45 protein-coding genes and 8 pseudogenes (1 of these 53 running past the window's edge) are annotated in these 57,671 nt (G+C 70.4%); 36 read left to right on the top strand and 17 right to left on the bottom strand.

Annotation, left to right across the window (positions count from 1 at the left end):
• Window positions 1–486, bottom strand: the 5' portion of a protein-coding gene (locus ABVB68_RS30645) for a hypothetical protein (protein ID WP_353604432.1). The gene continues 66 nt to the left of window position 1, outside the view; only the first 486 of its 552 coding nucleotides appear in the window; the start codon lies at window positions 484–486; the stop codon falls past the left edge of the window.
• 127 nt (window positions 487–613) lie between these two features.
• Between ABVB68_RS30645 and ABVB68_RS30640 the strand changes: the two genes are divergently transcribed.
• Complete coding sequence (locus ABVB68_RS30640; protein WP_353604446.1) at window positions 614–1,102, top strand: DUF4118 domain-containing protein; 489 nt, start codon at window positions 614–616, stop codon at window positions 1,100–1,102.
• Between the two features lie 173 nt (window positions 1,103–1,275).
• On the opposite strand, the gene ABVB68_RS30635 is transcribed toward ABVB68_RS30640, so the two are convergent.
• Both ABVB68_RS30635 and ABVB68_RS30630 read right to left on the bottom strand, forming a co-directional pair.
• Window positions 1,276–1,506 (bottom strand): SpoIIE family protein phosphatase, encoded by a 231-nt coding sequence (locus ABVB68_RS30635; RefSeq protein ID WP_503006376.1) that lies wholly within the window; start codon window positions 1,504–1,506, stop codon window positions 1,276–1,278.
• A gap of 148 nt (window positions 1,507–1,654) precedes the next feature.
• A complete protein-coding gene (locus ABVB68_RS30630; protein ID WP_353604431.1) occupies window positions 1,655–2,758 on the bottom strand; it encodes an AI-2E family transporter in 1,104 nt (367 codons plus the stop codon).
• A gap of 927 nt (window positions 2,759–3,685) precedes the next feature.
• Between ABVB68_RS30630 and ABVB68_RS30625 the strand changes: the two genes are divergently transcribed.
• The 3 genes from ABVB68_RS30625 to ABVB68_RS30615 all read left to right on the top strand — a co-directional run bounded on the left by ABVB68_RS30625 (window position 3,686) and on the right by ABVB68_RS30615 (window position 5,810).
• The gene (locus ABVB68_RS30625) at window positions 3,686–4,183 is read left to right on the top strand and encodes a hypothetical protein (RefSeq protein WP_353604430.1); all 498 of its coding nucleotides are present in this window, start codon (window positions 3,686–3,688) and stop codon (window positions 4,181–4,183) included.
• 104 nt (window positions 4,184–4,287) lie between these two features.
• Window positions 4,288–5,091: a hypothetical protein gene (locus tag ABVB68_RS30620; protein WP_353604429.1), complete on the top strand. Its 804-nt coding sequence runs from the start codon at window positions 4,288–4,290 to the stop codon at window positions 5,089–5,091.
• A complete protein-coding gene (locus ABVB68_RS30615) occupies window positions 5,085–5,810 on the top strand; it encodes an ATP-binding protein (RefSeq protein WP_353604428.1) in 726 nt (241 codons plus the stop codon). Before ABVB68_RS30620 ends, ABVB68_RS30615 begins: the two co-directional genes overlap by 7 nt.
• Before the next feature lie 320 nt (window positions 5,811–6,130).
• Here the strand turns inward: ABVB68_RS30615 and ABVB68_RS30610 are convergent, their stop codons facing one another.
• Window positions 6,131–6,841, bottom strand: a complete 711-nt coding sequence (locus tag ABVB68_RS30610; protein WP_353604427.1) for a response regulator transcription factor — start codon at window positions 6,839–6,841, stop codon at window positions 6,131–6,133.
• Complete coding sequence (locus ABVB68_RS30605; RefSeq protein ID WP_503006374.1) at window positions 6,838–8,067, bottom strand: sensor histidine kinase; 1,230 nt, start codon at window positions 8,065–8,067, stop codon at window positions 6,838–6,840. Before ABVB68_RS30605 ends, ABVB68_RS30610 begins: the two co-directional genes overlap by 4 nt.
• Window positions 8,068–8,205: 138 nt before the next feature.
• On the opposite strand from ABVB68_RS30605, the gene ABVB68_RS30600 reads away from it, so the two are divergent.
• From ABVB68_RS30600 to ABVB68_RS30585, 4 genes and pseudogenes are all read left to right on the top strand, one after another.
• On the top strand, window positions 8,206–9,708 hold the full coding sequence (locus ABVB68_RS30600) for a nitrilase-related carbon-nitrogen hydrolase (protein WP_353604425.1): 1,503 nt from the start codon (window positions 8,206–8,208) through the stop codon (window positions 9,706–9,708).
• Window positions 9,709–9,865: 157 nt separating this feature from the next.
• A pseudogene (locus tag ABVB68_RS30595) lies at window positions 9,866–10,252 on the top strand (hypothetical protein); the annotation flags it as partial.
• Between the two features lie 380 nt (window positions 10,253–10,632).
• Complete coding sequence (locus ABVB68_RS30590; protein ID WP_353604424.1) at window positions 10,633–11,055, top strand: hypothetical protein; 423 nt, start codon at window positions 10,633–10,635, stop codon at window positions 11,053–11,055.
• A gap of 86 nt (window positions 11,056–11,141) precedes the next feature.
• Window positions 11,142–11,780: a hypothetical protein gene (locus ABVB68_RS30585; protein ID WP_353604423.1), complete on the top strand. Its 639-nt coding sequence runs from the start codon at window positions 11,142–11,144 to the stop codon at window positions 11,778–11,780.
• Here ABVB68_RS30585 and ABVB68_RS30580 read toward each other — a convergent pair.
• Together ABVB68_RS30580 and ABVB68_RS30575 are read right to left on the bottom strand one after the other, a co-directional pair.
• Window positions 11,743–13,662 carry a hypothetical protein gene (locus ABVB68_RS30580; RefSeq protein WP_353604422.1) on the bottom strand — a complete coding sequence of 640 codons (1,920 nt, stop codon included), beginning with the start codon at window positions 13,660–13,662 and terminating at the stop codon, window positions 11,743–11,745. The two genes, ABVB68_RS30585 and ABVB68_RS30580, sit on opposite strands and share 38 nt — an antisense overlap.
• A 677-nt stretch (window positions 13,663–14,339) precedes the next feature.
• Window positions 14,340–16,382, bottom strand: coding sequence for a hypothetical protein (locus ABVB68_RS30575; RefSeq protein ID WP_353604421.1), 2,043 nt, complete (start codon window positions 16,380–16,382; stop codon window positions 14,340–14,342).
• 94 nt (window positions 16,383–16,476) lie between these two features.
• On the opposite strand from ABVB68_RS30575, the gene ABVB68_RS30570 reads away from it, so the two are divergent.
• The 10 genes and pseudogenes from ABVB68_RS30570 to ABVB68_RS30520 all read left to right on the top strand — a co-directional run bounded on the left by ABVB68_RS30570 (window position 16,477) and on the right by ABVB68_RS30520 (window position 28,827).
• Window positions 16,477–17,133: a replication-relaxation family protein gene (locus tag ABVB68_RS30570; protein WP_353604420.1), complete on the top strand. Its 657-nt coding sequence runs from the start codon at window positions 16,477–16,479 to the stop codon at window positions 17,131–17,133.
• Window positions 17,134–18,103: 970 nt separating this feature from the next.
• Window positions 18,104–18,640 (top strand): GNAT family N-acetyltransferase, encoded by a 537-nt coding sequence (locus ABVB68_RS30560; RefSeq protein WP_353604419.1) that lies wholly within the window; start codon window positions 18,104–18,106, stop codon window positions 18,638–18,640.
• A gap of 291 nt (window positions 18,641–18,931) precedes the next feature.
• The gene (locus ABVB68_RS30555; protein WP_353604418.1) at window positions 18,932–19,390 is read left to right on the top strand and encodes a hypothetical protein; all 459 of its coding nucleotides are present in this window, start codon (window positions 18,932–18,934) and stop codon (window positions 19,388–19,390) included.
• Window positions 19,356–20,621: pseudogene (locus tag ABVB68_RS30550) on the top strand (DEAD/DEAH box helicase family protein); the annotation flags it as partial. The gene ABVB68_RS30555 and the pseudogene ABVB68_RS30550, both read left to right, overlap by 35 nt.
• 213 nt (window positions 20,622–20,834) lie before the next feature.
• Window positions 20,835–21,320 (top strand): GNAT family N-acetyltransferase, encoded by a 486-nt coding sequence (locus ABVB68_RS30545; protein WP_353604445.1) that lies wholly within the window; start codon window positions 20,835–20,837, stop codon window positions 21,318–21,320.
• Window positions 21,321–21,853: 533 nt separating this feature from the next.
• On the top strand, window positions 21,854–22,333 hold the full coding sequence (locus tag ABVB68_RS30540) for a hypothetical protein (protein ID WP_353604417.1): 480 nt from the start codon (window positions 21,854–21,856) through the stop codon (window positions 22,331–22,333).
• Window positions 22,333–23,010 carry a hypothetical protein gene (locus ABVB68_RS30535; protein ID WP_353604416.1) on the top strand — a complete coding sequence of 226 codons (678 nt, stop codon included), beginning with the start codon at window positions 22,333–22,335 and terminating at the stop codon, window positions 23,008–23,010. The genes ABVB68_RS30540 and ABVB68_RS30535 overlap by 1 nt, the downstream gene beginning before the upstream one ends.
• Complete coding sequence (locus ABVB68_RS30530) at window positions 23,010–27,716, top strand: putative T7SS-secreted protein (protein ID WP_353604415.1); 4,707 nt, start codon at window positions 23,010–23,012, stop codon at window positions 27,714–27,716. Before ABVB68_RS30535 ends, ABVB68_RS30530 begins: the two co-directional genes overlap by 1 nt.
• Window positions 27,716–28,003, top strand: a complete 288-nt coding sequence (locus ABVB68_RS30525; protein ID WP_353604414.1) for a hypothetical protein — start codon at window positions 27,716–27,718, stop codon at window positions 28,001–28,003. The genes ABVB68_RS30530 and ABVB68_RS30525 overlap by 1 nt, the downstream gene beginning before the upstream one ends.
• A 482-nt stretch (window positions 28,004–28,485) precedes the next feature.
• Window positions 28,486–28,827 (top strand): CU044_2847 family protein, encoded by a 342-nt coding sequence (locus tag ABVB68_RS30520; protein ID WP_353604413.1) that lies wholly within the window; start codon window positions 28,486–28,488, stop codon window positions 28,825–28,827.
• On the opposite strand, the gene ABVB68_RS30515 is transcribed toward ABVB68_RS30520, so the two are convergent.
• On the bottom strand, window positions 28,775–28,966 hold the full coding sequence (locus tag ABVB68_RS30515) for an IPT/TIG domain-containing protein (protein WP_353604412.1): 192 nt from the start codon (window positions 28,964–28,966) through the stop codon (window positions 28,775–28,777). The two genes, ABVB68_RS30520 and ABVB68_RS30515, sit on opposite strands and share 53 nt — an antisense overlap.
• Before the next feature lie 729 nt (window positions 28,967–29,695).
• Between ABVB68_RS30515 and ABVB68_RS30510 the strand changes: the two genes are divergently transcribed.
• From ABVB68_RS30510 to ABVB68_RS30500, 3 genes are all read left to right on the top strand, one after another.
• Window positions 29,696–35,278, top strand: coding sequence for an Ig-like domain repeat protein (locus ABVB68_RS30510; protein ID WP_353604411.1), 5,583 nt, complete (start codon window positions 29,696–29,698; stop codon window positions 35,276–35,278).
• A 748-nt stretch (window positions 35,279–36,026) separates the two neighbouring features.
• A complete protein-coding gene (locus ABVB68_RS30505; RefSeq protein WP_353604410.1) occupies window positions 36,027–36,272 on the top strand; it encodes an IPT/TIG domain-containing protein in 246 nt (81 codons plus the stop codon).
• Between the two features lie 294 nt (window positions 36,273–36,566).
• A complete protein-coding gene (locus ABVB68_RS30500) occupies window positions 36,567–37,457 on the top strand; it encodes a glycoside hydrolase family 19 protein (protein ID WP_353604409.1) in 891 nt (296 codons plus the stop codon).
• A 164-nt stretch (window positions 37,458–37,621) separates the two neighbouring features.
• Here the strand turns inward: ABVB68_RS30500 and ABVB68_RS30495 are convergent, their stop codons facing one another.
• Entirely contained in the window at window positions 37,622–38,167 is a 546-nt protein-coding gene (locus ABVB68_RS30495; protein WP_353604408.1) for a DUF5959 family protein, read from the bottom strand.
• A gap of 27 nt (window positions 38,168–38,194) precedes the next feature.
• Between ABVB68_RS30495 and ABVB68_RS30490 the strand changes: the two genes are divergently transcribed.
• Complete coding sequence (locus tag ABVB68_RS30490; RefSeq protein WP_353604407.1) at window positions 38,195–38,440, top strand: hypothetical protein; 246 nt, start codon at window positions 38,195–38,197, stop codon at window positions 38,438–38,440.
• A 230-nt stretch (window positions 38,441–38,670) separates the two neighbouring features.
• Here the strand turns inward: ABVB68_RS30490 and ABVB68_RS30485 are convergent, their stop codons facing one another.
• Both ABVB68_RS30485 and ABVB68_RS30480 read right to left on the bottom strand, forming a co-directional pair.
• Window positions 38,671–39,246 (bottom strand): hypothetical protein, encoded by a 576-nt coding sequence (locus tag ABVB68_RS30485; protein WP_353604406.1) that lies wholly within the window; start codon window positions 39,244–39,246, stop codon window positions 38,671–38,673.
• A gap of 574 nt (window positions 39,247–39,820) precedes the next feature.
• On the bottom strand, window positions 39,821–40,129 hold the full coding sequence (locus tag ABVB68_RS30480; RefSeq protein WP_353604405.1) for a DUF7677 family protein: 309 nt from the start codon (window positions 40,127–40,129) through the stop codon (window positions 39,821–39,823).
• 136 nt (window positions 40,130–40,265) lie between these two features.
• On the opposite strand from ABVB68_RS30480, the pseudogene ABVB68_RS30475 reads away from it, so the two are divergent.
• A pseudogene (locus tag ABVB68_RS30475) lies at window positions 40,266–40,655 on the top strand (LuxR C-terminal-related transcriptional regulator); the annotation flags it as partial.
• A gap of 21 nt (window positions 40,656–40,676) precedes the next feature.
• Here ABVB68_RS30475 and ABVB68_RS30470 read toward each other — a convergent pair.
• On the bottom strand, window positions 40,677–41,504 hold the full coding sequence (locus ABVB68_RS30470; RefSeq protein WP_353604404.1) for a hypothetical protein: 828 nt from the start codon (window positions 41,502–41,504) through the stop codon (window positions 40,677–40,679).
• Window positions 41,504–42,043 (bottom strand): SigE family RNA polymerase sigma factor, encoded by a 540-nt coding sequence (locus ABVB68_RS30465; RefSeq protein ID WP_353604403.1) that lies wholly within the window; start codon window positions 42,041–42,043, stop codon window positions 41,504–41,506. The genes ABVB68_RS30470 and ABVB68_RS30465 overlap by 1 nt, the downstream gene beginning before the upstream one ends.
• 364 nt (window positions 42,044–42,407) lie before the next feature.
• On the opposite strand from ABVB68_RS30465, the pseudogene ABVB68_RS30460 reads away from it, so the two are divergent.
• Together ABVB68_RS30460 and ABVB68_RS30455 are read left to right on the top strand one after the other, a co-directional pair.
• A pseudogene (locus ABVB68_RS30460) lies at window positions 42,408–42,714 on the top strand (IS256 family transposase); the annotation flags it as partial.
• Entirely contained in the window at window positions 42,711–42,956 is a 246-nt protein-coding gene (locus ABVB68_RS30455; RefSeq protein ID WP_503006369.1) for an HAD domain-containing protein, read from the top strand. The pseudogene ABVB68_RS30460 and the gene ABVB68_RS30455, both read left to right, overlap by 4 nt.
• A gap of 269 nt (window positions 42,957–43,225) precedes the next feature.
• On the opposite strand, the gene ABVB68_RS30450 is transcribed toward ABVB68_RS30455, so the two are convergent.
• Entirely contained in the window at window positions 43,226–44,056 is an 831-nt protein-coding gene (locus ABVB68_RS30450) for a hypothetical protein (RefSeq protein WP_353604401.1), read from the bottom strand.
• A 1,111-nt stretch (window positions 44,057–45,167) separates the two neighbouring features.
• Here ABVB68_RS30450 and ABVB68_RS30445 point away from each other — a divergent pair.
• The 3 genes and pseudogenes from ABVB68_RS30445 to ABVB68_RS37030 all read left to right on the top strand — a co-directional run.
• Window positions 45,168–45,941: a hypothetical protein gene (locus ABVB68_RS30445; protein WP_353604399.1), complete on the top strand. Its 774-nt coding sequence runs from the start codon at window positions 45,168–45,170 to the stop codon at window positions 45,939–45,941.
• Between the two features lie 105 nt (window positions 45,942–46,046).
• Window positions 46,047–46,421 (top strand): annotated as a pseudogene (locus tag ABVB68_RS37035) (transposase); the annotation flags it as partial.
• A gap of 66 nt (window positions 46,422–46,487) precedes the next feature.
• A pseudogene (locus ABVB68_RS37030) lies at window positions 46,488–46,646 on the top strand (helix-turn-helix domain-containing protein); the annotation flags it as partial.
• Here the strand turns inward: ABVB68_RS37030 and ABVB68_RS30435 are convergent.
• A pseudogene (locus tag ABVB68_RS30435) lies at window positions 46,629–47,186 on the bottom strand (class I SAM-dependent methyltransferase). The pseudogenes ABVB68_RS37030 and ABVB68_RS30435 sit on opposite strands and share 18 nt — an antisense overlap.
• A gap of 1,330 nt (window positions 47,187–48,516) precedes the next feature.
• Window positions 48,517–49,059 carry a hypothetical protein gene (locus ABVB68_RS30430; RefSeq protein WP_353604398.1) on the bottom strand — a complete coding sequence of 181 codons (543 nt, stop codon included), beginning with the start codon at window positions 49,057–49,059 and terminating at the stop codon, window positions 48,517–48,519.
• Between the two features lie 841 nt (window positions 49,060–49,900).
• Between ABVB68_RS30430 and ABVB68_RS30425 the strand changes: the two genes are divergently transcribed.
• From ABVB68_RS30425 to ABVB68_RS30390, 8 genes and pseudogenes are all read left to right on the top strand, one after another.
• Complete coding sequence (locus ABVB68_RS30425) at window positions 49,901–50,275, top strand: hypothetical protein (RefSeq protein WP_353604397.1); 375 nt, start codon at window positions 49,901–49,903, stop codon at window positions 50,273–50,275.
• A gap of 398 nt (window positions 50,276–50,673) precedes the next feature.
• Window positions 50,674–50,724 (top strand): annotated as a pseudogene (locus ABVB68_RS30420) (transposase); the annotation flags it as partial.
• A 35-nt stretch (window positions 50,725–50,759) separates the two neighbouring features.
• Window positions 50,760–50,945 carry a hypothetical protein gene (locus tag ABVB68_RS30415; RefSeq protein ID WP_353604447.1) on the top strand — a complete coding sequence of 62 codons (186 nt, stop codon included), beginning with the start codon at window positions 50,760–50,762 and terminating at the stop codon, window positions 50,943–50,945.
• Between the two features lie 560 nt (window positions 50,946–51,505).
• A complete protein-coding gene (locus ABVB68_RS30410) occupies window positions 51,506–53,083 on the top strand; it encodes an ABC transporter substrate-binding protein (protein WP_353604396.1) in 1,578 nt (525 codons plus the stop codon).
• Window positions 53,084–53,398: 315 nt separating this feature from the next.
• On the top strand, window positions 53,399–55,879 hold the full coding sequence (locus ABVB68_RS30405) for a sensor histidine kinase (protein WP_353604395.1): 2,481 nt from the start codon (window positions 53,399–53,401) through the stop codon (window positions 55,877–55,879).
• A complete protein-coding gene (locus tag ABVB68_RS30400) occupies window positions 55,876–56,352 on the top strand; it encodes a roadblock/LC7 domain-containing protein (RefSeq protein WP_353604394.1) in 477 nt (158 codons plus the stop codon). Before ABVB68_RS30405 ends, ABVB68_RS30400 begins: the two co-directional genes overlap by 4 nt.
• Window positions 56,353–56,392: 40 nt before the next feature.
• On the top strand, window positions 56,393–56,830 hold the full coding sequence (locus tag ABVB68_RS30395; RefSeq protein ID WP_353604393.1) for a DUF742 domain-containing protein: 438 nt from the start codon (window positions 56,393–56,395) through the stop codon (window positions 56,828–56,830).
• Window positions 56,772–57,407 (top strand): GTP-binding protein, encoded by a 636-nt coding sequence (locus ABVB68_RS30390; RefSeq protein WP_503006367.1) that lies wholly within the window; start codon window positions 56,772–56,774, stop codon window positions 57,405–57,407. Before ABVB68_RS30395 ends, ABVB68_RS30390 begins: the two co-directional genes overlap by 59 nt.
• A 20-nt stretch (window positions 57,408–57,427) precedes the next feature.
• Here ABVB68_RS30390 and ABVB68_RS30385 read toward each other — a convergent pair whose 3' ends face one another.
• Window positions 57,428–57,571, bottom strand: a complete 144-nt coding sequence (locus tag ABVB68_RS30385) for a hypothetical protein (RefSeq protein ID WP_353604392.1) — start codon at window positions 57,569–57,571, stop codon at window positions 57,428–57,430.
• Window positions 57,572–57,671: the final 100 nt, after the last annotated feature.

The following is a 57,671-nucleotide window of genomic DNA, read 5'->3' as shown; positions in this document are numbered from 1 at the left end:
ACGGCAGCTCGCGCCGGCGCCTCCGCCGGCCCGGGACGGTAGAGCCGACGCCAGCGGCAGGACCACCTGCACCAGCGCCCGGTCGTTCGGCGCTCGGTGACCACAAGCACACCGAGAAACAGGACGGCGGGGGAACCACTCCCATTCCTGGCAGTCCCTGAAGAACGTCCTGGTCGCGGTGAGGTAGCCGGCCTTTGTGCGAAGGGACAGCGGTTTGCCGCCGCGCTTGTCGAGTCCCGCCCGGCGCTGCACGTGCTCGCCGACGGTCATCCGGTCCAGCGCCGCGACCCAGACCGCGCAGGCGCAGGTCTCGCGGGTCCACTGGGCGGGTTCGACGATCTCGGGGTGCTCGGCGGCCAGCCACCGGCCTGTCTTGGCCACGATGGACCGGAACCCGCCTCTGACCTTCGGCCCGAGCGTCGAGGTCTCATGCCAGCGCTCCACCATCGCGGCCCAGGGCTCGGGAACTCCTTCGAGATCGGGCATCACGGCGTGGATGGGCTTGGGCGGTGGGCCGGCGTGTCCGAGGGCGGCGATCGCCCGGTGAACACCGTGGAGGTTTCCGCGCCGGGCCCCGGACGGGGCGCAGGGCTCTCGCGGGCCCGTTGCGGCCCTGTCGTCGGCCGCGTGGTTCGACTTCTTCCTCACCCGTCCGTACCAAAGCTTCAGCATCAAACGCGGTGCGGACATCACCACGGCCGTCCTGCTGCTGGCGGTGGGCCTGGCCGTGTCGCAGCTGGCCACTCGCGCCCGGCGGCTTGAGGCGCTCGTCGTCACGGATGCCGACTGCCTGGCCCGTGTCCACGACACCGCCCGACTCGCCCAGACCAGCAGATTCGCCGACGCAGTGGTCGATCACGTCAAGCGGCAACTCACCGAGCTGCTGCAACTTCGGGAGTGCCGGTTCGAGTACGGCTCCCTCCTCGGCCACCCCGCCCGTCTGAAGCAAGATGGCAGCGTCACCGCCGGCCGCAAACCAGAGATCCCTTCAGGGCGGACCTCGGGTGGGCCTCGCGCCTTCGCGAGAGCTGTGCGACCAGGCGGAGGTCCCGGCCGTGCTCAACGAGCGCAGGGGGATGACCGGGGCGCGGCCGGCCGGTGAAGCCGTCGGAGACCTCACATGTCAGCACCCGGTGCCGGATGACCGCAGTCGGCTGGGGCCGTCGCCGTGCGGACGGCGTTGGCGACCAGTTCGCTGACGTGAGCATGAACCTGCCCTGTAATCGGCCGCCTGCGCTGCGCCCGCAGTTCGATTTCTTGCCGAGGCCAGCCGCGCTAGTCGACGTCCCAGCCGGCCCTCTTGAACGGGCCGATCGATTCCACGGACGTCACGAGCACCAGGCCGAGGCCAAGCGGAGCTCCGGGGGGCGGGTCGGGGACGGCGCCCCCGCCTCGCGGGCCGACGATCAGGGGCGGAGGATGCCCGGCACTCGCCATCGTGCACCGTCGGGTGACCGGGTCGTAGACGGCGTGCAGACAGGGGGCGCCCACTAGCGCGATCGTCAAGCGCCTCAAGAGTGATTCAGTGATCAGAAATGGGGCGGCGTGTAGGTTCACCGTCGCGTGGATACCGGCGACATCCATGTCGACGCACTGAAGGCGCTCGCGCTATGGACGGGGGTGTCGCTCCCGGCGGCTGAGTGTGACAGGGCGGTCATTCGCGGTCGCCGGGCCCGTCGGCATTCTCCGGGTTGTCGTCCGCGCTCATCGGCGACCGACGCAGCCGACCCCCGCGGTGGGCCCACAGGTCCCCGAGGACGACCTGGAGCACGCCGGTGACCGGAATGGCCAGCAAGGCACCCAGGATCCCGCCGACCTCGGCCGCGATCAGGATGGCCAGCAGCACGGTGAGGGGGTTGAGTTTCACCGTCCGAGACAGGATGAGCGGTTGCAGTAGGTGGTTCTCCGCCTGCTGATAGACGACGAAGAAGACGATGGCTCCGATGCCGGCCGGCAAGGAGTGGACGAACGCCACCGCGGAGGCGACGACAGCCCCTATGGTGGCCCCCACCAGGGGAATGAGGTCGGTCACGGCGACGAAGACGGCCAGCAGGCCGGCGAAGGGCACTCCGAGAACGAGCAGCACGACGTAGGTCAGAAGCCCGCAGATCAAGCTGATCAGCAGGTTTCCGGTCAGGTAGCCGTTGACGGTACGGGCGCACGCGGCTCCGACGCGGCGTATGCGGGCCGCGGGCGCCGTGTCCATCAGGGCCAGGGACCGGTCTATGGCCCTGGGGCCCTCCAGGACCATCAGATAGGCCAGGACGAAAACGGTGAGAGCGCCTGTCGCCGTGGCCGCGGCACCGCGAACGAACCTCAAGGCGGGCGTACTCAGTCCGGTGGCGAACGCGCGGATCTGTGCCTGATGGCGCTGCGCGTACTGGAGTGCGTGCGTCCGCACCAGCAGGCTACCGACCGGCCCGCGGCCCGCCTGGGCGTCCCTGATCATGGCGGGCAGCCGACCGGCGAGCCTGCTTCCCTCCTGAGCCAGGGGGATGACGAACAGTGCGACCACTGCGCCGACGGCCACGGCAGCGGCCAAGAAGACCAGCAAGGCCGCCACCGACCGCCGGCATCGCGGCAGCCGTCGCTGCAGCGCCTCGACCACGGGATGCAGGGAAACGGCCAACAGCAACGCGATGACCGCCCAGACCAAGACCCGGCGAGCATGCACCACCAGCTCGAGGACGACGTAGGTGGCGAGCACCAGGCCGATGGTGGCGAGGATGGTGCGCACCGGAACCGGACGCGACGCCATGGGCACTGGGTGCCCAGCCTTGGTCAACGGAAACGAGGTGAACTCCTCGCCCGGTGAGCCCTGATGTCCTGCGCTCTCGCCACTGCGCCACCCCCCTCTGCCACGGCAGCGGCAAGTCGGCGACCGGCGCCGCCCTGTCCCTACACGGCCACCTCGGGGCGAGCCGTGCAGACGGTGGAGGCATCCGCGGGCTCTGTCCGCCTACCCCTATGGCGGCTGGCGATGGTCACGTCCTGAGCAGCAACTCCGGCTGCGACGCACGCATGGTGCGGAATCGGTGGAGGCCAAGCGGCGATCGTAAGGGCCGGGAAGCGGATACCCAGGCCGGACCGCACGCTGATGGGCCATGAGGCCAGTAACCGTCGGAGGAAGCGTCATGGTGACGGTGACCGCATGTACGGTCGCCGGACCGTGGGCCGGTGGAGGGCGAGGGCACCAGCTGCGGGTGTGATCGCCCCAGTCCTGCTGTCGGCAATGATATGCGCCCAGCCGACGCACGCGGCATGGCGGTACGCACCGTGACCGAGAGCGCGTCACGGCCGGTGAGCGGCGCTCGGCGGGCCTGTCTGACCGTGAATCCGCGTTCGGGAGGAGGGAAAGCGGGCCGGTTCCGGATCGCTGCCCGAGCCCCTGCGGTCGGAGCCCGGGTTTTTCTGATCGATCCTCCCCGGCCCCAGGACCGCCCTCCGGGTCGCGCTGGGTTTGCGCATCGGTCTGGGACGCGCTCGAATGACGGAAGAGCGAACGCGTCTGCCCGCATCAGTTGGTCGGATGAAGAGGCGGTGCTCGGCAGAGCACCGCCCCGGGCTTCGGCCCGCCGACGAGGAGCCGACATGACCAAGGCCGGATCCGCCTGGGCGACCGGCTGTGAGTGAACGTCCTGGCATCATCCCGCTCTCTGTCGCCGCAGAACGAGATCAGGTCGCGGTGACGCCGCTGATCGATGCCCTGCCGCCGCGCCACGTGCGCCGGACGGCCGATCTGTCGCGGCTGCTGGTGTCCGGTGTCGTGCTGGTGGTGACGGTGCTGCCGGCCGTCGCGGCGCACGCATCCGCCCGCAGGATGCAGCAGGGGCTGCTCGACGCGCCGACCGCGCTGCCGCCGGGACTGCGCGACGGTGTCGTCGGAGCGGTGCAGGTAGTCGCCATCGTCGCGCCGGTAGTGGCCTTCGGCGTGCTGACCGCCCGGCGGCGGGGTGACGCGATCCTGCGGATCGTGCCGGCAGCGGCGCTGGGCGCGCTGCTTTCATGGTCCGTTACGCAACTGGCCCTGACGCCCAGCAGACCGGACCTGTGGCCGCGGGTGCTGGTGGGGCGGGGCGCGCTGCTGCATGCCGGCTGGCCGTCGGAAGCGTACCTGGCCGCCTGCGCGGCGGCGGTCGTCGCGGCGGGGCCTTGGCTGGAGGCGCGTCTGCGGCGGACGTGATGGACGCTGACCGTCGTGTGCGCCGGGCTGAGTGTCGCGGTCGCCGGCATCTTGCCGCTGGAGACAGTCGCCGCGCTCGCCATGGGAGGTGTGGCCGGATCATCGTGCTGCTGCTGGCCGGAGGCCCGCCGGACCGGCCGGCCCCACAGGCGGTCGCCGACGCACTCGTCGCGTGCGGGATCCCGCTTGCCGTGCTGCGGGAGCCGCCGCCACCCGATCGGTGCTCCGGGGAGGGGGTCCGCTACGGCGCCGAGACCACCGCCGGTGCGCGGATCACCGTACAGGTGCTCGGCCCCGAGGACCGCAACCGCGATCTCTTCCACCGGCTGGCCCGGATCGCTCTGCTGCGCCACCCCGACGACACGGGCGCGCATTCCCCACTCCCCGCGGTCGAGCACGAACTCCTCATGCTCGTGTTCGCAGGCCGTACCGGCGCACGGGCGGCAAGATCGGCGTCCCCTGCCCCAACAACTGACCACAGGGGCGGGCCAGAGCAACGCTGCCCCGAGCTGGAGACCTTCCTCGAGGCTCAGCAGAAGGTTCTGGAGCACATGCTGGACGAGCGCGCCCTGCGCGAGCTGCTGGAACGCGCCGCTGCCGGGCATGGCACCCGCCGGGAAAAGGTCGTCGCCGCCCGCGCCCGCACCGCCGCGACCGATGGTGCGGTGTGGGGGATTTTGTACGGCCGGCAGCCGGAGGCGGAAGCCGATGAGCCCGAGGATGATGAGGTGTTCGGCGACGGCCAGGGCGACGAGGAGCCCCTGACCAACGACGGCGCCCTGAGTGCGGCTGAACCCGCACCACCGGGCGACTCCCCCGCCGGCGCGGTACAGGAAGCCGGCGTGCCTGCACCGAGGCGTCCCGAGGTGACGGTCTACGACCCCTTCGAGGAATCCCTGCGATGGTGAGCCCGATCTCCCACGAGGCCGTCGGGTTCGCCCCGCTGGCCCCTGCGACCGTACGGCAAGGCTGGGACGCCTTCGTCCACCGGGCGCCGACGCCGGCGCGCGACGCCGACGACCCCGCCTGGGCCCGGACGGACCGCGAGGACTACCACACCGAGCTCGCCGTCATGCGCACCCCGGCCATGGACAGCGTCTTCACCGCCGTACGGCGGCTGCTGTTGGTCAACCGCCGCCAGCAGGCCGGCGCCCGCCGCGGTCTGATCATTTCCGGGCCGGCCGCGACGGGGAAGACCACCACGATGATGGCGCTCGGGCGGTCCTTCCAGCTGGCCGACGTCCGCCAGCACCCCGGCCAGGACGGCAGAAGGCCGGTGCTGTTCATCAGCGTGCCGCCAGCCGCCACCCCGAAGATGCTCGTCAGCGAATTCGCCCGGTTCCTCGGCATGCCCATCACCGACCGCCTCAACAAGACCCAGATCACCGGCGCCGTATGCGACCTGCTGTGCGAGCTGGGCACTCAGCTCGTCCTCATCGACGACGTCCACCTCCTGGACGCCCAGCGGCGCGCGGGTGCGGAAACCTCTGACCATCTGAAGGCCACCGAGCACTTCGTCCAGGGCGCGCGAGTGTGGATGAAGATCCTCCGCGAGCAGCATCCCGAGGAGTACCAGGTGCTGCTGCTTGAACTTGGGCAGCAACCGGCCTGGCCCTCAACGCAATGAGGCCCGTACCCCCCGCGTGGCGCAGGGAGTACGGGCCTTCGCCGTTCTCAGCGATGCGTGTCAGGCTGCCCAGGTAGCGGGGGCGCCTTCGTCGGGGTTGGGAATGCCGGAGGCGGCCGCCGGGGCGGCCGGGTGCCGCATCGCGGTGATCGGGACAGCACCCGGCTCGTTGGGCGGCGCCCAGACCATGCGCCAGGTGCCTTCCCACTCGCAGTCGCATGGGTGGTCGGGGTGCTTGTGGCCAGGGTTTGCCGTTGACCGTTGACCACTTCCTGAGCAACTACATCGAGCCGGAGAGGCGGCTGTTCCACACAGATTGATCACTCACCGTCCCGGCCGACGAGCGGAGCCTGGCCGTCCCCGTGAACGAGTAGCGCCGCCTGCACCCGGTTCTCCAGGCCGAGGCGGGTGAGGATGCGGTTGACGCGGCTCTTCACGGTGGCCTCGCTCACGCCCAGGGCGGCGGCGATCCGTGCGTTGGACAGGCCGCGCCCGACCAGTACCAGAACCTCCAGTTCGCGGGCGGTCAGCAGGCGCGACAGCTCGGTCCGGTCCGGCCGGGCGGCCGGGGGAGGCCCGGGCAGCAGTCCGGCGGGCAGGGCGGTGACGGTGTCGATCAGGCGGCGGGTGACGTCCGGGGCGAGCACGGCCTCCCCGGCCGCGACCGCGCGTACAGCCTCGGCCAGCCGGTCGGGCGGGCTGTTCTTCAGCAGGAACCCGGCGGCGCCCGCCCGCAGCGCGGCATGCACGTACTCGTCCAGGTCAAACGTGGTGAGGACCAGGACCCGCGGCGCCGGTCCCGGCCCGGGCCAGCAACCGGTGATGCGCCGGGTGGCCTCGACACCGGTCGTGCCGGGCATGCGGATGTCCATCAGCACGACGTCGGGCCGCAGTTCGGCCGCCCGGGCGACCGCCTGCTCCCCGTCGCCCGCCTCGCCGACGACCATCAGCCCCTCGCGGCGGTCGATGACCAGCCGCAGCGCAGTCCGTACCATCTCCTGGTCGTCGGCCACGAGCACCCGTACCGTCATACGGCCACCTCTGCGGCTCGCGGCGCCCGCGCCCGCAGGACGGCGTACAGCCGCCAGCCCCCGCCCTCGCACACCCCGGCCGTCAGCTCGCCGTCGAACGCCGCCACGCGTTCGCGCATGCCCACCAGCCCACGCCCGCTGCCGGGGACGGGCTGGTGGCCCGGGGCAGCCGGACCGTTCACCACCTCGACGGTGAGCCGCGAGGCGTCACCGCGCACGGTGACGCGTACGCCCACGGGACCGGCGTGCTTGACGACGTTCGTCAGCGCCTCCTGGACGATCCGGTAGGCCGACACCCGCATCCCCGGGGACGGCGCGCTCTCCGCCCCCGGCTCCACCCGGCTCGTCACCCGGCAGCCCGCCGCCGTGGCCGTGTCCAGGAGCGGGCCAAGGTGGTCGAGGGACGGTTCCGGGGCGAGCCGCTGGTCACGGAAGGACAGCAACCCGAGCAATCGCCGCATCTCGACGAGCGCGGTGTCGGCGCTCCGCGCGATGAGTCCGACGCCCTCCACCACCGCCGTGTCAGGGAGCGGCCCGGCGGCCAGGACGTCCTCGGCGGCCCGCGCCTGCACGGCGATGGCGCTCACATGGTGAGCCACCACGTCGTGCAGGTCACGGGCGATACGGGCGCGTTCGGCGACCACCGCCTGGCGGGCGTTGCGCTCCTGCTCGGCGGCCAGCCGCCGGTTGAGATCGCGCAGCCGGTCGGCGTCAGCCCCGATCCTGCGTCTGCCGTACCCCAACGTCCAGGCCAGACCGAGGAAGAAGACGAACGTCGTAGCGCTGATCGGCTCCAGCGAACCGAGGCTCGGCGGCTGCCGCCAGTGCCCGGTGAGGGCATCGGCGGTGAGCGCCGAGACGAGGCACAGCACCGCCCCCGGCAGGCTCACGCGGGCACGGACGTGTCCGGCCAGGGCGTACACGCCGAGCATGAGCAGGAACGGGCCCGGCACCTTCCCGGCGATCGGGGAGGTCGCCTGGAAGGCCGCGTACATTACGGTCATCGCCGCCAGCGCGAGGCAAGGGTGCGTCCGCCGCCACAGCAGGGGCACGGTCTGCGCCCCCCACAGGACAACGCCCCAGGCGGCGGGTTCCGGGGCGCGGTGTACCACGGTGGCCACGTCGAACAACGTCAGCCCACCGCCGAGCGCGGCGTCCGCCGCCCGCGGTCGGCAGGCGATCCAGCGCCGCGCGGCTCGTGGCGCGGCCTTCAAGTCAGTTACCATCTTGGTCGGTCAGGCTAGACGACCCGGGAGCGCGGCGGATCATCCTCCGGTCGGGCACCGAAAGTTCCGCGCCCGCGACCGGAGTTCGCCACACCGGCCGAGGCGCGACGACACCTCCTTTCCCTAGCGTCGTCCCCTGTGAAGAATCACCCGATACTGAAGAATCACCTGCTACGGCAGTACGGCCTGCTGGTCCTCGGCGCGGGGACGATGCTGTTCGCGGTGGGCGGCCGGTGGGACATCGCGGCGGCGGCCTGGCTCTACCCCGTGCTCCTGCTGCGGTTCGCACGACTTGACCGCGCCTGGTCAGGACCGCTGTGGCTCTGGGCGGCGCATGCCGCCGCGGCCGTCTTCTGGGTACAGGAGTCGAAGATCGGCTTCAACTCCGTGGTCGTCGCGGGCGCCACCGCGCTCGCCGCCCTGCAGACGCTGCCGTATCTGGCCGACCGGCTCCTGGCGAGCCGCCTGCGCCCCGTGCTCGCCACCCTGGCCTTCCCCGCCGGTGTGGCGGCCACCGAGTACCTGATCACCGTAGTCTCCCCGTTCGGCACGGCCTACGGCTCCCTGGCCGTCACCCAGCACGGCGACCTGCCCCTCCTCCAACTCGTCTCGCTGACAGGCCCGTGGGGGATCGGGTTCCTGATCGGTTACGTCGCCGCCGCCGTCAACGGAATCTGGGAACGCTGGGAACGTCCTTCGTGGCGCGCCGGTCTGCTGTGCGCAGCCCTCCTGCCAGCCCTCGTCCTCGCCGCCGGCGGCGCCCGGCTCGCGCTCACCCCGCCCACGAGCCTGACCGTACGCATCGCGGGCGTGAGCCCCACCTCGGCCGTGACGCAGCACCTCAAGACGGTACTGAGCCGGTACGCCGACACCCCGGCCGGCGTCGCCACCGCCCCCGCCGCACAGGTGCAGCCCGCGATGACGGCCGTCGAGGACGACCTGCTGACCGCCACCCGGCGCGAGGCCGCCGCCGGGGCGAAGATCGTCGTCTGGCCCGAGGAGGCCGTCCGCACCCAGGAGTCGCACGAGGCCGCCACCGTGGCCGCCGCACAGGCCGAGGCCCGCCGCTCGGGCGTCTACCTGGAGATCGGCGTCCGCGTCCACACCGCCACCGCACCCGCGTACGGCCGCAACGAGGCGATCCTCATCGACCCGCACGGCAAGGTGCTGTGGACCTACCAGAAGGCCCACCCCATCCCGGGCTCCGAGAAGTACACGCCAGGCGACGGCCGCGTCCCCGTCGTGAAGACCCCATACGGTCGGCTGGCGAACGTCATCTGCTACGACGCGGACTTCCCCGCCATGATGCGGGTCCGCGCCGACATCATGCTCGTCCCCTCCCACGACTGGCGCGAGTTCGGCGCCCCGCACACCGCCAAGGCGGCCCTGCGCGCCGTCGAGTCCGGCTACGCCTTGGTCCGCCAGGACGCGGAGGGCGTCTCCGCCGCCTACGACAACCAGGGCCACGTCCTCGCCACGGCGGACTACTTCACCTCCGGCGGCCGCCAGACCATGGTCGCCTACATCCCGACCCGCGGCACCACCACGCTCTACGACCGCATCGGCGACACCTTCGCCTGGCTGTGCCTGACGCTCTTGGCTGCCTTGACGGCACTGGCCGCCCGGCGCCCGCTGAAGTAGCGGCGGCGGCCCGGACCGCGCTGCCATTCCATAGGTGGTCGTTAAGAGGTCGTTCGCTTTCCGAATGCCGTGTGCGGATTCCGCTGGCCAGGCATGAGATCGCGGCTGTGGCGGGAGTCTCGACTCGTTGCTGATCGAGTCGGCGTGGGGGTGGCGGATGCCGTCGATGCGGGCGGTCCTGGAAACACGGCGAAAGGCTGCTGCCGTGCGGGTGGAGGAGCTTGAAGCCGAACTGGAGCAATTGCGGGCGGACTTGGTGGATGCCGAGGAGGTTCTCAAGCTTCGGACCATCGGCCTCGAGCAGTATCTGGAAGCGCTCGCCGAGGAGGAACAGCCGACCGAGACGGTCGTTGGCCCGTCGCCGAGGAAGCCGGTGGGCCCGCGCCGTGCGGTGCCGCATCGCCAGAACGCGGCCGGGGTCAAAGACCTGTCGGTGGACTACCAGGCGGTGATGGCAGCCGCAGCCGAGGCCGGGGGTGACGGGCTGGGTGCCCGGCGAGCGGCCGTGGTGCTCGGCTGGGACAGCGCCTCGGCCTCAACGGTGAGCCGGATGGTGGCCATCTGGGTGGCGAAGTCCTCGTCCATGGACGTCAGTGGGAACAACAGGGTCACCCGGTGCACCGTCACGACGGGGGTGTACGTAGGCAGGCCGATCACCCGGAGACGAATCCGAACAAAACGAGATGCAGCCTGCGTGTCGTGCGTGCTTCTATGCCGCCAACGCGACGCGGGAGCAATGGAGTTGACTGCTCTGGCCCCGTCGGCTGCGTTCAACGCAGGGGGTACGACTTGAAACTCAGAGCGCTGCTCACAACGGGGGCGGTGGCGGTGGTACTGCTGGGGACTGCTGCAGCTCCGTCAGCTGTGGCTGATCAGCCCAGTGCCGGACAGCTGCGTGTCGCCATCGGCTCGGCCCGGTCCCAGGTGAACGAAGTTGCAGCCGACCCGGCATCCAACGCCACCTGCACGATCAACAAGATCACGATCAACCGGTTCAGCGAGTGCGAGTGGGTCACCATCCACGTTGACGTCATCAAGGTCATCAATGGGCGCCCCGTCATCGAAGGCACCGTCGACTTCGACGTCAAGCACCAGATGACCCTGAAGGCGAACTCCGCAAACTGGTCGGAGAAGTTCCACGTCTCCAAGGCGCGGACCACGCGCGCGGGCAAGGGCGTGGCTGCCAAGATCGCCGCCGCCTCCGGAGGCGGCACGCACCTTCCCGCCGGCCAGCGGGAGATCACCTGGGTGAAGGTCAACGAGAACAAGTCCCAGGGCGGGACCGTCACCGCGTGGCGAGGCAAGATGCACGTCATGGACCACGCCCCCTTCTACGTGATCGTCTGAGCGCGACCACACTGATCGACCGACAGGTGCCCCGCCTCCCGGCGTGTTCGGGAGGCGGGGCATCCTCTCAGCTGAAGGATGGCTCCATGCTGATCCGTGAAGTGACGTTCACCGTCGATCTTGGCGAACACGGCTATCTCATCGGCTTCGACGACGACTACGACTTCCCGTCCGAGATGCCGTTCGGCTGGCGCTGCGGTCCGGCCACCGAGGCCATCGCCGTCGTCCTGCCGACCACCGACACCGGGCCCCTGCACATGACCGTTCAGATGCACGACAGTCAGCCCGGCACCGAGCCTGGCGATGGATGGGAGCCAGCCGAGGAGATGAGCCTGCCCGCCGACGCCCCCACCCTCTACCTCGCCACCATCGGGCAAGGCGATTTCTGGGACGCATGGCCCGAAGAGGAACCGCCCCTCGATGCGCCGTCGCCCTCCGCCGGAAGTGACGACTGGGTCCGCATGCGCCTGTACTGCCACGTCGACGACGCCGAGCCGGGTATCGGCGACCACGGCGAGAGGCACCTGATCCAGATCTGGCCCGCCCCCCAGATGCCGCCCGTACACCCCGACATCAGTGACGCGGACCGGAAGGCACGGGCCGATTACGCCGCAATTGTGGCCGAGCCTCTGGGCGTGCCGGATTTCAGTCTCGGACTGCCACGGCCTCCCGGTGGGGTGTCGGTGTTCAGCGCGGGGCTGCCACGGCTGCCGCGGCCGCGGTAAGGATGCGGTGCAGGACGGGAACCGGGATCGCCGGGTTGGCGACCGCTGCGCATGCCGTGTCGCGGTCGTGCAGCAGTCCGGCCAGGACGCGGGCTGGCAGCCGCGGGTTGCGCACCGCGGTGCTGCGGACGTGGGCCTCCGGGTCGTTCAGCAGCCGCACCGCGTCGGCCGGTGACAGCCGAGGGTCCTCAGCCGCGCGGCGGCGCACCTCGGCTTCGGGATCCCGGGCCAGGCGTGCGACGTCGGCCGGTGTCGACTCCGGATCGTCCAGGGCCAGGCGGCGCATCCGCCCGCTGGGGTCGGCGGTGTAGCGCAGCAAGCCCGTACGGGGGAAGTTGGGGTGGCTGCGGGGCCGGTCGGGGTGGCTGAAGCTGCCGTCCCACCAGCGCCAGACCTCCAGCAGCATGTCGGTCGGCGCGTCCTCGCACGATTCGGCGAGGAACAGGCGGACCACCCCGTCCTCGTCCCGTGCCAGGCGCGCCACGACATCCGGCGGGAGGTGCCGGGCTCGGGCCACACTGCGGCGGACCAGCGGGTGGGACGACGCGGCGAGACGGCGCATCGCGTCGGCGTCGCCGTGCAGGTCCTCGACCCAGGGCAGGGTGTGCGACATCGACGTCGGGTCGAAGTCGTGGCGCACCGCGGCACGTTGCTCCTCGGTGAGGTCGGGGCGCAGCGCCACCGCGGAGCGGATGTCGTCCTGCGGGTCCTCCGCCAGCACGGCGACGCCGTGCGCGCCCAGGCCAGGGTTGGCGGCCAGCGCCCGACGTACCTCCGCGTCCCCGTTCCGGACCAGCTCCGCCTCCAGCTCGGGCGCGAGGCGGCACCGTTCGAGCGCCCGCCGCGTGTCGGGCAGGGCGGCGAAAACCTCGCGGGGCATGGGTACGCCGGTGTGGTGGGCGAGCAGCGCAGCCGTTCGCACTGCGTAGTCGGTGTCGGCCAGCAGCCGCTCCCGCAGCGTCGCAGCGAGGTCCTCCCACCGGGCACAGGCCGCCGCCCGCACCCGGGGATCGGCGTCGGCCGCGAGGCCTGGGAGGTGCTGTGCGGGGAGTCCCGGGAGTTCGGCGGCTCGCGCGCGGGACGAGCCGGTGAGGAGGTCGTCGTACAGGTCCTCGGGGAGTTCGGCGCCCCAGATGCAGGCGTGCTCCGCCCAGAGCACGCGTCGATTCGGCGACGGCTCGGCGCGGACCAGGCGTACCCACTGATCGGACGTGAGCTTGGGCCGGAAGGTGTCGGCGGCCCTTGACCGCACCCGCGGATCGGGGTGCGCCACGGCGGCGTCGAGGACGGCGGGCCGGTCGCATCCGTGCAGGAAACTCTCCTCCACATCCAGCAGCCGGATCAGCAGTTCGTCCGTCGCGGCCGGGTTGGCCCCGATCCCCTCCGCCCAGTGCAGAGGCCACGCACGTCGGCCGGGCACCGCCGCCCACACCTCGGCGCGCTCGACCTCCGTCTCGCGCCCGGCGGCCTCGGCGGCCTCCTCCAGCCGCTCCGGCAGTCGGTCGAGGGCCGTCACCCGCGGCCCGCCCGCGCCGGGCACCTCCGCCAGCAGCACCTGCCCGTCGAGGGAGAGCGCCACGAACCCGGGTGCACCGGTCAACTCCGGCACGCCGCTCCCCGCGTGCCGTACCCGTGTCCACCAGGAGTCGTTGCCGCCGATCCGGTGCCTGAGGACGGCCAATAGGAACTCGCCGTCGACACCACAAAGACGTCGCCACCACGCGGCATCGAGTGCTTCCCGGGCCACGCCGTCCGGCGCCGCGATTCCCCGCGCGATCCGCCAGCCGGCCTCAGGCGGGAGCAGGCTGCCCGGGGGTACGTCCTCGACGACCGTGAGTCCGGCGGGTGCGAGTAGTTCGTGGAGTTCCCCTCGGTGCTGCACGCGGTCATGATCCCCGCCGACTCGCAGTGGGACAAGGCCCTCAGACCCCCCGCCAGCTGGAACTTCAGGCGGCCGGCTTGGAACCACGTCTCGCCGCCACTGGCTCGGGACCGGCCGTGCCCCCGACGCCGATGCCGCGCCAGTCAGCCCGGCACGCCACCAGCCCTCCAACTGAGCGACGGGAGGAGGAGATCCGGCTCGGCGCATGACCTCACGAACGCATCCAGGTAGCGAAGGCTTCGACACATAGGGTTCGGTGTCGTCGGGGGCGGTGTACGGGATGGCCGAGCTGACGGTGCTGGTCCCGTTCTCGCAGAGGAGCGGTAAACCGGTGTTGAAGCGGCCAGGCCCGGTGTTGGCTCGTATGAGCGCCATCGACTTCAGCGTCTTCAGGGCCTGCGTGATCTGGCATCGACGGTTGACGTCCTCGGACGCCAGCTGGATGCCGGGGCCAGCGTATTGGCTGAGGGAGGCCGACAAGCTCATCCATGACACCGGGTGCTTCGCCGTCGCTCGGCGGCGCTGGACCCCGATGACGACACCATCCGTCACGGGCACACTGCTCTTCATGACCGACCTCACGCCGTCCCGGCAGAAGCGGGGGCGGACGGACGGGACCCCGCGCAGGCCGGCGGCCCGGACCACCACGCCGGGCCCCGGGCTGACGCCACCGGACGTCAGGGGAGCGCCAGCACCGCGGCGATGGCGGCGCACAGCTCCTGGTCGTCGAGGACGGCCCGGTAGTCCCGGTAGTTGGACAGCCGCGGGTCGCGGGCCTCGAGGAGGCGCAGTGCTCGCCGTGCGGGCGGCGTGACCGTGCCGATGCGCAGGAATCCGCGGAGCGCCTCGGCCAGGTCGCCGTAGCGGTCGTCGTCCCCGGTGAAGCGCACGACGACCTGCTCCAGCACCGACAGGGTGGGTCCTGGGTCGCCGGTGATCCTCCACAGGGCGACCGCCGCCGTCGTCTTCCCGTACTCGGCGTTCTCCATGACCTCACGCACCCGTCCGGCGTGCGCCGCGGCGGCGGGGCCGAAGTCGGACAGGAGGAGGACCGGTCCGTACGGCGACGCCTGCTCGTCGTGCACCGCCTCGCCTAGGAGCCGCCGGGCGGTGCCGTCGTCACCCCCCGCGATGCGCCACGCGGCCCAGGCGATCCTGTGGTGGTTGGCCGGGTGGTCGAGGACGACCGCGTCGCGCACGGCGGACGCCGTCGAGGCGGCACCGGGACCCATCGCCAGCAGCACGTCGACCACGCTCAACGAGTACCGCGTGTCTTTCAGGAGCGGCAGGATGACCGGGAGCACGGGCAGCGCGTCCGGCCCCCACTCCTGGGCGACGTGCAGCAGGGTGCCCATGATCTGGCCGTGGTCGCCGTGCCGCTCGTGGTCTTGCCGCACCTCCTCCACAAGCGCGGGCAGCAGGACGTCCGCGTGTTCGCTCAGCGGCGCGAGGACTTCGTGTATCTCCGGCCGGCGCGGATCGCCCGCCACCCAGCTGCGCCCGAACTGCTCCCGGTAGGGCGCCCAGAGCGACTCGACTAGGCCGGGGAGGCCGCGGGGGTCGCCCAGCCGGACCAGGGCCCAGCGTGCGAAGTCGCCGACGGTCCCCTCGATCCAGGAGATTTCGTCGGTCCCGGGATCGTCGAGCAGTGCCGCCAGGCGGTCGGCGTACGGGCCGGAGTCAGGGGCGAGCATTGCGAGGAGGCGCGCGGCCTTGAGCCGCACGCAGTCGTCGGCACAGTCCAGCAGCCGTGCCGCGAGGGGCAGCACCGTCGGTGCCGCGGAGCGCCGCAGCACCAGGTGTCGCCACGCCTCGTCCAGGACGACCCGGCGCAGCCCGTCGTCCGCGGTGCGTTCCGCCGCCTCAGCCAGCCGGGTCACGAACGACAGGGCGTCCTGGGGGACGTGGTCGAGGAGACCGGACACCCATGCGGCGACGTCGTCCCGGGTGAAGGGGATTTCGACGTCCGGTAGCCACCAGATCCGCTCGAACCGGGGCCGCACGGCCGGATCGGCGAGGACGTCCAGCAGCAGGTCGGCATGCCGGAGTGGGGCGTCGCGGTCGAGGGACGCCCGGGCGATCACGCCCGCCACCTTCATCACCGGCTCGTCGTCGCGCAGCACCCGGCTCAGCACCGCCTCCACCGCGCCGGCGAACCGGTGCCGGCCGCCGTAAAACCCCGTCTCGGGCGCGTCGGCGGTCGTCGCGGCGCGGGTGCCCAGCGTCAGCAGGAGGGGCAGGCGTACGGCCGGGTCGCTCTCGGCGTGCCACCGATCCAGCAGCGCGTCGTCGTCCGCGAGGAGAAGGGCGGCCCGCCGGACGCTCGGCGCGGGGTCCGCGATGAGCGCCGTGATCCTCTCGCCCTGACGCCGCCACTCCTCCCGCCACGCTCCGTGCGTGCCCTGTTCACCGGCATCGCGCGCCGCACGGTCGAGGGCGCCGAGGAGTTCGACAAGAGTGACTCGTGCGCCGTTGGCGGGGTCGGATGCGAGCGCCGTGAGAAACGGCAGGGCCGCGGCCGCGGCCGACGGCAGCCCGCCTCCCGGGACGAACAGGCAGGAGTACAGCGGGTGGCAGTCCTCCTCCGTCGCCGCCGGGCCTCGCCTGACCAGGCGGTGCAGCGCCCGCGGGACCTCCTTGACCGGATGGTACTCCGGCAGGCCCGTCCGGAACCGACTCCAGTCCACCTCGTCCGCCGCCTCGGCCGAAGTCCCCGCCACTGCCACCCCGTAAGTCCGCCGTACGTCGACCGACTGACATCCTGGCATCGACCCGACGGGATGACGGCAGGCCCGACGGGCGCAGGACGTCGCCTTGGAGTGGCCCGAGCTACGCCAGCGGCGGCCGCCGAAGCTGGTCGCGGACCGCACCGCGGCCCGCCTGCGGGCGGGGCACTCGCTAACGGTGACGGAGACCGGGCTCGCCTTCCTGCAGGACGCCCGCCGCGGCGGCGACGAGTCCCGGCCACTGGACTGGATCCTCGAAGTCCACCACCCTCTCGGCAGCGGCGAGGCCGTCATCCCGGACGCCCTGCTGTACTACCGCACCCGCGAGGACGGCGGGTCGATGCTGCGGGCCTTCGTAGAAGTCGACCGGGCCACCATGGGACCCGAACGCCTGGCCGCGAAGCTCACCTCCTACGCCCGCCTCCACGACTACATACCCGCCCCCATACCCGGACGCCCGAGGCCGGCCGCCGGGCAACAGTTCCTGGAAGAGGACTGGAGGCGCCACTATCCCCTGTTCCCGCGGCTGCTGTTCGTCCTCGACGGCACCGGCCCCGCCGGTATCGAGACGCGTATCCGCGCCCTGCGCGCGGCCGCCTCGGACCGGGCGCTGTCCGGCTTCCTGCGCAACGTCCCCGTCCTGGCGGCGCCCCTGGTCGACTTGCTCCGTGGTGGTCCCTCCGCACCCGTGTGGCTCCCCGTCCAACACCCCGACCGGCGGGTCCCCTGGGGTCAGTCCCGGTAGCCGTAGACACCCTGCGCAATCACTGCGCAGCAACTACCGCACAGCGGTTGCGCACCATCACACCGCCTGTACAGCCATGCGCACCACCCGACCACGAGCCCGACCATGACCCCGCTACCCGACCACAGACCCGACCAGAGCAGGTCACAGCGTTGCGCAGCCATCCGCGCACTCACGTCGCCGATTGCCCAGCGAGCACCTGGTGGTGGGAAGGGGCGCAGAGCAGCAGCGCTGACTGCAGTGCACGTGAAGGGGGGCTCCATGATCGAAGATACGGTCGAGTTGAGCAGCTGAATCAGTGCGCGAAGATCGCGAAGAGGACGGCGGTCGCTATCGCGCTGATGAGCAGGGAACCCAGGCAGCCGATCCGGTTGCTGAAGAAGATCATGGTGCCCGTCTACCCCCCAAATCACCGTTGCCGCATCGGCAGGTTCACTGGTGCAGAGGCAGCCGGCCCTCCAAGAGCGTCATCGAGCAACCGCTGTCCGACGGGTAAGGCGGAGGGCGCACGCACCGCGCTTCTCTACCTGGTCGTGACCCTCGAAAGCGTTCTGACGTGCGCTCCGCCTGGACTGCTCCCGCCGCGTACCCCCTGCTCCTGTCCGAGGCCGTCACCGCGATCCCGGTCGCGGCGGAGGACCGCACCGGCTACAACCGCGACAGTCCTTCGGCGGCTGGATCCACGCTGCCCGGGACGGCTGCCGCGCAGCGGTCCGCGACACGACGTTTGCCGAGGACGCCTCCCAGCTGCGAATCGGCAACGCACCACGCGCCATGGCCACTCGGCGCAACCTGGCGATCGGCGCCCTTGAAGATCGCCGGCGTCACCAACATCGCCGCCAGCCTCCACCGAAACGCCCGCGACACTCTGCGACCGCTCACACTCCTCGGGCTCTCCTGACTGCCACCTGCATGGATCAGGCGGGGAAACGTGGTTGATCGGCTACTGCCCCTCGTATAGCAATGCCCTGTGATATTTGGCGAAAAGATCGGGCTGCGTGCCCGGCACGAGAGCGACGTCCCAGTTCTCCACTCCGAGCTGTATGACGATGTGACCACAAGGTCACGCGCCGACTCTCGCCCGTGGCGGCCAATCCCACCAGGCTCGGGTCACTCACCGTTCGCCGCGACCGGACCGTCGGACGAGGCAGCGTGCTTCTCCGTTGTCGAGCTGGAGTCGCAGGAGCTGGCCGGCGAGGCCCTGCTCTGGGGCATCGACACACACAACCGGACGGCTCACATCGGGATCGCCCTGCGACCCGCATTCCGCGGCCGCAGGCTCAGCGTCGATGTCCTGCACATGCTCTGCGAGTACGGATTCGCCGTACGCGGACTACAGCGTCTGCAGATCGAGACCCTCACAGACAACACTCCGATGCTCGCGGCGGCAACCAGGGTCGGGTTCACGCGCGAGGGGACGCTGCGGCGCTCCGCCTGGGTGTACGGCGCATACGCAGACGAAGCCATCCTAGGCCTCCTCGCGAACGATTGGACGCACCGGAGATGAACAGCAGGAGCCCGGTCTCGCGAGAGAGATGCGAACAAAGAGGGCAAGGCGGAACTTTGACGAAGCCCTGCATGGTTACTGGACTGGTCGTGGTGACATAGAGCAGCACTCGGTGCACGGAGCACGGAGTGCCCGAAGCTCAGGTCGATCGAGTGTCCGCCTTCGAGGCCGTCTGGGGCGGCCTGGGGCTTCCTCCCTCCCCTCACTATGACGGAGGGGCCTCGGATGCTCCACGGGGGCGTACCCGAGGGGTCGGATGCTGGCTGGCGCTTCGAGGCCGGTGCGCCGCGTATGGCTCTTCCCTACTCGTTCGTCATCGGCCCGAGCGGTGAGTTCTGGCTTGATGCCGGGAAGTGGGTGCCCCTGCACGCGAGTATCGAGGGGTGGGTGGAAGCCCTGGCGCTGGCAGATCACGCCCGTCGGTGTGCGCGCACCACTACGACGTTGACGGGCGCTGAGGTGGATGACCTCGAGCTGGACGGGTTCGAGGTCGTGCCGGAGGTTGCCGGCCTTGCGGACCCGTGGTGGCGCGGCAGCGACTCACTGATCGCCGTCTACCGCGGCGAAGCGCAGGTCATGGAGGCGCCGCGCTGCCGGACCGCCACCATCTACGCCGGACTCGACGCATGGGGGCTCAGAGGACTCGACGGCATAGTCGAACTTTCGGAACAAGCTCGCCCACTGAACCCTCGCCCCTCGATTTTCGGAGCTATAAATGCAGGTGATCTCGCTCAGGAAACACCAGATTGACCAAAAGATGACTTTCCGAAAATGGGTGGGATTCCCTACAAGATCACCTGTGCCCGCGGAAGGGATACGGGACACGATCGTGTCAGCGACCGGATCGGGCAAGACGATCACCTCTGCCGCGTGCGCGCTGGAGTGTTTCTGGGGTGGGCGAATCCTCGTCACCGTGCCGACCCTGGACCTGCTCGTGCAGACCGCCCAGGCATGGCGGGCGGTGGGTCACCGCTCCCCCATGGTCGCGGTGTGTTCGCTGGAGAACGACCCGGTGCTCAACGAGCTGGGGGTGCGCGCCACCACCAACGCGATCCAGCTCGCCCTGTGGGCCAGGTCCGGGCCCATCGTCGTGTTCGCCACCTACGCCTCCCTCGTGGACCGCGAAGACCCGGAGGATCCGCTCGGCCAGGGGAACGTCCGTGGACCGCTGGAGGCCGCTCTGGCGGGCGGGGAGCGGCTGTACGGACAGCAGATGGGCCCGTTCGACCTCGCGGTCATCGATGAGGCCCATGGCACTGCTGGTGATCTTGGTCGGTCGTGGGCGGAGATCCACGACAACACCCGTATCCCCGCGGACTTCCGGCTCTACCTGACCGCGACCCCGCGGATCCTGGCCTCTCCGCGGCCGCAGCGCGGGAAGGACGGGCGCGAGCTGGAGCTGTGTTCGATGAGCCGGGACTCTGAGATTTTCGGTCCGTGGCTGGCCGAGTTCGGGCTCTCGGAGGCGGTCGAGCGGGGCGTCCTCGCCGGATTCGAGATCGACGTCCTGGAGATCGAGGACCCTGATTACTTCGTCGGGCTGTCCGACGAGGCGCGGCGTGGCCGGCGGCTCGCGCTGCTGCAGGCCGCGCTTTTGGAGCACGCCAGCGCCCGCAACATCAAGACGATGATGACCTTCCACAGCCGGGTCGAGGAAGCCGAGGCCTTCGCCGTCAACCTGCCCCGGACGGCTGCCGACCTGTATGCGGACGAGGTCAGCGCCCATGCCCTGGACGAAGGTGCCGCCAGGCCGCGCTCCCCTCTCGGTGCTGAGCCCGGTGAGGTCGAGGCCGGGCGGCACATGCCTGCGGACCGGGTGTGGTCGGCGTGGCTGTGCGGGGACCACCTCGTCACCGAACGCCGCGAGGTCCTGCGGCAGTTCGCGAACGGGATCGACGCCGCGGGCCGGCGGGTGCACCGGGCGTTCCTCGCCAGTTGCCGTGTGCTCGGGGAAGGGGTCGATATCCGGGGCGAGCGGGGTGGACGCAGCACTCGGCGCCCGCACGGCCCGCCGCGCCCTGCTCTTCGCCGACGGCACCTACCACGCCGGGCCGCCGCCGGCGCGTGCCTGAGGGGCGAGGGGCCCGCGCGCAGACCCTGGACTCGCCGAGGCCCGCCCGGGCGAGCCGGCACGGCCCGGCGTGCCAGTCCCGCTCCAGGTCCGCCGCGTCGAATACGCTGCGCGGAGTCGGACGTGGGAAGGGTGTGGCATGAGGTCCCCAGGCGTGCACCTACGGGAGATCGCCGACGACAACCGGGATACCGTTCGTGCCCTGCGTGTCCGGCGCGACCAGAAGCAGTTCGTCGCCTCCGTGTCCGAGTCGCTCAAGGAGGCGGCGAAGAAGCCCGAGGCCAATCCCTGGTGCCGCGCGCTGTACAGCGGCGACGAGCCGGTCGGCTTCGTGATGCTGTGGTGGCGGCCGCCGGCCGGTCTCTACCAGGGCGGCACTTCATCTGGCGCCTCCTCGTCGACAAGCGGTACCAGGGGCGGGGGATCGGCCGCGAGGCGCTCGCGCAGATCGCCGGCCTCGTCCGTGCGGACGGCACCACCGAGCTGCTGACGAGCTACGAGCCCGGTGACGGCGAACCGTGGCCCTTCCACCAGAAGTTCGGCTTCGAGCCCACCGGGGAGATCGACGACGGCGAGATCGTGCTGCGGCTCACCCTCGCCCCTCGGTGAGCGCCTGGGGGCACGCCGAGTGCGGCGGGTCGACACCTGCGATCTTGGTGATTCCTTTGCCCGCGCTTGGCCGTACCGCGTTGCGACAGGTGATTCCCGTGTGCGAAGCTGCCGAAGTTTGATCGCTGGACCGGTCGCAACGGCCGTCCTGCTACGGGGACTTGATGGTGAGCGACGCAGGGGACACGGGGAGCGGCGGCCCGGCCGGAGCGAGCACAGGCGTGCCAGGGCCGCCGCGGTCGCGGCTGACGGACATCGCCGATCAGACGGTGCTCGACACCGGACGTACGAGCCCGGACACCGGGCGTAAGGGCCCGGACACCGAACGTACGGGCCCGGGCACCGGGAGGGCGGGAGCCGGGGCCGCCCCCGAACCGCCGGACGGCGACGAGGGCGCGGAGGCTCCGGGCGGGGCACGGACAGGCGTCGCTCCGGCAAAGCACGCGGATGGACCGGCGCCTGCCGCGTCACCGGACGGGTCCCCTCTCGAACAGGAAGCCGCACGGGCGCGACGGCGGCAGTTCCTGGCCCAGTTGGGTGAGTTCCGGCGGTCGCAGGTGCTGGTGCCGGTCGGAGCGCCCGACGGGCAGGGCGGCGGGGTCGCTCCGCTGACGGTGGACATGGGCGGGGTGCGGTGGATTCTCGCGTTCACCGGGGAGGCCGCGCTGGCGCGGTTCGCGGTGGCCCGTGGAGAAGGGGATCGGCAGTGGCCGTACCGCGGCGTGTGGGGCGCGGCGTTGCTGGATGCGGCCGTGCCCACGGTGGCCGAGTCCGGGATGCCGTGCGGGGTGCTGGTGAACGCGGCCGACGGTGCACGGGGGTTGGTGCTGCCACCGGTGGTGGGCGTGGTGCCGGAGGAGGTCGCGGTGGACCGGCCCGGCGGCCCCGGCTCGTCGCCCGACCCGGCGGCCTCGCCCGGCTCCTTTAATTCGTCGCCCGGCGCCGCTGCATCGCGGGGCCCCCTTGATTCGTCGCCCGGCGCCGCTGGGCCGGGCAGGCAGGAGGAACGGTAATGGGGGCGATGCCCGCGGCAGGCGGCGGTGCCGGCGAGGGGCAGGAAGGTTTCGGCGGAGTTCCGGGCGGGGCTCCTGACCTGCGGGTCGTCGGGCTGGCGATGATCGCCGACGGGATTAACAAGGCCCTGGGCGAGCTGGGCAAGCTCGGCTTCACCGACAAGGTGGGCTGGTCGGGCGTGGGGCGCGGCTTCGACGACCTGGAGATGGACGGCATGACGATCGGCGACGAGTCCGTCGGGGCCGTCTTCCACTCGTTCTGCGAGCGCTGGCAATGGGGGGTGAGGGCCCTGGTCGACGAGGGCAACGCGTTCGCGGAGGCGGTCGGGCTGTCGGCGGGGACCATGTACCAGACCGACCAGCTCGTCAAGAACTCCTTCAAGGTCGGGCTGAACTCCCTGGAAGGCAACCCGTACGCCTCCGAGCAGCAGATCGAGAGCCAGAGCTGGCGGCAGCTGGCCACGCCCGCGTGGCTGCATCCGGACTACAGCGAGAAGTCCTTCCGCGACGGCGCCACGGCCTCGGAACAGGTTCTCAAGGGAATGGCACGCGACGCGGTGACCACCGAGACGCTGCCCGGCGTGGAGAGCGTACCGACCGTGCTCGGTGTCGACCAGCACGAGTACAACGCCGCGGTGAACAAGGAGCTCGGCCTGAAGCAGGAGGGGCAGGGCTGATGTCGGTATGGAAGTACGGCGGCGAGTTGCTGAGCGGGGGCAAGAACCTCTTCGACCACGCCAAGCGTGAAACGGGGCAACTCGTCGACGAGGGAGCCGACCTCACCGGCGCCATGTTCGACGAGGTCGGCGCGCACGGCGCAGCTCAGAAGGTACGGCACGGCGGAGACCGGGTCGCCTCGTATCTCGGTGCACACGTCGCCGAGCGGCAGCTGGGACCGGACGTCGAGCCGTCCGATCTGATCCACGGCAAGCCGTCCACGATCCGTGACAAGGCCAAGCACCTGCTCGTGTTCGCGACCGCCTTCGAGGAGGTCGGCGTGGGCATGAAGGCCGTGGACTCGGGCGGCTGGAAAGGCCGGGCAGCGGACACCTTCCGGGAGAAGTTCGCCCTGCATCCGGCCAAGTGGCTGCAGGCCGCGGCGGCCTGCCAGGAGGCCGCCACGGCACTGAACAGCCTCGCCGACACCATCGAATGGGCACAGGGGCAGGCCAGGGAAGCCATCCGCCGGTACAAGCAGGGCAAGTCCGCCTCCGACGCGCACCGCGAGCAGGTGGAGTCGTACCGGCTCAAGGCGGAGCTGGGCCATGACGACCCGGGGCCGCGGCCTTCCGACAAGGACCCCGGCGAGCACGCGATGCAGGAGGCGCAGGAGATCCTCGACGCGGCCCGGCGACAGCGGGACGGGATCGCCGGCGAGACCGGGACCAAACTGCGGGCCGCGCTCCAGCACGCGCCAAAGGAGCCCTCGATCGGCGGGCAGTTGAAGCTGGACGGGATGGACTTCATGGCATCCCAGAGCATCGACGCGGCGCACTTCCTCGCCGGCGCCGTCAAGGGCACGGCGGGCATCGTGAACTTCGCCCGCAGCCTCGACCCCCTGGATCCGTACAACCTCACACACCCGGCCGCCTTCCTGCAGAACAAGGTGGAGCTGCTCGGTGGCGTGGTCTCCATGGCCACGCATCCCGACCGTGCCCTGCAGTCGGCCTGGAACTCGCTCAAGTCGGACCCGTTCCAGTTCGGCGGTGAACTGCTCCCCCAGGCCGCGCTGGCCGTGGCCTCGGACGGGGCCGGAGCCGCGGAGGTGGCCGAGGACGGAGCACTCGCGGCCGAAGGTGCGGAGACCGCGGCAGCGGACGGTGCCGCCGCCGAGACCCGGGGGGCGGCCGAGAGCCAGGCTCCGGGGGACGTCGAGTCCGGGGGCACGGACCCGATCAACCTGGCCACGGGCAAGATGTACCTCGCCCAGACCGACGTGACGCTGCCCGGTTCCCTGCAGTTCGCCTTCAAGCGCCGGGTGGAGTCGGGCTACACGCACGGGCGCCGGTTCGGTCCTTCGTGGGCGAGCACGGTCGACCAGCGGCTGGACATCACCCCGGCCGGCATCGCTTTCGTCCACGAGGACGGGATGCGGCTCTCCTACCCGCACCCGGCGCCGGGCCTGCCCGTCATGCCGGCGCACGGCCCTCGTTGGCCCCTGAGCCGCGAGGCCGACGGCTACACGGTCACCGATCCGCAGACCCGGCAGGTGTGGCACTTCGCCGAGCGGAACGAGGCACTGGCCGAGCTGGTACAGATCGACGACGGCAACGGCAACTGGATCGGCTTCGAGTACGACGAGGCGGGGGTCCCCTCGGCCATCGTCCACAGCGGTGGCTACCGCCTGCGGATCGACAGCGCCGACGGGCTGGTCACCGGCCTGCACCTGGCCGGCGGCGGCGAGGGCGGATCCGACCTCCGGCTGGTCCGGTACGGGTACACGCAGGGGAATCTCACCGAGGTCGTGAATTCCTCCGGGCAGCCCCTCCGGTTCGGTTACGACGAAGCGCGCCGGGTCACGTCGTGGACGGACACCAACGGGCACGCGTACGAGTACGCGTACGACGAAGCGGACCGGTGCGTCGCGCAGGGCAGCACCGAAGGACACATGAGCCTCCGGCTGTCCTACGGCGAACGCGACCCGGAAACCGGGCTGCGGACCACGACGGCGGTCAACGGACAGGGCGCGGTACGCCAGTACTTCGTCAACGACCTGCACCAGATCGTCGCCATCGTGGATCCGGCGGGGCACACCCGCCGCTTCACGCACGACCGGTTCAACCGTCTGCTATCCGAGACGGACGCCGTCGGCCGTACGACGTCCTACCGCTACGACGACCTGGGGAACCTGACGGAGATCGTCCGCCCGGACGGCCGCCGCACGACGTTCTCCTACGACGCCCGCGGGCTGCTCACCCGTGTGGTGCGCCCGGACAGAAGCACCGTCCGGCAGGACTTCGACGACCGCGGGAACCGGACGTCGGTCGCCGATTCCGCAGGCGGCAGGACCTCTTTCGAGTACGACGAGTACGGGCGTCTGACCTCGCTGTGCGACGGGAACGGCCGGGTGACCGAGATACGCTGCGACGCGGCCGGCCTGCCCGTCGAGGTACGTGATCACGCGGGCAACGTCATGCGGTACGAGCGGGACGCGCTCGGCCGCGTCGTGTCGATCACGGACCCCGTGGGTGCGACCGGTGAGATGGAGTGGTCCGTCGAGGGCAGGATCACTCGCCGTCGAAACCCGGACGGGACCGAGGAGACGTGGACCTACGACGGTGAGGGCAACTGCCTCACCCACACGGACACGATCGGCGGCGTGACCCGTTTCGAGTACTCCGGGTTCGACCTGCTCACCGCGCGCATCGAGCCCGACGGTTCCCGCTACGAGTTCGAGTACGACAAGGAGCTCCGCCTGACCCGGGTGACCAACCTCCAGGGGCTGTCGTGGACGTACGCGTACGACGAGGTCGGACGGCTGGTCACGGAGACCGACTTCGGCGGCCGGGTCAGCCGCTACGCCTACAACGCGGCCGGCGAGTTGGTCTCGCGAACGAACGCACTCGGGCAGGTCGTCTCCTTCGAGCACAACGACCTGGGACAAGTCGTTCGCAAGAACGTCGACGGGGAGGTGATGACGTACTCCTACGACTTCACCGACCAGATCGCGCAGGCCGCCAACGCCCACACCGACCTCACCCTCCTGCGCGACCGGCACGGGCGGCTGGTCTCCGAGCGGATCGGCGACCGTGAAGTGGCGTACCGCTACGACGAGTCCGGGAGGCCCATTGCCCGCACGACGCCGTCGGGCGCCGTGAGCACGTGGGAGTACGACTCCACGGGGAGGCCCTTCCGGCTCACGGCCGACGATCGTGTCATCGCGCTGGAGTACGACCGGGTCGGCCGGGAGGTGGGCCGCCGGTTCGGTGAGTCCCTGAGCGTCTCCCGGTCGTTCGACGCGATGAACCGGCTGATCTCCCAGGCAGTGGACCACGCGCGCGGGCGTATCCAGTCGAGGACGTACGAATACCGCGCGGACGGCGGTCTCCTCCAGGTCCACGACCAGCTGAACGGCGTGCGGCGGTACGAGCTGGACCCGGCGGGAAGGACCACCCGGGTCAGCGGGGCGGGATGGGCGGAGTCCTACTCCTACGACGCGCTCGGCAACCAGCTCTCGGCCGACTGGCCCGGGCGCCAGTTCGGGGACGACGGGTGCGGCGACCGGGCCTACCGGGGCGCCGACCTGGTGCGCGCCGGCCGGATCCGCTACGAGCACGACGCCGCGGGACGGGTGGTACTCCGCCAGAAGACCCGGCTGTCCCGCAAGCCGGACACCTGGCGCTACAGCTGGGACGCGGAGGACCGGCTCACCCAGGTCGTCACTCCCGACGGAACGGTGTGGCGGTACCGGTACGACGCGCTGGGCAGGCGCGTCGGCAAGCAGCGCATGGCCGAGAACGGCGTCGACGTGCTGGAGCAGGTCGACTTCGCCTGGGACGGTGTCTCGCTGTGCGAGCAGACGACCAGCTGGGGGGACTCGGGCGACGCGGTGACCGTGACGTGGCACCTCCACGGCGCGGAGGCGGTGGCGCAGAGCGAGCGCGGGACGAGGGCCACGGCCTCGCAGGAGGAGATCGACGCCCGCTTCTTCGCCATCGTGTCCGATCTCTCGGGGTCTCCCTGCGAGCTGATCGACGAGTCCGGTGAGATCGCCTGGCGGTCGCAGGCCACGAACTGGGGAAAGCTGTCCTGGTCGGTGCGAAGTCACGCCTACACTCCGCTCCGTTTCCCAGGGCAGTATTGCGACTCCGAGACGGGTCTGAACTACAACTACTCCCGGTACTACGATCCCGAGGTGGGCCAGTACGTCAGCCAGGACCCGCTCGGCCTGGCTCCGGCGGCCAACCCCGTCGGGTACGTGGACCGCCCCTCGGTCCTCTGCGATCCCCTCGGGCTCGCGCCCCAGAAGTCACCGATTCCGCCGAAGCCGTACGAGACGCCGAATCTCGCAGACCTGGCGAAGCAGTTCAATCCCGAGGGAGGGATGACGAACTGCACCTACACCGTCGACGCGTTCGAGCGCTATCTTCGCGGCGAGGGAATAAACCCCGTGCCGGGAGACATCAAAATTCAGCAACTCGACCGACTGGAGCACGTGTACGGAGGCAGCTTCGAGCGCAAGGGTTTCTGGGAAATGGTCGACCATATCCGGAAATCCGGTGACGGTGCGCGCGGGATAGTCGCGGCACGCCCCTGGACAGATGACCCTGGCCACGTGTTCCACATCATAAACCGCCAGGGTCGGATACTTTTCGTCGACGTGCAGACGGGATTCGTCGACCCCATGCTCTACAAGACGTTCAAATTGATGAGGACGAACTGATGTACACGATGCAGCAAGCGGAACAGCTGGCCAAGGATTTTCTCCGGGAGAAAAGCGCTGAGTCGGAGTGCGAGCTCGCTCTGTTCGAGGAGCACGGGTACCGGGCGGAGAAGGGCGAGTTCTTCTACTTCGCCTTCCAGGGGGCGAAATACGTCGCCACCAGGGACGACAAGTACTTCCTCTACGGACCCACCAATATCTCGGTGCACCGCACGACCGGCGAATGCCGACTGCTCAGCGCCCACGAATCGCTGACGTTGGACCCCTTCGACCGCCGTTCACGCTGACCGCTTTCGGGACGCCGTCTTCTTCGCCGCCTTCTTCTTCGCGGCCGGCTTGGCCGTGGTCGCCTTCTTGCCACCCGCCGACTCGGCCGCCGACTTGCTCGCCGTCGTCTTCTCGGCGGCGGCCTTCTAGGTGCGGAGGGTGGTCACCCGGCCCGGACGGGTGCGGCGTCCAGGCCGTAGGCGCAGCCGCGCCGCGCAGCCGGGCAGATGACCGGGACCACCGCAGTCTGACTCGATCCTCTCAGGGAACCGAGCCTCCATCAGACGCGGAACGGTTCAACGCGTCTGCAGGGGATGGTTCGTGTCCTCGTCCACGGTTCCGGGCCCGGTACTGCTGACAAAGGCAGCTGCCGTAGTCGGCTGTGCCCCCTGAGGGCCGTGCGGACGTTGACCGCCCGAGCGCCTCCGGCGGAGGAACCCCTTGGGGCCGGGGCTGAATAGAAAGGACAACCGAGCTGTATGGCACCGGAGTTGGGGGCGCGATGCCGAACGTATTGACCATTCCAATCGACGGCGGGGAGCAACTCCACGTCGAGGTCGAACAGCGGGATGACAATGGCTGGGACCGAACCGGCCGGGCGCAGGACGCTGTCCTGGCTGCCGGCAGGACCCTCCAGGAGGCCCTTGCTCCCCTGCGACCCGCCATGCAGGCGGTCGTCGGCGAGCTACGCGCAGGCGTCGCTCCTCCGGACAGGATCAGTGTGGAGTTCGGCATCAGGTTCTCCGCGGACGCGGGTGTCATCGTTGCGCGGACGGCCCCTGAGGCGAACCTCACCGTCTCGGCGGAGTGGAATCGTCCAGCCGACAGCCCCGCTGGACGATGACTGCCGGCGAGCCTGGGTTAGCCGGTGCCGTCGCCCGGGTGCACGGCAGGAACACCTTGCTGACGTTGGCCAGGTTCGTCCCCGTGATGGCGACCAGGGTCCCACCCCCGGTGGAACCCTGATTCGGAGAAATGGGCATGCCAATGCTCCTCGTTCTCGATGGACCGTGCGACGAACCGGCTGAGGCCGCACCACCCGACCGTCCGGCGACCGCCGAACGGCGGGGAACGGCAACATATGGGGGACACGGCGCCGGGCGGTCGATGGTGCCGAGTACGGTGGGCACGCGGGCGTTCGGCCCGGCCGGGGTACGGTCCGGGCCGCCCGGACGTCTCCGGCGAACAGAAGAAGGACCGGCCGGCGCTGCCTGCCTGTTCCCACCTTGCTCGGCTCGGGATGGGCAGCCCGCCGATTCGGTCCCAGTGACCCATGGGGCCGTACGGGGGACAAGACCTCCTGACCCACCCTCACCCGACCGGAGCAGTCCACGCCGGAGAACCGGCGCGGGACGGCAAGTGCCGGTGCCGCAGGTGGCGTGGGGCGTCCCCGCGCGAACCGCGGACCGAGGACCGGGGCACGGACGCGGTGCGGCACCGCGGGCCCCGCCGGGCGGGGCGCCACGGCAGGCGTCGGCGTCGAGCCGGCTGCACCCCCCGTGCGCTCCGCCACCCGGGTGAACTCCCCTTGCCCTCGCGGCGGACGCCTGGGTTAGTGGAGGGACCCGTCCAGTGGCTGCCCAACCCTCCCGGGAGGAGCAGTCCCCGCTGTCTGCCGGCCGTGTCCGGCTCCGCCGGCGCGACGGGAGCTCCCCTGTTCGAACCTGCGCGAGCGGGTCAGGGCATGCCGTCCCCCAGCCGAGGTGATCGCCATGCCCACCGTTCCCGATCGCGGCGTCCTCACGGAGCCGCTCCCCCGCGAAGCACAGGCTCCCGCGGCCGTGACAGCGTCGACGGCATCCGGCCAGCCCGCCGGCGTCACGCCGGACCAAGGCCCCACGAGCGGCGGGACACGGGTGACGCTCAGCGGCCACGGCTTCAGTGGAACCACCGCCGTCCGCTTCGGTTCCCGCAGCGCGGTGAGCTTCAGCGTGCTGGACGACCGCACGATCGTCGCGGTGAGCCCGGCGGGCAACGGAGCCGTTCCCGTCACGGTGACCACGGCGGGTGGCACCGGCACCGTCGGACAGTTCTTCTACCAGCCCCAGCCGGGCCTGAAGGGCGCTCAGCCGGGCCGCGGTCCGCTCGGCGGCGGCAACACCGTCGTCCTGACCGGGAGCGACCTCGGTACGACCACCTCCGTCCGGTTCGGGCCGGTCATCGTCTCCCCGGTGTCCGTCTCCGGTCAGCAGGTCACCGTGGTCGCCCCGCCGTCAGCGGCTCCGGGCACGGTGGCCGTCACCGTGACCACGGCCGGCGGTGTGAGCAACCCGGTGTCCTACACCTACAGCGCCTCACCGACGATCTCCGGTGTCCACCCCGCCTCCGGTGTGACCTCCGGCGGTACCGTGGTCATCATCGCGGGGTCCGGACTCGGCAGCGTGACAGCCGTCAGGATCGGCGGTGTCGCCGTCACAGCCTTCAGGGCCAACTCCGACGCCCTGATCGTCGCGGTCGTCCCCCCGGGAGTGCAGGGTCCCGCGGACGTGAGCGTGACCAGCGCCTCGGGAACAGCGACAGCGGCGGGCGCCTTCGTCTACACCGTCGCCACGCGCACCACGATGTCGGCCTCCCCCGAACCTTCCGTGACGGGCCAGGACGTGACCGTCAGTGTCACCGTCACCCCCGAGGCCACCGCCTCCAGCACCCCCGGCGGCACGGTCACCTTCGACTTCGGCGACGGGTCCGTCCCCGCCGCGGTCCCGGTGGTGGACGGAACCGCCACCCACGTCCACCGCTACACGGCCACCTCCGGCAGCCCGTACCCGGTCAGTGCCTCCTACAGCGGTGACAGTGGTTTCGCCCCCTCGGCCGGGACGACGTCCCACACCGTGCTGCGGGCGGCCACGGTCACCACCACGACCTCGGTGCCGGACCCCTCGGCAGTGGGACAGCCGGTGACCGTCATCGCACGGGTACTCGCCGACGCGCCGGGAGCGGGCACCCCCACCGGGTCGGTCACCTTCGACTTCGGCGACGGGACCCCGCCCGTCACCTCGTCCGTCGTCGACCACGTGGCGACCGCTTCGCACACCTTCGCCGGCACCTCGGGCAGCCCCTACGCCATCACCGCCACCTACCACGGCGACAGCGACTTCGCCGGTTCCTCCTCACCGCCCCACGACCACGTGGTCGCCGCCAGCGTCTCCGAGACCTCCACCACACTGACCGCGGCGCCCGATCCCTCGGTGAGCGGGCAGACGGTGACGTTCACCGCCACCGTCGCGCCCGTCCCCCCGGCCGCCGGCACCCCCACGGGAAGCGTCACCTTCCTCTTCCGCGACGGCACCTCCGCCACCACACCCCTGGACGCCGACGGCACCGCCACCACCGCCCACGCCTACACCGACGTCACGGGCAGCCCCCACACCGTCCTGGCCCTCTACAGCGGCGACGGCGACTTCAGCTCCTCCAGCGGCACCACCACCCAGACGGTGGGCACGGCGGCCACCACCACCTCCGTCGCCGTCCAGCCGGGCCCCTCCGCCACGGGACAGGCGGTGACCGTGACGGCGACCGTCACCACCGTGCCCCCGGGCACAGGCGCGCCGACCGGAACCGTCACCTTCGGCTTCGGTGACGGAACCCCCTCCCTGACCGTCCCCGTCGCCGGCGGCCGAGCCTCCGTCAGCCATACCTACGCGGGGGTCTCGGGCAGCCCGTACACCGTCACCGCGACCTACGACGGTGACACCGCCCACGCCGGTTCCACCGCGGAGACGGCGCAACAGGTGCTGCCGGCCGCCACCACCACCCGGGTCGCTCTCGGCGCCAGCCCGTCGGTGACCGGGCAGGCCGTGCCCGTCACCGCCACCGTCGCCGCCGTCTCCCCGGGGGCCGGCACACCGAGCGGCACCGTCAGCTTCGACTTCGGCGACGGCGGTGCCCCGGTCCGCGCTCCTCTCGTCGCGGGAGTCGCCACGGCCGCCCACGCCTACACGGGTGCATCCGGCAGTCCCTACACCGTCACGGCCACCTACGCCGGCGACGCCGACTTCGGCGGCTCGGCCGGCACCGCCGCCCAGAACGTGACGAGGGACGGCACGACCACCTCGGTCACCACCGCCCCGAACCCCTCGGCCGCGGGCGGGCAGGTCACCGTCACCATCACCGTGGGAGCCCGCCCGCCCGGGTCGGGCACGCCCGACGGCAGCGTCACCGTCGACTACGGTGACGGCACCGACCCCGACACGGTCCCCCTCGTCGGCGGCACAGCGGTCACCGTCCACACCTACCGCGGTACCGCGGGCAGTCCCTACCCCGTCACCGCCGCCTACAGCGGGGGCACGGACTTCGCACCGTCGAGCGGCGGCACCACCCAGACGGTGAACCGCGCCCCGACCACGCTGTCCGTGTCCGGAACGCCCCAGCCGTCGGTGGTGGGGCAGCCGGTGACCTTTACGGCGACCGTCGCGCCGTCGGCGGGCACCGGCACCGTGAGCGGGACGGTGCGCTTCGACTTCGGTGACGGTACGCCGCCGGTCACCGCCGCGTCCGTGGCGGGCACGGTCACGGTCCAGCACACCTTCACCTCCGCCTCGGCGGGCCGCACCGTCACCGCCGTCTACGCGGGTGACCGGGACTTCACCGCCTCCACCGGCACCACGGTGCAGACCGTGCAGCCCGCACTGACCACGACCACGGTGAGCCAGACCCCCACCACCTCGGTCCCTGGCCAGCAGATCACCGTCGCCGCCACCGTCTCCCCGGTCGCACCCGGGAGCGGCACTCCGAGCGGAACCGTCACCTTCGACTTCGGTGACGGAACCCCCTCCGTGACCGTGCCGGTCACCGCGGGGACGGCCACCGCCGCCCACGCCTACGCCACCACCGCCGCCAGCCCCTACGCCGTCACCACCGCCTACAGCGGCGACCCGGACTTCACCGCGTCCCACGGCGGGGTGACCCACACGGTGGACCGGAGCGCCTCCGTCACGGTGGTCGACTGCCTGCCCGAACCGTCCGTGATCGGCCAGCAGGTGACGGTCACCGCGGCCGTCCTCCCCGCCGCCCCGGCAGGCGGGACCCCCACCGGTACGGTGACCTTCGACTTCGGTGACGGCACGACACCCGTCACCTCCCCGGTCGTCGCCGGAACCGCCACGATCACCCACTCCTGGGCCACCACCTCCGGCAGCCTCTACACCGTCACCGCCGACTACAGCGGTGACATCGACTTCACCGCCTCCTCGGACACCGCTTCCCACACCGTGGCGCAGGCGGACACGGAGACCACCCTCGCCTCCTCGCCCGACCCGTCCGCGGTGGGCCAGCCGGTGGTCCTGCTCGCGCGGGTGGCCGCCGTGCCCCCCGGAGCGGGCACCCCCACCGGAACGGTCACCTTCACTTTCGACGACGGAACACCCGAGGTGACAGCCCCCGTCGTCAACCACATCGCCGCCGTGACGCACACCTTCACCGGTACGGCGGGCAGCCCCTTCGGCGTCACGGCCGCCTACGACGGGGACCAGGACTTCGCCCCCTCCACCTCACCGGTCGTCGACCAGGAGGTCTCCGCGAGCGCCTCGCTCACCTCCACCACGGTCACCTCCAGCCCCGACCCGTCGGTCACGGGCCAGGCGGTGGCCTTCACCGCCACCGTGTCACCCGTTCCCCCGGCCGCCGGGACGCCGACGGGAACCGTCACCTTCTTCTTCCGCGACGGCACCTCCTCCACCGCCCCCCTGACCGCGGACGGCACCGCGAGTGCCGCCCACGCCTACACCTCGGTCTCCGGCAGCCCCTACGAGGTGACCGCCGTCTACAACGGCGACACGGACTTCAGCTCCTCCATCGGCACCACCACCCAGACGGTGACCCCGGCCGACACCACCACCGCGGTCGTCTCCTCCGCGAACCCGTCGGTCTCCGGCCAGGCCGTGACGCTCACGGCGACGGTCACCGCGGGACCGGCCGGGGCCGGGGTCCCGGCCGGCACCGTGACCTTCACCTTCGGCGACGGCAGCCCGTCCGTCACCGCCCCGCTGACCGCCGGGACCGCCCAGACCACCCACACGTACACCACAACGTCGGGAAGTCCGTACACCGTCACCGCCACCTACGACGGCGCGAGCGACTTCAGTCCCTCCAGCGGCACCACCACGCAGACGGTGGCCAGGACGGGTTCGAGCACCACGGTCGTCTCCTCCCCGAAGCCGTCCGTGTCCGGCCAGAGCGTGACGCTCACCGCGGTGGTGGCCGCCACTCCCCCGGGAGCAGGCACTCCGACCGGCACCGTCACCTTCACCTTCGGGGACAGCAGTCCGTCCGTCACCGCCCCGCTGACCGCCGGGACCGCCACCACCGGCCACGTGTACCCCTCCGCCGCGGGCAGCCCCTATGCGGTCACCGCGACGTACAGCGGCGACGGCGACCACGCTCCGTCCTCCGGAACCTCCCGGCAGACCGTGAACGCGGCCGCGACCGGCACCACGGTCACGACGTCCGACAACCCCTCACGGGTCGGCCAGAGCGTCACCGCCACCGCCAGGGTCACGGCCCTGTCGCCCGGAGCCGGCACCCCGACCGGAACGGTCACCTTCACCTTCGGCGACGGCACGACGACCACCACGGTGCTGGACGCGGGCACCGCCACGGCAGGCCACACGTACACGACCCGGGTCGGCAGCCCGTACATCGTGACGGCGAGCTACAACGGGACGAGCGACTTCACGGCCTCCAACGCCACGGCCACCCAGACGGTCGGCCAGACGTCCACCACCACCGCCGTCACCAGCAGCCCGAGCCCCGCGGTGACCGGCCAGCCGGTCACCGTCAGCGCCACCGTCCTGCCCGTCGCACCGGGAACCGGAACCCCGTCCGGCAACGTGACCTTCGGGTTCGGGGACGGCACGCCACCGGTGACGGCTTCGCTCAGCGGCGGGACGGCCACCGTCACCCACGCCTACACCAGGATCACCGGGAGCCCCTTCACCGTCACGGCCGTGTACAACGGGGACACGAACTACACCGGATCCACAGCCACGACCACACAGGCGGTCGGCCAGGCGAGCACCAGCACCGCGGTCTCCGCCTCGCCCAACCCCGCGACCCGCACCCAGCCGGTGACCGTGACGGTGACCGTCACCCCCACGGCGCCCGGGGCCGGAGTGCCCACCGGCACCGTGACGGTCGCGGTCAGCGGGGAGAAGGCGCAGACCGTCACCCTGGTCTCGGGTACGGCTTCCGTCGCCTATCCGAGGCTGAACAAGGGCGTGCACACGATCGACGCCGCCTACAGCGGGGACGGCAACTACACGGCGGCCACCGGCAGCGGCACCGTGACGGTGACGTAAGGCGTGACGGTGACGTGAGGCGTGACGGTGACGTGAGGCGGCACCGGGCGGCCGCCGCCCAGGACCCCTCGCCGCGCCACGGGGCGAAGAAGGGGGCGGATGCAACAGGACCCCGAGGGTGTGCTGTTCTTCGGACGAAGCGCGGGAGTGCGCCCCTCCAGCAGAGTTAGGTCCGCCGCCTACCCTTGCGGCTTCGCCCGGTTCCTGTGTGACTTGGAGCGTCCAACCAGCCGGGCAGCCTCCTCACAGAGGCTGACGACGGTGGGGTCCTCGCCTGCCCCTGCGCAAGGCAGCGTCGGCACCACCGGCGTCGATGGGCACCTCCGGGAGGAGTTGGACGCCCGGCCGGTGCCGCTCGTGCGGCACCGGCCGGGGTTGTTCCGACGCGACACCCGTTAGGCCGATCGGGTGCCCCGGCACCGGTGGTCTTGTCGCCGGCGTGCGGGTGTGGGTCACTGAAGGTGTCGAACCGGCGGGCCGCCCTCCCGTCCGAGCAGCAGACGGCAGGCGGCAGGCGGCAGGCGGCGTCGCCGGTGTTCCCGCGCGGATGACGCCCCTTGCCGCCCACCGGTCAACGGAGGGGAACAGCGAGGCGCGGCTCTCCGCCCCCGGCACCCACCTGAGCGGGCAGCCGCGCCGGCCGGCTCCCGCCGAGCCGTAGGGCCGGTACCCGCGCTCGGGAGACGACGGCGGCCGCTCCCCGTCCGGACGTTCCCGCGCCCGCCGAGCCCTTGTTGCAGGAGGTCCCATGCCGCCCGTGGTCAGTTCCGTGAGCCCAGCGCAGGGACCCGTGTCCGGCGGCACCACCGTCGTCATCACCGGCACCGGCCTGACAGGCGCCACCGCCGTGCGGTTCGGATCCGCCAACGCCGCCTCCTACACGGTCAACTCCGCGGACCAGATCACCGCGGTCACCCCGGCCGGAAGCACCGGCCCGGTGCCGGTGCATTCCGCCTGTCACCTGCGTTTTCCTGCCCCTCCGGCCGGTGCTTGACGAGGGTCGGTCCTCGCGTCGGTGGTTGACGAGGGTCCTCACGTCCGGCCCCGGCCTTCGCCGCAGGCGCGGGAAGTGCCGCTCGGACAGAGTTGCCGCTCGGCGAAGATCCCCGACGGGGATTCCCTGGCCAACGTTGTCACACTTATTGGTCTACACCTTGACTGGTACACACCAAAGCGGTTGAGTATGGCTCGCCATCCCCCCCACCCGAGCCTCCCCCGGACGCCGTGGCCGACCCGTCGGCTCCGCCCTGCCTCCGGTGCCGCCTGGCTCCGTAGAGGAGTTGTCTCCGTGTCGAAGCGCTGTCTCTCCGCACTCCTGACCGCGGTGGTCATCGGAACCGCGGCACCGGTTCTGCTGCCGGCCGCAGCGGCCTCCGCCGCATCCTGCTCCAGCTACCCGAGTTGGACAGCCGGCAAGTCGTACGTCACCGGCGACATCGTCCGGTACACCGACGGCAACGCGTACATCGCAGAGCACGACAACCCGGGCTACGACCCCGTCATCAGCACCTGGTACTGGGAGCCCTACGCCTGTGACGGCAGCTCCACCGACCCCTCGGGCGGCTTCGTCGTAAACGAAGCGCAGTTCAACCAGATGTTCCCGAACAGGAATTCCTTCTACTCCTACGCCGGCCTCAAGGCCGCGCTGAGTTCCTACCCGGCCTTCGCGAACACCGGCAGCGACACCGTGAAGAAGCAGGAGGCTGCCGCCTTCCTCGCCAACGTCAGCCACGAAACCGGCGGCCTGGTCTACGTGGTGGAGCAGAACACCGCCAACTACCCGCACTACTGCGACTGGAGCCAGCCCTACGGCTGTCCGGCCGGCCAGTCCGCCTACTACGGCCGTGGTCCCATCCAGCTCAGCTGGAACTTCAACTACAAGGCCGCAGGTGACGCACTCGGCATCGACCTGCTCCACAACCCCAACCTCGTGCAGACCGACGCCTCCGTCGCCTGGAAGACAGGGCTCTGGTACTGGAACACCCAGACGGGCCCCGGCACGATGACGCCCCACAACGCGATGATCAACGGTGCCGGATTCGGTCAGACGATCCGCAGCATCAACGGCTCACTCGAGTGCGACGGCAGGAACCCCGCACAGGTACAGAGCCGCGTCGACGCCTACCAGCGGTTCGTGCAGATCCTGGGAACCTCGGCGGGCAACAACCTGTACTGCTGATCCGACGCGGCCCCGCGGCCCCGCACCGCCGGTCACGGCGGGGCCGCGTCCCACCGTCGGCTGGACTCAGAACGCCCACCGGGTGTGGGTGTACACCCCGTCGTCCCGGCCGAAGCCGTAGGCCTGGGCCGGCGCCACCGCGACGCCGGCGGCGGCTTGTCCGCCTACCCCGACAGCATCGGAACCCAGTGGTCCATCACATCTCGCAGACGCCGGCGGTGGTCGGAGATCCAGTCGTCCGGTGGGACGAGCGGGACACGTACGGTGACCATGGATAGCGACTCGTCCTCAACGACCACTTCGGGACAGCCGCGCTCGCCGTCGAGCTGGATGAACAGGGACGGCCCCCTGCTCATCTCCATCCAGGCCACGTCCTCGCCGGCATCGAGCCGGTCCAGCGCGTCGGCCCATTCCTCCAGTTTCGACAGGTGCAACGCCAGGTCGGTACGGCCGGACACGAAGGGCGTCCTGACGACGATCTCAGCTTCGAGTCCGGCGGTCCACCTGGGCTTACGTCCCAGAACACTGACCGTGACGCTGTTCCCCTCGTCATCGGCGAGGAAGAGGAGTTCCGTCGGTGCACCGTCGCCCATACCTGCCCTCTCGTCGGCGGGTAGAGAGATCCTCGCCCGACCGCAGGGCATCTTCCACCCGGTTTTCGCGTGCAGCGGTTCGCGGGCCCGGCTTCTCTTCGGGCCGTCGGTCCCCATGACGGCCCGGACACTGGGCTCACCATCGTGACTGGTAAGGATGCCGCGCCCAAGCGCTCCTTGCTCGCTCTGCACGACTACGGCATGGGCGGCTCGTGGTGGTGGATACGGGCGCGCTCCGAGCGGGAGATCCTCGAGACGTTCGCCTGGGTGGAGGTGGTCACCGACCCGGCGACCACGGCCCGTTTCGACGGGGCGCTCGGCGTGGAAGTCGCGGCCGACCAGGACCGGGGCCGGCTCGGCCTTCGCGTCCGGCCGGGTCAACGGCGGTGACCGTCCGTCCTGCCCGAGGAGTCGACGAGCGCGATCGCCTCCCGCTTGAACTCCGCGGTGTACCACTTCGTGTATTTGCTACCCACCTGGTGCTACTTCCTCTGGAACCTCAAGATCCCAGACTCCAGGTGTCCACGATCAAGGGGAAGCTTCACCCCTGCCTGATTGCCACGGTGGCTGACCGCCGGTACCAGGACCTAGCCGAAACGGTGCGGTCGCCGGTCCCGGGGTCAGGAAGTGGGGGTGTCCGCGCCCCGATGGTGGCGGTCGGCCAGGAAGACAAAACTGCTGAGTAGCAGAATCCAGACCGGGAAGATCAGTTCGGACCAGCGGATGTCGATGAACAGCAGCACCGCCGCGACCAGATAGCCGAGCCAGATGAGCCAACGAGGAAAAGTATCCAGGCCGTGCCCGATGGTCGTGGTCGCCAGGGTCAACACCGCGGCCATGCGTGTGCAGTAGGTGGACAGCAGCGTGGTGACGAACTGACGCACGTACTGCCACAGTTGGAGTTGGGAAGAGCCCTGCGATGTGTCTGCCGAGGCCAAAAGCCCGTAGGTCGCTGCGGAGAGAACGAAGAGCATCGCTACGAACAGCAGGCCACCGCCCAGGAAGAGGGTGGCGAAGAACTTGTCTTCTGCCTTGCCGAAGTAGTCCCGCACCGCGCCCATGAACCACAAGAAGGTGATCCCCGCAAACGGCACCAGGCCCAGGGCCACATTCAGGACATCGCGGTGTGACGGGTCGGTCAACCAGACAGTCGCATCCGTCGAGTCGGCCGGGATTGCGTTGAGGATCAGGGCCATGGCCGTGCCCAGCAACAGGGCTGAGAGAACACCGACCACCCCTGCGACGCGTGGTGTGTGCAATGCCCGTTGCCCGTCAGCAGCTCGCAAGTCTTCCTCCGCACCTAAGAGCACCCTTGGGTATGGACCGACCGGGTCCCACAGAACTCCGCCGCAACCCAGGCGGCAGGTTCGAAGGCCCGCTGTCGAGCCCTATCGTCGTCGCAGCTCCCTGGGGCGCGCCCTCGGACACGCCCCACAGCGGGCAATCACCTTCATGGATCACTGCAGCGAGATGGGACTCACCGCAGTGGGTACAGGGGCCGGTCGGCCGTGGCGCCGACTTCAGGACCAGCCGGACTGCGGCGGCGTACGCGGCGGGCGAGCAGGCCCCGCCCTCGGCCGTGTCCGGGCCGAGGGGATCGCCCACGCGGTCATCGCCTTCGCACCCGGGACGGCGTTGGTGCACACGTGCGCATCGGGTGCGCACCTCGCCCGCACCGCGCATCACGGTGCGCACCACTCACCGCACCAGGTGCGCCTTGGCGGCGGGCGGGCCCTCTATCACACGCGTGCACGAGGACCGCTGGCTCATTCATGGACCGTGGAGTTCGGTCTCCCAAGCCTGGAACGGCGGCTCGACCTCATAGGCAGGGTCGCAACAGCTACGGATCCACTGTGCGACGCGGTACTGCGCATCCCCGTCGTTCAGCACTTCGCCGTTCGTGTCGACTTGCAGCACATTGCCGTAGATCGCGAAGACCTGCTCCAACGACGAACCGAACTGGAAGAGAGCGGATCGATAGTCGAAACCGTCGAGCAGGTCAACGTCGATGGTGCCGTTCGCCAAGTAGAAGGCGAAGAGCCGAAGCGAAGCACGCACGTCGACAGGAAGATGTCCCACCAGCGCATCATGCCTGGTGTCTACACCACCTTGGCAAGATCTTTTTGAGAACAGTGCCTAGAGCCGCCCGCCCCAACCTGGTTGGGACCCGCCCGGATGGCGGCCATCGGTCAGCTGGCGGACCGGACGCTGCCCCCGGCCTCAGGTGGCGGACTGCCGGGTGCTGATCCTGACCACCTTCGGCCGGCCCGGCTATCTGCGCCGGGCCATGGGGGCCGGGGCGGCTGGCTTCCTGGTCGAGGACGGGCCGGTGGAGGGACTGGCCCAGGCCGTCCGGCGTGTGCTCGCCGGAGAAACCGTGGTCGATCCGGTGCCGGCCGCGGCCGCGCTCAGCGCCGGGCCGAATCCGCTGACGGCCCGGGACTGCGATGTGCTACAGGCGTCGGCGGACGGGGCGAGCGTCGCCGCGAAGCTCCACCTGTCCGAGTCCACGGTCCGCAACTACCTGTCGCCGGCCATCGACAAGACCGGGACGCGGAACCGGATGAGGGCGGTGCAGGAGGCCCGACAGCAGGGGTGGTTGTGAGCGCGGCCTCCCGCGCGCCGGTCACTTCGTCACTTCCGCCGTCTCATAGGACGTTCCCTCTGGTGCCGTGCACACGAACCAGTTGGCCCCCTGGAAGCCGTCGACCGAGCGGATCGCCGATCCCGAGTCGTGGGCGGAGAACCCGTCGGCCGGCTCGGCCACGGCCGTAGTGCCGTCCTTCCAGTGGCAGGTGACCTGCCGTGCGGCCTTGGCGACGATGCCGATCACCAGCCGGCCTGAGCTCTCGCCGCCGATTCCCAGACGGGTCGCCGCGGACTCCAGGTCCGTGTCCGAGAAGTCCTCAAACTTCTCGACCGAGTTGAACATGACCTGCTGGGGCCGGCCGGTGGCGCCCCAGCCCCGGGTCGCGAAGTACGAGATTTTGCCGATCAGGTCGGCGGGCTTGCGCGCATCCGCCGGCTTCAGGCCCAGCGCGGCCATCGCGTCGAACTGCCGGTCAGCCTCAGCCTCGTCGCGCGGGGCTCCCCACACCTGGACAGTGACGTGCCACTCCTCGCCCCGGTAGGTCCCCCGCGCCAGCTCGGTCCGCTGCGGCTCGTACACATGCCGCGCCTCGGGGGAGGACGGCGGCTTCACCACGGCCACGGTCGCCCGATGGCCCCCGTGGCCGTCGCCCGGCAACCCCATCACCGCCAGGGCGCCCGTCGAGCCGGCCACCACCAGCGCCGTGGCCGTCGCCACCACCCAGCGCCGCGCCCTGCGCCGCCGACCGCGGCGCATGACCGCCTGCACCGGAGCCGTGCCGATGGCTACCTCGTCCGCAGCGTCCGCGAGGAGGATGGCGATGTCCGACTGTGTCATCTCGTGGTTCTCCCGGTCCGCGCTCATCACTTCCGCCCTCCCTGCATCACCGTCTCGGCCAGTCCTGGAACGGCGCGGAGTTTCGCGATCCCCTTGGCCGCGTTGCTCTTGACCGTCCCGACCGAGCAGCCCATCGCCTCCGCCGCCTGGGTCTCGGTCAGGTCCTCCCAGTAGCGCAGCACCACCGCCTCCCGCTGCCGCGCGGGCAGGTGGGCAAGCGCCGTGAGCAGGGTGCTGCGGTCGTCCGCCTGCGCGATCCGGTCGCCCGTGTCGGCCACCTCGTGTGCCAGGCCCGAGTCGTCGCTCGGTGCCAGGAACTCCTTCAGCCGTCTTCTGTGTCGGCGCGCATGCGCGTTGATCATCACGCGCCGTACGTACGCCTCCGGGTCGTCGGCCGAGCCGACCCTGCGCCAGGCCACGTAGACCCGCTCCAGCGTCGACTGGACCAGGTCCTCGGCGGCGTGCTGCTCCCCCGTGAGGAGAAATGCCGTACGCATCAGCCGCGGCCAGCGGCCGGCCATGAAGCTCTGGAACTCCTCGTCCCGAGCCGACTTCCGATCCCCCATGGGCACCTCCTGTATGCCAGTAGGAGTCCACGGGCCGCCCGGACCGTTGCCTCATCCGGCGGAACTCCAAGAAGTTTTTCGCGCGGCCACACCCGCATCAGCACCGCCCCGCCCAGCAGTGGGCGTCCCAGTTGAGCCGGTCCGGGCGGGTGGGGTGGCCGCCAGTGCCCCAGGCAGGGCTGAGGTCGAAGCGGTACCACAGTGGCATGGAGCGCATCAGGAGTGCGCTGCGTAGCGGCGTGCTGGGGGGCGTACGTCCAGCACGCATGGTGTGAGGCTTCGTCGTCGGTGAGGCTGTTGTGCCCCCACAGCGGTGAGCGCCCGTCTTCCTGATGCCAGCCGGTCTCCTGCCTGAAGACCATGCGTGAAGAAGGCCACCGACGAGACCGATGAACTCCTGGCGCTCCACGACTTCCCCGCCGAACGCTGGATCCACCTCAGAACAACGAACCCGACCGGATCCACCTTCGGCACCGCCAAGTTGAGGACCCGGGGCACCCGCGGAGCCGGCAGCCCCGCAGCGGCCCCGGCCGTGGTGTTCAAGCTCACCGAGTCCGCCCAGACCCGCTTGCGCGCGATCACCGCGCCCCGCCTCGTCGCCCTCGTCCGCAACGGCGCCACATTCCACAACGGCTAACCTCGTCGACCGTCCCGAGGTGAGCGCAGCATGACCAGGCACGGGAACCGCCCACTGCTCTTCCTGGACGTCGACGGGCCGCTCCTGCCATTCGGTGACGACCCGCAGCGCGATCTCGCGGGCACCGCATCGGACTCCCACCTGGCGCGGCTCAAGCCGCAGATCGGGCCGCAGCTCGCGGCGCTGCCGTGCGACCTGGTCTGGGCCACCACCTGGGAGGAAGAGGCCGATATCGAGCGGGCACCGCGACCGGCCTGCCGCAGTTGCCGGTCGTGAACTGGCCAGAGCCCTCAGCCACCCACGAACGCGAAGGCCAGTGGTTCGGGCCTCCATGGGAAGACGCGAACCCTCGTCGCGTGCGCGGCCTTACCGACCGGCGAGCTCACCGGGACGCGCTCGACCTGGGGCGATGCGTCGCGGTCGTGTCAGGGATGGCCTGCTTCCTTCTCGGATGTCGGGCCGCCGGTAGGCGCCCTGAGCCTCGCGGACACCCGGCGTCACGGCATGCCCGCACCGTGACGCCCCGGCTGCACACTGCGGACGGGCTACGTCATCAACTCGATGTGCGGATGCTCGGGCTCTGCCGGGCAGACGAACAGATGCTGCCGGTAGCCGCTGCCTATCTGGACCCCGGTCGCGTTGTAGCCGCGGTGGCCGGGGTACGGTCCTGCACCTGGGTGGGGGTGCGGAGACCAGCTGTTCCCGGCGTCGTCCCCTTCCTCGAACGTGGCGACGGTCATCAGGACCTCCATGTCGGTGCCGCACTCGGAGCAGGGCTGCGGGCTGGGGTCGGTGGAGTCCCAAGCCGGCCAGCCGCCGACCTTCCAGCCGGGTGCGTTGGACAGCACGCAGTCGTAGTACGTGTCCGGGTCCATGTCTTCCTCTGCTGCCTGCGGCACACTCCACTGCTTGAGCTGCTCCTGCAGTTCTTCGCTCAGCTCCAGATGGTCGGGGTACTCGGTGATCTGCTCCGGTTCGAGCACGCACGGTTCCGGTAGATAGCCGCCGAACTGCACTGCGGGCGGCTCGGGGGGCGTGTCGAGGATGTCGGTGACGGCCGCTGCGGAACGCCAGAAGAGCAGGGTCCTGGGCATGATCGGATGATCGAAGGGGCACCACAGAACCTGCAGCAGGTCCTTACCCTCCGGCGGGCTCAGATCGGGCACGTCCCGTGCGTAGAGCTGCGCGACGGGCAGCATCGCTATGGGGCCGTCGTACGCCTGGACCGCCAGCCTCACCGGGTACGTCTGAGGTGGCCGGATCCGCTCGAGCGTCTCCCGTTCCTCGGGAGTCAGGTCCCGGCCGTGCGAGGCGGCGAAGATCCGTCGTTCCAGCCGCAGATCCGCCGGGGGGCGGGCTGGGTTGATGCCGTCCACCTCATGCGGTTCCTCGCAGTGCGGCCACGCTTCCTCAGCGGGCCACAGCAACGGCCCGCCGATTGAGCTGTCGTGCCACGTCGGCGCCCCAGGGCGGGGGTGCAGGCGAGTCGCCGTGCGGGCCAGCGGGGCCAGTTGGGGAAAGACCGCGACAACGTCGATCGGCCGTGGCGGAGTGACAGGCGTGACATTCATGGCCGCAATCTTGCCAATCGCCTCTGACAACGGCCCTCGTGGCCGCCCCACGAAGAGCTCCGGCCCGGGCGCCACCCGGGAGAGCCCCACCGCCGGTCTGTCGTTGGTAGACAGCCCGCGAGCAGGTCCACGATCGCCGCGTGGATGTCCGTCCACGTGCGCGGTTCGCCGCCACGTACCTCCTGGGCAGGGACGACCTCGACGCGTCCGTTCCGTCCGCACCGCCGCCACCGCTGGTCAGGGGATGGTCCATCACGATCTCCATCGGGCGGCAGGCCGGGGCCGAACCCCTTGAAGTTGAGCATCTCGCCGATGGTGAGTACGTAGAGGGCCCTGGTGCCGCCTGACGGGGGGGGAGGGCGGCAGCAGGGCCGATCTTCGGATAACCGTAGCGCTGAAGTGCTGTCAGGGGCGGCGAAGCGGCAAGCACCTGCGACGCGGCGGTCTAGGGCCAGAGGGGTCGCGACCTCCCGCGATGACCGGCTCAAGCGCACTGTCAGCGTCAGCCTGCATGAGCAGCGGCAGGTCGACCGCTCCAGTCATCAGCCATGACGGAGTGGCGGTTGGCGGCCGAGGCCGGCAGCGCCACCACCCCCACGGCCTGGAACGCGCCGTCCGGCACGGCGCGGCCCCGTCGCTTGACACCTGGGAGCCCCGCGGCGGCGTCGTGGGAGAGGACGGGACGCCGGCGACGCGCTCGGCGAACGGCTCGGTGGGTGGCTGACAGGACGGTTCGGTCTGCTCACGCACAGGGACGGCTCACCTGTTCGCTGGACCAGAGGGGTTACAGGCATATGCCGCAAGTGATTCGTGGCCGGATTCGCTGCGGGAAGTGCTTACCGTGACCCCGTGCGGGCATATGCCTCGACCTGTGCGTGAATGCCCGCCCTTCGATCGTCCACGAAAGGAGCGAAGTGTGAACGCCTGCTCAAGTGTGAAACGGAAAGTGGCGCTCGCGGTCCCCACGCTGACCGCCATCGCTGTCTCGGCTGTCCCTGGACCGGCATTCGCCGCCACCGCCACGGACCACTGGGGTGTGATCACCCGCAACACGATCGGCTCCCCCGTCGCCGCCTTGCGGAACGGTCCGTTCGGCTCATTCGGCGTAACCGGCCCCTCAGCGAGGCCACCCTACGGAACGGGCAGCCTCGGCATCGAGGTCGCGGACAAGTCCACCTCCCTCACACCGCCCAGCGAGAAAGTCGACTTCGGCAACGAGGTGGACTTCTACGGCGCACCGGTACTGGGACTGAACCAGGTCGGGTTCCACGTCTTCCAGACCGGCGAGAATGTCTCCTACGGCGGCCCAGGGAACATGCCGAACATCAGGTTCGAGATCAACCCGAAGCTCACCACGGCCCCGGCCACCACCTACTCCACGATGGTGTGGGTGCCGGACCCCTCCCCGGTGACGGACCGGTGGAGTCCCTACCTCGACGCCACCACTACCGGCAAGTGGTTCCTCACGGGTAACGCCGGCACCGTGACCGGCTGCAACCAGACCACCATGTGCACCTTCCCGCAACTGAAGACCGCACTCAACGACGGCGGCCCGGCCCCGACCATCTACACCGCCGCGGTCGGCAAGGGCCGAGACAACATGTGGATCGGCGCCGTCGACGGCCTGCGGATCAACCGCACCATCTACGACTTCGAAGCCGGGGGAGTCAGAACTCTCCGCGCCAACTGAGCGCTTAAGGGGCCGCGCAGATAGGTCGGGGGAACGGGTTGCGGACGGGACAGGCACAGGTTCCGCGATCATGGAGTTGCGACGCTCTGTGATCATGGGGGACCTGTGCCTGCGCTGCCATCATGGCTGACCGAACCGCTGTGGGACCGATTCGCCGCCCTGCTACCGCAGCGCCCTGAGTTCGATCCGACCCACGCGCTGGGGTGCCACCGACGCCGGACCAGTGACCGAATCGTCTTCGACAAGCCGCTGCAGGTCCTACGGTTCGGCTGCTCCTGCGAGCCGATCGCGGACTCCGTCTGCTCGACCACCACGATCCGCAACCGCCGTGACGAGTGGATACGCCTGGGTCTGTTCGCCCGACTGAAGCAGATCGCACTGGGCGCCTACGACCGCACCGTCGGTCTCGCCCTGGACCAGATCGCCGTGGACGGCGCCATCAACAAAGCCCCCGGCGGCAGCGAGGCGGCCGGACGTTCATCAGACCACCTATCAGCGGGCCGTCGCCGGCACCCTGGCCGAGCTGACCGGGAAGGACACCACGGCATGAAGATCCAATGGCGGCTGCGGATGGCGGCCGCCCAGCGTGAGGTGTGGACCGGGACCGAGCTGCGGCGACTGCTGGCCGAGAAGGCAGGGCTGGATCTGTCCTCCGCCTCAGTGTCCGCGCTGTCCAACAAGGAGCCCTCACAGATGAAGACGACCACGCTGGCCGCGTTGTGCACGGCGTTGGAATGCACCCCCAACGACCTGATCGAGGTCGACACCACACCCGTTGAACGGCCCATCACACGGCAATCGCCAGAGTCGCATCGGGGTGGACTGCCCGCCGGGCATCCAGTCGAAGGTGTATCTCGTGGTCGTGAAGTAGTCGGGCCGAGGGTCCCGGAACGTGTACGCCGTGACCAGGTGATCCACGGACACGATCAGCCGGCCGCCGGGCCTGAGTACTCGCCGAAACCCGGCCGGCGTCGGCCCCCAGTTCTCCAGGTAGCGCAGGACCAGCGACGCGACCACGTCGTCGAACGCGCCGTCCTGAACGGCAGGCGCTCGCCCAGGTCGACCACGTTCAGGGCCACGTCATCACCGAGCCTCTGCCTGGCCGGTGCGAGCATCCATCCCGGCGCTGACGTCGACCCCGGTGGCGACCGCGCCGCGGTCGAGCAGTGCGGCGGTCAGTGGGCCCGAGCCGCAGCCGGCGTCCAGAACTCGGTGGCCAGCCACGTCTCCGGCGAGGGCCAACATCGCGGGCCGTTCGTAGTACGCGTTCACGAGGTTGTTCTCGTTCTCCGCCGCATACGCCTCGGCGAAACTGTCGCCGTCGTTCACCCGGGCCGGTTCCGCAGCATCAGGGAAGCTCTCGGGTATGTCGGTTGCGCGTTCCGTCGTCGCAGCCTAGAGCCAGGCGGGCCCGCCGCACTGAATAGTGCAAGGTCGTCTGCCTCTTCACCAGTAGACGAGAGAGACGACCGAGGCCGTCGTCGGCGCCACCCTCGCCCGGACCACCGCCAGTGCCGCCGCCGCTAACCTCACCCCGGCCACCAGCGACCACCCCTGGACGGGCCGGACGTTCTCCGCGGGGTGGGGCAGCCGCCGACTGCTGGACGTCACATCGGTGAGTTCCGACCTGGTGGTCGAGGTCGGTGTCGACGCCGCCCGCGACACGGGCGGCCGGTGGCGGCACCCCGCCCGCTTCCACCGCACCCGTCCGCGTCAACCCCTCCTGTAGATTCCAGATTCCGTGCACCAACGCCACCGGTACCACCCCTGCACCCCCACCGCACCCCGGCCGCTCTCGGCTCCGAACACGCACCTATACACCGTCTCGGGCACGCAGCGCTCCCACGTGGTGCGCGCGGGCAACGAGTGTCGCGGCCGTAGACCGGGCCGCGCAGCATCTGCCAATCGCTGTTCATCCGACCAGCTCTTGCATCCGTCCCCGATACGCGGTCTTGCCCCGGGAACCTTGGGTTTCCCAAAAGGGACGGCGTCGGCCTGAGCCTCTACAAGGTCGCCCGCGAACTGCAGCTACTCCTCGCGGTCTGGACCGACGCCTGCCCCACCTGTCACCGCGACATGCCACAGCCGATACCGACCTGACCAAGCACTATTCGGACAGGGGCCGGAGTGGGCGCCGTTCGGTCTCGGCGAAGGAAGCGATCATGATCAGGTCGATAACCGGCCGGGCGGGGCGCCGTGCGCCACGCGTTCGGCCGGCCTCCGAGGTGCTCGCGTCGGGCATCGCGCCGCGGTTGCAGCACGGCGTCGGAAGGCCGCCGAGGAAGGCTGCCTCCACCCTCCAGATTCCCGGGTGACAAATGGCCTGGGAACCGCACCGGAGCAGCCCGTGGAAGCTCACATCGTTCCGGCATGACCAACCCGCGGAAGCATCGCCGAGTTCGCCGGGCTGGACTGAGGCAGGCAGGGGCCGGCCGGAGCGGGGCGCCGCCCGCTCGGTCCAGGGGCTCGGTCGGCAGCAGGGCACGCGCCGACCGACGCCCTGGACCACCGCCCGGCAGCCACAGTCAGCGGTGTGCTGGGCGCCCGGTCCGACCAGCGGGAAGCTGTGAGCGGGTCAGCTGTCGGCTTCGTCCTCCTGCGCGGGTGCGTCACCAATGGCGACGCGCAGGTCGTGCATGCCGTGCAGGATGTCGATGAGGGCTTCCTCGGCCCCGCTCAGAGCGTGCCGGGTTCCCTCCGTGTCGCCTCGCTCGGCGTGCAGTTGGGCGCTGAGCGCGTAGACCGCCGTCATGACGGCGGCGAAGGCGGCCTCACGGCCGGGCGGCAGGTCTTCGTCATCGGGTTCGCAGACCTGCAGCGCGGTCCGCTGCAGCCGGTTCGTCAGGACGTTGACCGCGACGCCGGGATCCTCTCCCAGTTGTTCGCGCCAGCCGAGCGACGTCTCGAGGACGTCCTCGATCTCGTCCTCCTCGGACAGCCGGGTCCCGGCGGTGATCTCGAGCTCCGTTTTCGCCAGCAGGCTGCCGAGCAGATGCAGGCGATGTTCCCGGGGCTCCTCGCGGAGCTTCTCGGAATCCGCCACCGGCTCGGCCGCCAGGGCGGCCAGAGCCGCGGAGATCTGCCCGGCACCTACCCGGCGCTCGTCACTGCTGTTCACGCCTTCAGCTTCACCCCGCGAACGCGAATCCGCCCGCCCGGACGGCCGCGCGTGTCAACCGCGACCGGTACGTGTCCACTTTCCGGCCGGCCCGCATGATGCGCCATCGGAAAGATGCCGGCTTGAGCGGGTCTCGGAAAAGGCCAGGTCAGAGGCCATTTCTCGGCTCGCTGTCCCGCCTGCGGGAGACCAGAGCGTCAAACGAGCGTCATGACGCACAGCACATCCCTCCTCCCCGGGACGGCACAGGCTGCCACGACCAACTGCCCCGGCACGGCCCGTTGGCTCGGCAGGCACGCCTGCAGGCTTTCGGGCTGACCGGCCGGCGCACCCGATGAAGCCGTGCCTTCTGCACTCCATCGAGAATGCGAGGGCCTCGGTTCTTCCAGGCTGGACTCGCCCCCCGGCACGAGGCGACCCACTCTCTCGACGTCGGCTCATGAGCCGGTGCCACCTACCGCCGACTGCAGGCCCACGAACCACTGGCAGAGGGCCACCCGACGTGCCGCAGCTCGGGCGTCGGGTGTGGCCGGGGTGCGAAGGGCGGGAGGAAACGACGGAGCGGCGGCGCGAGCAGAGCGGTGTGCAGACCTGGCTGCTCAGCGGGCCGAATCCCGGGCCGGCAGGAAGGCGGGCAAGCACGACCACAGCCGGGTGCGTGCACCTCCTTGACGGCGGGGACGGTGAGGATGGGACACGGTGGCGTGTGACCCGCTGCACTCCCACTGCTGCATTGGCACCACGTCCGTCACCGGGACGTGGGACCGGCCTCCCGCCCGCCAGGACAGCCGCGGCAGAGCGTGTGAGGCTCGCGTCAGGCCCCACCCGCCAGGAGGACCCCTTGACGAATCGCACCGCATACCGCCTGCTCGGCGCTGCCGCGGCGCTGGCCACAGGCGCCATGGCCCTGCTCGGCACCGGCGCCGGCACCGCCGCCGCATCCCCACGAGCCCACTGCGACCGCGCCGAGCGCCCGATATGGAGCGAGGGCCCCAGCCGCAACGTCACCGCCCGCGGTTGCGACGTCCCGGACCAGAAGCACCGCTGGTACGTCATCGACGTCGACACCCTGGTCCAGCCTCGCCACAGGAACGACTACCTGGAGGAGTCCCTGGCCGGCACCAGCACCCTCCACGACAAGACCATGAGATGCCTTGGCTACACCAAGGACGGCCACGTGGTGAACTGGTTCGGCTGCGTACCGGACCTGTCCTGACCCCGGCCCCGGCCGCCGCGGGCAGGCGCTGCGTGACGGGGGCGGCCGCAGTCTGGTGCACGCCTTGCAGCCATGCCGGTGCTCAGCGAACCGGTTGGGGAAGAAGGTGTTGTTGGCGGTCCTCATCTGGTGGTACTCGCTTCTCGACGTCGGGAAGACGGGACTTCGCGGGTGCGAGCGCGGCCGGCGGCCGCGGTGCTACGAAGCGCGCCTCGATGGCCGCGGCTCTCGGCTACCACGCCGCCGAGCCCGACCGCGGCCCTCGTCTGTGCTTTCACCTCGAGCCCGGCAGCTATGACACCGCCGCCCTCATCGGAGTTGAGTAGCTCAAGGTGTTCTACAGCGGAGAGCGGGTGGTTCTGGTCTGGGACGGGCGGTCCGCCCGCTGGAGCCGGGCCATGCGGGCCTGGGTCGCCGAACAGGACTGGCTGACCCTGGAGCGATTACCTGCCCACGCGCCCGAGCCCAACCCGGTGGAACTGCTGTGGTTAGTCGCTCAAGAAACGCGAACTCGCCAACTGCCCGTGGCCGCTGGACTGGCAACGCCACTACCGCGTCCTGGCGGACCTGGTCGACGCCGACGGGGTACAGCAACACCAAGGCCAGGCGCGACAAGCTCACCCAGGAGCAGCGGGACGCCCTGCAGGAGCTGGGCGTCGACTGGGCGTAACAGTTGCAGATCCGGGCGCTGCCAGCTTGGGGTCTGCGCCTCGTAGCAGGTGAAGGTCGTCCGAGACGATCCCAAGCCATGGCCATCCCCTACCTCGGACACCCCTTGAGGGGAGAGCTGACGTATGAGCCCGCCTGCTCTCTGTGTGTTTGTTCGGTTACGCAAGGCATAGAAGCTGTGGTGGATGGGTTCATCTTCGGATCGTCCGACCAGAGCATGACTGACTGCCGCAGTTCGTGGACGGGCTGACCGATTCGGTGACCGGCGCGGCGCCGCGGTGAACTGCTGAGATCCCCGGCCGTGACCCGGTCCACCCCCGTCCGGCAGACCGGGCCCGATCTCTTGCACCATTTCCCGATGTTCGATGGGTGTTCGATGGGCACATGTTCTAATCTCCTGACGATCCGTAATGGGGCGATGACCGCGTTGGCGAGGCGGTCGGCTGTGGCGTGCGCGAAGCCCGGCCGACCGGCCTTTGCCCGCGTTGCAGAGGTGCTGCGCGTCATCCGAGCAGTCAGCGCGCCATGAGAACGGCCCTGATGTGAAGGCGACACCTGTCCATGACCGAGCACGGAAACAACCCCAGCGGAGCCATGAGGCGAAGAACCGTCCTGCGTGGTGGTGGCGGCCTGCTCGCCACGGCCGCGGCGGGCCTGCTCCCGGGGTGCTCCGGGTCCGGCGGCGACGACTCGGGAGCCAGGCCCCCGAAGAAGGGCGGCGTCCTGCGCGTCGGCTGCACCGGCGGCAGCGCGAAGGACACCCTCGACCCTCACAATCCCGTCATCTGGCCCGACCACGCACGGGCGGTGAACCTCTTCGAGCGGCTGTTCGTCCATGACGAGAAATACCGCGTCAAGCCCCTGCTCGCGGACTCGATGGAGCCGTCCAGGGACGGCAGGGCCTGGACGCTGAGGCTCCGTTCCGGGGTGGAGTTCCACAACGGCAAGACCCTGGACGCCGACGACGTCATCGCCTCCCTGCGCAGGATCGCGAACCCCAAGGCGCCCGCCGCCGGGGCCAGCAGCCTCGCCGTGGTCGACGTCGCGGACCTCAAGCGGCTCGACGCCCTGACCGTGCGGATCCCGCTGAAGACTCCGTACGCCCTGCTGGAGGACCTGCTCGCGCAGACCGTCATGGCTGTCGTCCCGGCAGACTTCGACCTCAGGAAACCCATCGGCACCGGCCCGTTCGTCTACAAGTCCTTCACCCCCGGGGACGAGAGCGTCTTCACCAGGTTCGACAACTACTGGCGTCGCCCGGCCCACGTCGACGAACTGCACATCATCGACTTCCCCGACGACACGGCCAGGGTCAACGCGCTGCTCAGCCGGGAGATCGACGCCATGGACAACCTGCCGTTCGAGCAGATGGAGCTGGTCGAGGCCCAGGGCTGCAAGGTCCTGATCTCGGAGCCCGGGGCCTGGACCCCGCTGACCATGCGCCTGGATACCGGCCCCTTCGACGACGAGCGGGTCCGCCAGGCGATGCGGCTGATCGTCGACCGGCCGCAGATGGTCCGCCAGGTGCTCAGAGGACAGGGACGCATCGGCAACGACCTCTACGCACCCTTCGATCCGGCGTACAACCACGATCTGCCGCAGCGCGTCCAGGACCTCGACAAGGCCAGATTCCTGTTGAAAGCCGCCGGGCACGAGGGGCTCAACGTGGAGCTGGTCACCTCCAACGGCATCGGCATCGGCGCGGTCGAGACCGCGCAGCTCTTCGCCCAGCAGGCCAGGGGCGCCGGGGTGACGGTGCGGGTCCGCAAGACCGACTCCGCGACCTTCTACGGCGACAAGTACCTGAGCTGGCCGTTCGCCATGGACTACTGGTTCACGCGGAACTACCTGGCGCAGGTGGAACAGGGATCGATCAAGGGTGCCCCTTACAACGAAACGCACTTCAGGGACCCGGAGTTCGCCTCCCTCGTCAACCAGGCCCGCGGCCAGTTCGACGAGGGCAAGCGCAACGAACTGCTCAAGGCAGCCCAGAAGATCGAGTACGAGCGCGGCGGTTACATCGTCTGGGGCTTCAAGAACCAGGTCGACGCGTACGCGGCCGGGGTCGGCGGACTGGTCCCGACCCCCAGCCACCCCTTGTCCGACTACCGGTTCCGCGACTTCTCCGTCGACGGCTGAGGGCCGAAGCCGTGCACGGGCGCCGCCCGGCAGGGCAAAGACCGCCGCCCGAGCGCCGGGCTCCTCGAAGGTCCGGCCCCGGACCGGCCGGCACGCCCATCGTCACCGTTCTCTCTGCACGACGCTTGAACCCCACGGGCAAAAAGGCTGTAGTCTCCGCCCGTTCGGCCAAGCGATACAGATCAGCACGGCAACTCACCCAGGCAACAGAGCAGCTTGCCCGTACGACATCGTTCCGGAGGCTTGGTGTCCCCGCACAAGGTGGAAGCAGCGGAACAGGCACGTCGGGGAGCGTGGGTTCGGCCAAGGGCCGACGTGTTCCTCGACCGCTGGCCGTTCCAGCGCAAGCTCAATGTGCTGGTGATCATCCCCGCCGCGGTGGTCGCCGCCATCCTCGCCTACGTCATCGCGGGCCAGGTCGCACAGGCGCAGTCAGCGGCGCGCACCGCGGCCCTCGTCCGCAGCAGCGAGCAGGTCGCCTCCCTCGTCGACGACCTGCAGAGGGAGCATCAGCAGGCGATTCTGCTCTCGGTGCGCTACCAGGCCGCGGAGCCCGGTGGGCCCGCGCCGTCGCCGCGGGACTACCGCCGGGCCCAGCGGGCCGTCGACCGCCAGGTCGCCGAGGTCCGCTCCGCGTTCGGATCCCGCCTTCCCGCGGCGGAGACCAGGGCGTTGCGGGGCGTCGCCGGGCTGACCGGGCTGCGCAAGACGGTCGAAGGCGCCTACCTCCCGGCCGACAGCATCGACCCGGCCTATGACTCCATGGTGTCCAACCTCATCGACGGGCTCGGCCTCGGCGGATCCGCGGGCGGTGCGGTGTCGTCGCCCGAGAACGTCCTGGACACCCTGCTGCGCGCGGACGCCGCGCATGCCGCGTTCGAGACCGGTGTCTTCTCCGCCCAGACCGGCGACTCCAGCGCGCTCACGGAATTCACCGGCGCGGTGGGCAGCCTCCAGCTCTACAACCACCACGCCCAGCGCTTCAGCCGGATCGCCTCGGTGGCCCAGAGCGGCCGGCTGGCCCGGATCGAGCGCAACGCGCACCAGAACGCCATCCGGTCCGAGTTCGCGTCCCTCCAGTTCGATCCCTCCTCCCTGGAGGCCAGGGACCTCGACGAGGTGCGGGCGGCCGTCGACAAGGCCATCGCGGCGTATCCGACGTACGAGAAGCAGGCGTCCACCCGGCTGGAGACCACCCGGTCACTGATCCACCAGATCGCGGACGACGGCGACCGGGCCTCTTCCAAGGCCTGGTGGCGAGTGGGGTGGCTGCTGACCGCGGTGGTGCTGATCTTCGCCTTCTGGCTGCTGCTCTCCCTCCTGGTCCGGCGCTCCGTCGTGCGGCCCGTGCGGATGCTGACCGCCGCGGCCCAGCAGGTGGCCAGGGCGACCGGGCAGGAGCTCGCGCGGGTGGCGGACGACGAGGCCGAGGACGACGGCCGGCTCAGGCTGAACGCAGTCCCGGTGCGGGCACGCGACGAGATCGGCACGCTGGCGGAGGCGTTCAACGAGGTACAGGAAGCGGCCGCCGCCCTGCTGCAGCGCCAGGTGCTCAGCCGGCGCAATGTGGCGGAGATGTTCGGCAACGTCGGGCGGCGCGTCGGCAACCTGACCGCGCGCCAGCTGGCGCTGATCGATGCGGTCGAGCGTGAGGAGACCGACCCCGCGCTGCTCGACCAGCTCTACCACATCGACCACCTGGCGGTGCGCCTGCAGCGCAATGCCGACAGTCTGATGCTGCTCGCCGGGCTGGCGGAGACCACTCTCGAGGCCCGGCCGACGGCGCTGACCAACGTCGTACGGGGCGCGCTCGCCCAGATCGAGGAGTACCAGCGGATCCACCTGCGTGTGCTGGACGAGGTCACCGTCGCGCCCGACATCGTCGGCGATCTGACCCTGATGCTCGCCGAGCTGATGGAGAACGCGGTGGCGTTCTCCCCTGCCGAGAGCCCCGTCGAGGTGCGGGTGCGCTCCCAGGGCGAGGCGGCGGTGGTCGAGGTCGTCGACCACGGGCTCGGCATGAGCGCCGAGCGTCTGAATGAGGAGAACGAGCGGCTGGTGCGCCGCGAGCGGCTCGATCTTGTCCCCACCAAGGTCCTCGGGCTCTTCGTGGTCGGCCGGATCGCCCGGCGCTGGGGCATCAGGGTCGCGTTGACCGCGACGATGGGCGGTGGGGTCACCAGCAGGGTCTTCATCCCCTCGACGCTGCTCATGCCGTTGAGCCACGTGTCCACGGTGCTCGCGGGCGAGGGCTTTTCCTCGTCGGTCCTCCCCACCCGGAGTCGGCCCGTGGGGCCCGCCAAGCCCCCAGCGCTCACCGGGCCTGCCGTCACATCCGCCGTTCCCCGGCAGCATCCCCAGCCCTCGCGGCGAACCCCCGCGGATGGCGCACCGCGGGACAACGCCGGGAAGGAGCCCGCACCGTTGCCGCGACGTGTCCCGCGGACCGCGCACACGGCCGGTCCGCCCCCCGAAACCCGGTCCGCGAACACGGCCGAAAGTGCCGCAGCGCAGGCACAGGAACATCCGGATGGCGAGGCACTCACCCCGGCACCGGCCACGCCGCCGCTACGGCGCCGCGTGCGCGGCGCCACGCTCGAGAACGCCGCGGCGGCACGCCGGCCGACGCCGACGTCGCGCCGGCCGCTCGACGCGGAGGCGGTCCGCTCCTCGATCGAAGAGTTCGAGGAGGCGGTGGCCCGGGCCGAGCGCGAGAGCGCGCAGCCGGGACAACAGCCGACTCGGATGCCGGCATCACCAGAGTCCCCGGAGGGACCGGAAGGAGTGGGACAGTGACCACATCGACAGGTGGAACTCAATTCAACCCAGTGGAGCCCGTCGACCTGCGTGCCGCCGCAGAGGACTTCACCTGGCTGCTCAACCGATTCGCGACGGAGACCGCGGGCGTGGTGGATGCCATCGCCGTCTCCTCCGACGGTCTGCTGATCGCGGTCTCGCGGCTGTGCGACCACGCGGACTCCGAGCGTCTCGCGGCCATCGTCTCGGGAATCACCAGCCTGGCCGCCGGCGCCTCGGGCAACTACGGCCTCGGCGCCCTCAACAAGGTGATCATTGATCTGGAAGGAGGCCATCTCCTCGTCGCCGCGATCGGCAGCGGATCCGTGCTCGGCGTCGTCACCTCGAACGAGGCGAAGCTGGGGAACGTCGCCTACGAGATGACCCTGTTCGCCAACCGGGTGGGGGCGGCCCTCAGCCCCGAGCTGGTCCTCGAGCTCAAGAACAGCGTCGGTTCCCCGGCGACCGGGTGAACCGTCCGTTACCACATGCAGCAGGAAGGAAAGACCCAGAATGGCCTCCGAGGGTGGTCAGCACCACCCGGGCTCCGGCGGTGCGGGATCCGGCGGCCGCCCTTCGGCGATCCGGCCGTTCCTGCTGACCGCGGGAAGGGTCGCGGGCAGCGACGCGGTAGCGCCGCTCCCCATCGAGACCCAGGTCGTGACCACCTCGTTGGGCTTGGCCACCCTCGAAACCCTGGCCTTCGAACACCGCGACATCGTCGCCGTGTGCCGGCGGCCGCAGTCGCTGGCCGAGGTCGCCGCGAAGCTGCACCTGCATCTGAACGTCGTCCGTGTGCTCGCGACCGACCTGCGCGCCCATGCGCTCCTCGCCGTATACGTGCCCAGTGCCGATGCCTCCCGCGACGTCTCCGTTCTGCAAAGGGTGATCGATGGTCTCCGCGGCGTCGCCGAATCCGAAGGGATACACCGTGACAGCCAACGGGATTGACGCACCGTGCGTCCCACACGAGACCGAACGGCCGCCTCTTCCCGTGAAGATGGTGATCGCGGGCGGGTTCGGCGTCGGCAAGACCACGACGGTGGCGTCAGTCTCGGAGATCGAACCGCTCACCACCGAGGCGTCGATCACCGAGGTCGCGGCGGGCGTGGACGATCTCAGTCACACCCCTCACAAGACCACCACCACGGTCGCCATGGACTTCGGCTGCATCACCCTCGATCCGACCCTGAAGCTGTACCTGTTCGGGACGCCCGGCCAGGAGCGTTTCGGTTTCATGTGGGACTACCTGGTGGAGGGCGCCCTGGGCGGATTGGTGATCGTCGACACCCGCCGCCTCGACGACTGCTTCGCCGCGGTCGACTACTTCGAGCACCGGGACATCCCGTTCGCGGTGGCCGTCAACGCCTTTGACGGCGAGGTCGCGCACGAGCTTGACGACGTGCGCTGGGCGCTGGACGTCAGCGACCACGTCCCGCTGTTCGTCTTCGACGCCCGAGAACGGGGCTCGGTGCTCGACGCACTGCTGGTGGTGCTCGACCACGCGCTGAAGCGGGCGGAGGCGTAGGCGGTACACCCCATGAGGGCTCACCACGGCGCCCCGGCGGCGAGGGCGCCGAACAGGAGACCGCCGACGCCCCAGTCGACCACGGGGAAGGCTGGCGCGTCCGCCACACCCACCGCCGGCAAGCCGCTCGACGCCAGCAACGCGTTCACACGGATGTCCGGCAAGCTCGCCTCCGCGAAACTGTCGGGCACCGTCACCGCGGCCCACGACCCGAACCATCTCCTCGGCCGACCCCGCCAGTACACCTCGAAGATCACGTTCGAC

Origin of the sequence: Streptomyces sp. NPDC096012 (genome assembly GCF_040426375.1) — a bacterium.
Lineage (GTDB): Bacteria > Actinomycetota > Actinomycetes > Streptomycetales > Streptomycetaceae > Streptomyces.
The sequence above is the reverse complement of the archived record's forward strand: the minus strand, read 5'-3'. Positions and strand labels throughout refer to the sequence as shown.

What these genes read in the sequence shown, in the direction of transcription:
- ABVB68_RS30630 (WP_353604431.1), bottom strand. Translation starts at nt 2,758, where the DNA reads ATGGCGTCGCGTCCGGTTCCGGTGCGCACCATCCTCGCCACCATCGGC.
- ABVB68_RS30615 (WP_353604428.1), top strand. Translation starts at nt 5,085, where the DNA reads ATGGTGAGCCCGATCTCCCACGAGGCCGTCGGGTTCGCCCCGCTGGCC.
- ABVB68_RS30610 (WP_353604427.1), bottom strand. Translation starts at nt 6,841, where the DNA reads ATGACGGTACGGGTGCTCGTGGCCGACGACCAGGAGATGGTACGGACT.
- ABVB68_RS30605 (WP_503006374.1), bottom strand. Translation starts at nt 8,067, where the DNA reads ATGGTAACTGACTTGAAGGCCGCGCCACGAGCCGCGCGGCGCTGGATC.
- ABVB68_RS30585 (WP_353604423.1), top strand. Translation starts at nt 11,142, where the DNA reads ATGCTGATCCGTGAAGTGACGTTCACCGTCGATCTTGGCGAACACGGC.
- ABVB68_RS30555 (WP_353604418.1), top strand. Translation starts at nt 18,932, where the DNA reads ATGGCTCTTCCCTACTCGTTCGTCATCGGCCCGAGCGGTGAGTTCTGG.
- ABVB68_RS30535 (WP_353604416.1), top strand. Translation starts at nt 22,333, where the DNA reads ATGGGGGCGATGCCCGCGGCAGGCGGCGGTGCCGGCGAGGGGCAGGAA.
- ABVB68_RS30530 (WP_353604415.1), top strand. Translation starts at nt 23,010, where the DNA reads ATGTCGGTATGGAAGTACGGCGGCGAGTTGCTGAGCGGGGGCAAGAAC.
- ABVB68_RS30525 (WP_353604414.1), top strand. Translation starts at nt 27,716, where the DNA reads ATGTACACGATGCAGCAAGCGGAACAGCTGGCCAAGGATTTTCTCCGG.
- ABVB68_RS30520 (WP_353604413.1), top strand. Translation starts at nt 28,486, where the DNA reads ATGCCGAACGTATTGACCATTCCAATCGACGGCGGGGAGCAACTCCAC.
- ABVB68_RS30515 (WP_353604412.1), bottom strand. Translation starts at nt 28,966, where the DNA reads ATGCCCATTTCTCCGAATCAGGGTTCCACCGGGGGTGGGACCCTGGTC.
- ABVB68_RS30510 (WP_353604411.1), top strand. Translation starts at nt 29,696, where the DNA reads ATGCCCACCGTTCCCGATCGCGGCGTCCTCACGGAGCCGCTCCCCCGC.
- ABVB68_RS30505 (WP_353604410.1), top strand. Translation starts at nt 36,027, where the DNA reads ATGCCGCCCGTGGTCAGTTCCGTGAGCCCAGCGCAGGGACCCGTGTCC.
- ABVB68_RS30495 (WP_353604408.1), bottom strand. Translation starts at nt 38,167, where the DNA reads ATGGGGACCGACGGCCCGAAGAGAAGCCGGGCCCGCGAACCGCTGCAC.
- ABVB68_RS30485 (WP_353604406.1), bottom strand. Translation starts at nt 39,246, where the DNA reads ATGGCCCTGATCCTCAACGCAATCCCGGCCGACTCGACGGATGCGACT.
- ABVB68_RS30470 (WP_353604404.1), bottom strand. Translation starts at nt 41,504, where the DNA reads ATGAGCGCGGACCGGGAGAACCACGAGATGACACAGTCGGACATCGCC.
- ABVB68_RS30465 (WP_353604403.1), bottom strand. Translation starts at nt 42,043, where the DNA reads ATGGGGGATCGGAAGTCGGCTCGGGACGAGGAGTTCCAGAGCTTCATG.
- ABVB68_RS30455 (WP_503006369.1), top strand. Translation starts at nt 42,711, where the DNA reads ATGACCAGGCACGGGAACCGCCCACTGCTCTTCCTGGACGTCGACGGG.
- ABVB68_RS30410 (WP_353604396.1), top strand. Translation starts at nt 51,506, where the DNA reads ATGACCGAGCACGGAAACAACCCCAGCGGAGCCATGAGGCGAAGAACC.
- ABVB68_RS30395 (WP_353604393.1), top strand. Translation starts at nt 56,393, where the DNA reads ATGGCCTCCGAGGGTGGTCAGCACCACCCGGGCTCCGGCGGTGCGGGA.
- ABVB68_RS30390 (WP_503006367.1), top strand. Translation starts at nt 56,772, where the DNA reads ATGGTCTCCGCGGCGTCGCCGAATCCGAAGGGATACACCGTGACAGCC.